A 44,575-nucleotide genomic window follows, 5' to 3' on the forward strand; every position below is an offset into this window, starting at 1 on the left:
CCAACCCGACCACGTGAAAGCCTTCTTCGGCAAGGAAGAAGTCCGCTACGCCGCAGACTGACCACGCCACATTTGCCTTACGGATCAATAACCCTCATTAACACTCACGACCCCACGCGGAAACGTATATAGCGGCATCAATCAGACAGTCGATCGGCCGGCGGTGTCCCTTGTGGACACTGAAGCCCCACTGGCACCGAGAATCAGGCCCTGCCCCACCTCGGCTCGACCTTGATCAACGGAAGATCAGGGACGTTGAGTGTCCCTGACCCTCCGTTGATCAAGCTCCACGACCGGCACATGCAGCCCCGCGACAGTGCAGGAATAGTCGCCTGACCTGCAAGACCGCGACTTTGCCGGGACCCTGCCCTGAAGGTAGGCAAGGAGGCCTTCACGGACCAGGAAATGGAGGCGTCGCGCCGGCTGCTGTCCAAGGGGTCGTGACACTCGCCTTCTCGGGAGAACGAGGCCACAGACGAACAACCGGCGCGACGGGCTTGTGGTGGGGTCAGGTCCCGCTGATCAGGCGCAGGGCCAGGTCGGGGCTGAACTGACCGGCTTCCACGTTCGGCGCGATCCCGCATTTGCCGTCGGAGTCGCCGGGCACCTTGACCCAGAGCAGCATCTCGGCGCCGCCGCCGGTCTGCGAGGTCGCCCCGAGCTTGCGTCCGGCCGGGTTGCACCACTCCGAGCCGAGCGGGCCGTTGCCGTTGCGGCTCGTGTCGATGACGAACGGCTTGGTGTAGCCGTACTTGCTCGACAGCGCCGCGCTGACGGCCTTGCCGTAGTTCGCCGAGTCGGTGGTGGTCTTGTAGTTCGACACGTTGATCGCGAGACCGCGGATCGACTTCACGCCGACGGCGTTGAGCCGGTCGGCCATGGTGGCGGCGGGAATCCAGGTCGAGTTGCCACCGTCCATGTAGGCCCAGGTGTTCGGGGCCTTCGCGGCGAACTGCTCCGCGGCGAACTTGAGCAGGTCGAGGCGGGTCTGGCGCTCACCGGTCGGCAGGCAGTCGAGCTGGGCCAGTGCGTCCGGTTCGATGACGACGACCGCGGGCTTGCCGCCGATGCCGTCGGCGAAGTTCGAGATCCAGGTCCGGTACGCGTCCGGGCTGCCGGCGCCGCCGCCGGAGTGACCGCCGCAGTCGCGGCCGGGAATGTTGTAGGCGACCAGGATCGGCAGCTTGTCCGCCACGTCGGCGGCATAGGTGTAGCCGTCGACCGCGGTCTTGATGTTCCCGCTCCAGTTGCCGAACCAGCGCGCGCCCGCCTTGGTGGAGATGGCGGCCTTGATCTTGTCTGCGGTGCTGCCCGGGTGGTCCCTCACCCAGACGGCGGGGTTGGAGTTCGGGTCGGTGTAGAAGCCGTTGGTCTTCTCAAGGGGGTTGCCGTCGGCGGCTTGTGCCGGCGCGGCGATGAGGGCCAGCATCGTGGCGGCCAGCAGACCGAGCGTCTTGATGCGCATATCGCCAGTTTCGTCCCTTCCCGTACAAGATTCGTACAACCCGCGTTTAGTCCTCTAAATGCGGTAGTTGCGCGTGGCAACTACCGCAAGTAGAGGACTAAACGCATCCAGGGTCAGGCCGAGTAGCCCTTCGGCGGGATCAGGGTGGCGAGCTGGTTGAAGGTGAGCCAGTAGATCTGGTTACCGCCGAAGTTGGCCGGGTCGGCGATCTTCACGGTCATGTTGTCGGCGTTGTAGCCGATGATCGTGAAGTAGTGGTAGATCGTGTAGTTCGGGTAGCCCGGCGGGTGGTTGTTCGCCGGGGCGACGATGTTCGCGACGATCGCGTAGCCGTTGTTGACGTCCAGCACGATGTCGCGCCACAGGAGGTCACGCTGCGCCTGGGTCGGCGGGTCGTTGGGCATCTCCTTGGTCTCGTACCAGCCGCCCCCGATGTGGTTGTTGAGGACGCGGGTGACCTGTCCGATCCAGTCGGTGCCGTTGGTGCTGGTCGGCAGCTCGTTCGCGAGCTGCTGCTGGCTCGGCGGGTTGCCGTTCTTGGCCGAGATCGCGATCCGGGTGGCCGCCGGGCCGCACCAGTAGCCGGTCTCCTGGATCTGATACTGGATGTTGAGCTCCGCGGCCGCCCTGACGCCCTCGACCTTGGCGGGCGCGGGCATCGATTTCACGAAGTCGGGCGCGGGCACGACATAGTCTTCTTGAGCGACGGCCATCGCCGGCGCGGTGATCAGTGCGGACACCGCGAGCGCGGCGACGACCGCCGTCCTGAGTCGACGCATGAGATTCCTTCCCCAGTTCGGATATTCGTTGGTGAATATCCGATAGGGCGATCTTCGCGTTCCGGGCCCCGCTTGTCTGCCCCCTCACCTGGGCATTCCCCGATCAGCGCACGACGAAAGTAGGGTTGCGTGAACGCTCGAGGGGTCATCGGGCAAGAGCGATCGTGCAGGTGATGAAAAAGGATCACGAGCAGCCCGGCTCGCGGGGGCCGGACCGGCCGGATCTCGGCGGTCCCGACCCCGCTCCCGTCTTCGGCATGCTCTTCGACGCCCACGCGGCCCCGCTGCAGCGCTATCTCGCGCGCCGCGTCGGCGTCGAAACCGCGCACGACCTCGTCGCCGAGACCTTCCTCGTGGCGCTTCGGCGGCGGGAGACCTACCGCCCGGAGGCCGGGACCGCACGAGCCTGGCTGTACGGCATCGCGACGAATCTGCTGCGGCACCACGTCCGCACCGAGACCCGCGCGCTCAACGCGACGGCCCGGCTCGCGGCCGCCGAGCGGAGCGTCTCGGCCGGGCACGACGGCCGCGTCGCCGAACGGGTCGACGCGCAGTTCCGCGCGGCACAGCTGGCGGGCGCGCTGGCCGGCTTGAGCGTGGCGGACCGCGACACCCTGCTCCTGGTCTCCTGGGCTGGCCTGGAGCCCGGCGAAGTCGCCGAGGCGTTGGGCATTCCCGCCGGAACGGTCAGATCCCGGCTTCACCGGATCAGAAGATGGTTGCGCGCCAACGCACCGGAGATCACAGCAGAGTCCACAAAGGACGATTCGAACGAAGAAGGGATACCCGGACGTGGACGGCGGTAGCATCAGGAAGGTGTGGTCCGACGCCGAACTCGACGAAGCGCTGGCCGACCTCCACGCCGGACCGGAAACCCGGCAGGACGAACTGACCCGCGCCAGGGCGGCGCTCCTTCGCGCGGCCGGGGACGTCGAGGACGAGCTCCTCCCCGTCTCCGTGTCACCGGCGAGGAAACGACCGGGCTCGTGGCGCTGGATCGCGGCCGCGGCCGCCGCCGCGCTGGTGTCCGGCGGGGTGATCGTCGCGACGAACGTCTTGGCAGGCGACAACGGCCAGGACACCGCGGCTCACTCGACCCTCGCCCCTGGCGACGCCGCGCTCGACGCCCTCCACGGCGACGACTTCCCGCTCCGGGGAGGCCAGTACCGGCTCGTCACGGAGTCCACCTGGACCACCCATGTCACCAAGACCGGGCTCGTCTACCAGACCCACGAGATCCTCGAACGCTGGCTGCCGTTCCACACCCGGGCTCCTGCCAAGATCCGGTTCACCGGCACCGGCGAGATCCGCTGGATCAAGGGCGACTACCAGTCGGCGATGACCTTGGGAGAGGCGCTTCCCGGCCCCTCGACCCAGATCAGCACGGAGCAGGCCCCGCCGCCGCGAACCACCACCACGTCCCCGCCGCCACCCCGTGCCACGACCTCCGAGCCGCCACCGCCACCGCTTTCGACCCGGCGCCAACTGCCGTCCGAAAGCGATTGGACGGCTCCCACCACGGAGTTCCTCGCCGGACTGCCGACCGACCCGGTGAAGCTGTCCGAACGGCTCCGCGACGACAGCCTCTGGCCGGACGGGCGCTCACCGGAACGACCGAACTCGCCGCCTGAGATGTTCGAGATGGCCTACAACGTCCTCCGCTCATCGCAGGGCTTCGGCGCGCTCCGGGTGGCGCTGTGCAAAGCGCTCGCGAGCATGCCCGGTATCACCGCGGAGGCCGTGGCCACTCCCGACGGACGGCCCGCGTTGTCCTACTCGGTCGCGCTGCCGGACCAGACGCGCACGTTCATCGTCGACCGGGCGACGGCTGCCGTCGTCAGGAACCGCGCCGTTCGCTCCTCCGGCGACAACGAGGGCTGGCCGGGGCTGACCCTGTTCGACTCGACGATCTCGGTCGCGATCACCGACCAGAGCGGCCCCTAACGGGCGTGTTTGGCGGCGTTGAGCGCGCTTCCGACGTCGGCCACTTCGAGTACCCGGATCCCCGGCGGGATCTTGCCGGAATCCGGCGGCACCAGCGCGTAGGTGTAGCCGAGCCGGGCGGCCTCCGCGAGCCGCCGCGTGACACTCGGCACCCGCCGGACCTCACCGGAGAGCCCGACCTCGCCCATCGCGACGAGTTTGGGCGAAAGCGGGGTGTCCCTCGCCGACGAGATCAGGGCGAGCACCACCGCCAGGTCGATCCCCGGCTCGGTGATCTTCATGCCGCCGACCGTCGCGACGTAGACGTCCTTGTCGCCGACCTTGATGTTGGCCCGCTTCTCGACCACGGCCAGCACCATCGCGACCCGCGCCGAGTCGAGGCCGCTCACCGCGCGCCGGGGCTGCGGCGACTGGGTCGCCGACACGAGCGCCTGCACCTCCCCCAGCAGCGGCCGCTTGCCCTCCATGGTCACCGTGACGGCGGTGCCCGCGACCGGCTCGGCGGTGTGACTCAGGAACAGTCCGGACGGATCGGGCACGCCCACGATGCCCTCTTCGACCAGTTCGAAGCAGCCGATCTCGTCGGCGGCGCCGAAGCGGTTCTTGATCCCGCGCAGCATCCGCAGCGTCGAATGTTTGTCGCCCTCGAACTGCAGGACGACGTCGACCAGATGCTCCAGCACCCGTGGCCCGGCGACCGAGCCGTCCTTCGTCACGTGACCGACCAGCACGATCGGCAACCCGCGCTCCTTGGCCAGCGCGACCAGCCCGGAGGTGACCGCCCGGACCTGGGTGACCCCACCTGGCGAGCCCTCAACCTGCGGCGACGCCATGGTCTGGACCGAGTCGACGATCAGGACGCCGGGTTTGACGGCGTCGACGTGGCCGAGGATCGCGGAAAGATCACTCTCGGCGGCGAGGAACATCTCGTCGTGGACGTTGCCGGTGCGCTCGGCCCGCAGCCGGACCTGTCCCGCCGACTCCTCACCGGTGACGTACAGCGCGCGGCCGGCGGTGGCCGCCCATTGGTAGGCGACCTCCAGCAGGAGCGTTGACTTGCCGACACCGGGCTCGCCGGCGAGCAGGATGACCGCGCCCGGCACGAATCCGCCGCCGAGCACCCGGTCGAGTTCGGAGACGCCGGTGGGTTTGGCGCGAGCCGTCTCGACGTCGACCTCGCCGATCGGGCGCGCCGGGGCACTGGGCGCTCCCGCCGCGACCCTGGCTATCGCGGGACGGGCGGTACCGCGTTCCTCGATCGTTCCCCATGCCTGGCATTCCGGGCAGCGCCCGACCCACTTCGGCGCCTCGTACCCGCATTCACCGCAGCGGTAGGTACTGCCCTTCTTGACCACCCCGCGAGGCTAGCGGCCACCACCGACAAACCCCGGGACCGACGCAGATACGGGAAGGCCCCCTTCACGGCGCCTAGCGCAATGAAGGGGGCCTTCACGTACTTCCGAAAGACTTTAGTGCCCGCCGCCCTCGGCCTTGGGCTTCTCCGGCGCGGGCGCGCGGCTGCCCGGGTGCGACGGCGCCGCGACCGGGAGTTCCAGCGTGATCGAACCGGAGTTCTTGAAGACGAAGGTGACCTTGATGGTCTGGCCCGCCCACACCGGCTGCTTCAGGCCCTGCAGCACGACCGTGGCCTTGCCCACCTGATCCGGCGTGTTGGACGGCTCCGGGCCGACCGACGGCGTGACCGTCCCGGCGGCGCTCGACGACGGGGCGCCAGAGGAGGACGGGGCTCCCGAGGAGGAAGGGGCACCGGAGGACGGGGGCGCCGAGGAGGGGGCGCTCGTCGGAGCGGCCTCCGTGGTCGACTCGACCGCGTCGGACGGGCCGATCACGAGCGCGTGGCTCGAGACGATGGCCTTCGCTCCCGAGATCTTGGCGTCACCGGTGGCGGCGTCGGAGGTGACCGAGACGAGCTCGTCGTCCTGCTTGCCCTGGTTCACGATGGTCAGCGTCAGCGGCGCGGCGGCTCCGGCCGGGTACGCCTGCCCTTCCTCCGGGAACTGGAGCGCGGCGTTCCGCAGCACCAGCTCCTTCGCCTGCGCGTACGTCCCGTTGACCGCGGGCTGCTGCGAGTCGGTCTGGGTGATCTGACCAGCACCGCAGCCGGCGAGCACGAGCGCGGCGCCGAGCGCCAGCACACCTGCGCCGAACACGCGACGATTCTGCAGCCTCACGTCGGAGTCCTTCCATCTCACGGCCTCTTCACCGCGAAGACTAGCCGGGCGGCTTCGGAGGCGGAGAACCCGGTGCGTGTTGACACGCCACCAATGCGGTGACATGCCCAAGATCAACCGTCCACAAAGGATTTGGAAATCGTTCGCTTCTCACCTGCATGAGCATGGGCGAATTGAGTTTGTCAACCCCCGGGCGGACCACCGTCAGGCCGCTGACCTGCGACGACGATCGCGGGTCGCTAGGTGGGCCTCGTCGGCACGTGCTAAGATGAATTCAGCGAAAGGGGCAGAGGACACATGGTTTTCAAGGTCGGAGAGACCGTCGTCTACCCGCACCACGGTGCCGCACTCATCGAAGCCATCGAGACCCGCGTGATCAAGGGCGAGGAGAAGAAGTACCTCGTCCTCAAAGTCGCGCAAGGGGATCTTACGGTTCGCGTGCCCGCTGACAACGCCGAGATCGTCGGCGTTCGCGATGTCGTCGGGCAAGAAGGACTGGACAAGGTTTTCGACGTTCTGCGTGCTCCGCACACCGAAGAGCCCACTAACTGGTCTCGTCGGTACAAGGCCAACCTCGAGAAGCTCGCCTCCGGCGATGTGAACAAGGTGGCCGAAGTGGTGCGCGACCTCTGGCGGCGAGAGAAGGACCGCGGACTTTCAGCCGGCGAGAAGCGCATGCTGGCGAAGGCGCGGCAAATTCTGGTCAGCGAGCTCGCGCTCGCGGAGGGCACCGACGAGGACAAGGCTGAAGTCCTCCTCGACGAAGTTCTGGAAACCGCGGCAGTCTGAACCTGCGGGTATCCCGCGCCAGGTGAGGCTGCGGGGGATACCTCTACGATCGCGCACATATGAGCACCGTCCATATGAGCACGATCGTGTTCGTCACTGCCGTTCATCACCATGCCTCCGACGCGGAGCTCGCTCTGGCGCCGGTCAATGGTGAAGCACTACTCACGCACACCGTGCGGGGGCTGCTCACGCTGCCGGATCTCGATCTGGTCATCGTGGCGGCCCCCGAGCGGTGTGCTCAGTTGTTTTCGGCCGCTCTGCTCGACTTCCCGGAGCGTTGCCGGATAGTACCCGGCTCATCACTCCGCCATGTTTTCGACTCCGTCGAAAATGACATCGCCGGAAATCCCGTCTTTCTCGTGCACGACGCTTTGCGGGCTTTCACGCCGGTGGACACCGTCCGTGCCGTCGCGGACGCGGTCCGTGCGGGTTCGCCTTCGGTGGTTCCCGTACTGCCGATGGCCGACACCGTGAAGGTGACCGACGCGACAAAAGTGATCACGGGCACGGAAGACCGCGCCTATCTGCGCACGGCGCAAACCCCGCTCGGCTTCACTCGTGAGACTTTTCTCTCTTATGTCGACAAACCGTCCCTCGACGGCGCGCACACGATCGCCGGGCACCCCGACGCGATGCGGGTCACCAACTCGTTCGAAGTGAAACTGGCCGAGGCGATCGCTTCCGCCGGGAAAGAGGAAACCCTGTGAGGATCGGAAACGGCGTCGACGTCCACCCCGTCGAGGCAGGCCGCGAATGCTGGATCGCCGGTCTCCTCTGGCCCGGCGTCGACGGCTGCGCGGGGCATTCCGACGGTGACGTCGCGGCGCACGCGCTGTGCGACGCGCTGCTGTCCGCGGCCGGGCTCGGTGACCTCGGCGCGGTCTTCGGCACCGGCGATCCGCGATGGGCGGGCAAGCACGGCGTCGAGTTCCTCGCCGAGGCGCGGCGCCTGGTCGAGGCGGGCGGCTGGACCGTCGGTAACGCGACCGTCCAGATCGTGGGCAACGCGCCGCGCGTCGGGAAGCGTCGCGAAGAGGCGCAGAAGGTGCTGAGCGAGGCCGTCGGCGGACCGGTGAGCGTGTCCGGGACGACGACCGACGGACTCGGCCTGACCGGACGCGGGGAAGGGATCGCCGCGTTCGCGACGGCGTTGCTCCTGCCCTCGCAGGAATAGGGCCCGCCGGAGACCGGTTCTGTCCTGTCATGGCAGTCACACTTCCCGAACCGGTCCGCGAACTGGTGGACGGCAAGAACTTCGCGACCGTGGCCACGCTGGACGCCGACGGCGGCCCGCAGACCTCGGTCATCTGGGTGGGCCTCGACGACGGCGATCTGGTCTTCAGCGCAACCGAAGACCGGCTGAAGGTACGGAACCTGCGGCGCGATCCGCGCGCGAGCGTGTCCATCACCGACGCCGAGAACCCGTACCGGCACACGCAGCTGCGGGGCACGGTCACGATCACCCCGGACCCCGGCAGGGAACTGCCGAAGGCGTTGAGCCACAAGTACCTCGGCCAGGACCCGCCGCCGGAGGGCCCGGAGGTCGAGCGGGTGATCGTCCGACTGCGGGTGGACAGGATCGCCGGGAACGTTCGTTGATTAGGCTCTCGCCATGGGTGTGACTTTCAACGACGCGACCAAGAAACTCCTCGACGGTAACAACTTTCCCGTCCTCGCCACCATCAACGCCGACGGCTCCGCGCAGACGTCCGTGCTGTGGGCGAAGCGGGACGGTGACACGGTGATCTTCGCGACCGTCCGCGGCCGTCTCAAGGAGCGGAACATGGCCAGGGAGCCGCGGGTGTCCGTGTCGGTGTTCGACCAGGAGAACCCGTACGACTACGTCGAGATCCGCGGGACCGTGGAGATGACCGAAGAGGGCGGGCGCGAGCTGATCAACGAGCTCTCGCACAAGTATCTCGGCAAGGACTACCCCGAGGAGCCGGCGGACGTCGTCCGCGTGCTGGTCCGGATCACGCCGACCAAGATCACCGGCAACGCCGCCTGACCCTGGGGCGCGCGCCATGAAAGGACCTTTCCTTGCAAATTTTGCAAGGAAAGGTCCTTTCATCTCACACGCGGGGAGAGGCGAAGGACCCACGATCGTGGCTAATGTGGGGTTCGTGACCTTTCGCGCTGTGTTGTTCGACTTCTCCGGCACGATCTTCCGGCTCGAGCAGGACGAGACCTGGCTCGCCGACCTCACCGACCACGAGGGCGAGGCCCTCGACGTCGAGGCACAGACCGAACTGATGCGCCGGATGACCGCACCGGTCGGCCAGGTCGTCGATCTCGACGAGGAACATCTGCACGCCTGGCACAACCGCGACCGCGACCCGGTGCTGCACCGCAAGGTGTACCTCGAGGTCCTCAAGCAGTCCGGCGTCCCGCACGCCGACCAGGCCGTCTCGCTCTACACCCGGCTGATCGATCCCACCCAGTGGACGCCGTACCCGGACACCGAGACCGTCCTCAAGGGCGTCTCCGGCAAGGGCATGAAGCTCGGGGTGCTGAGCAACATCGCCTTCGACATCCGGCCGGCCTTCAGCCGACGGGGCTGGGACGCCTTCGTCGACGAGTTCATCCTGTCGTTCGAGGTCGGGGCCGTGAAGCCGGAGCCGGAGATCTTCCGCACGGCCGTCGAGCGGCTCGGCGTCGACCCGGCGGAAACGCTCATGGTCGGCGACAGCGACGAGGCCGACGGCGCCGCACGCGAGATCGGCTGCGCGTTCGCGCTGGTAGAGCCGCTGCCGACGACTGAGCGGCCGGACGCTCTCCTCAGCGCCCTGCGGGCCCATAACGTGCTGTAATACGGTCACTGCGACGCCGCTCACGCGGACCCCGTACCCTTTTAGGGTGGCACTACACCTCTATGACACCGCGACCCGGAGCGTGCGGGAATTCCACCCCGCCCGTAGCGGAACGGCGTCCATGTACGTGTGTGGTGCCACCGTGCAGGGCATCCCGCATATCGGCCATGTCCGCGGCGCGCTGAACTACGACGTCCTGCGCCGCTGGCTCGTCCACAGTGGACTCGACGTGCTGATGGTCCGCAACGTCACCGACATCGACGACAAGATCCTCACCAAGGCCGCCGACGCGGATCGTCCCTGGTGGGAGTGGGCGGCGACGCATGAGCGCGCCTTCGAGTCGGCGTACGAGTCGCTCGGCTGCCTTCCGCCTTCGATCGCCCCGCGGGCGACAGGGCATGTCACGCAGATGGTCGAGCTGATGCAGCGGCTGATCGACGGCGGGCACGCGTACGCCTCGGGCGGCGACGTGTACTTCTCGGTCAAGGCGTTCGACGGCTACGGCGACCTGTCCGGACAGAAGCTCGACGAGGTCCAGCAGGGCGAGAGCCTCGGCGAGGGCAAGCGCGACCCGCGCGACTTCACGCTGTGGAAGAGCGCGAAGCCGGGCGAGCCGTCGTGGCCGACGCCGTGGGGCCCCGGCCGTCCCGGCTGGCACCTCGAATGCTCGGCGATGGCGACGGCGTACCTCGGTGCCGAGTTCGACATCCACGGCGGCGGCGTCGACCTGGTCTTCCCGCACCACGAGAACGAGCGGGCTCAGTCCAACGCGGCGGGTGACCCGTTCGCGCGGTTCTGGCTGCACAACGCCTGGGTGACCTTGTCCGGCGAAAAGATGTCGAAGTCGCTGGGCAACACGGTCTCGATCCCGGAGATGCTCAAGAACTACCGGGCGCCCGAACTGCGGTACTACCTGGTCCAGCCGCATTACCGGTCGACGATCGAGTACTCCGACGGAGCACTCACCGAAGCCGCGCAGGGCTACCGGCGAATCGAGCAGTTCCTCCGCCGCACGGCGGGGATCGCCGGAACGGTCCACCTCGGCGAGATCCCGGTCGGGTTCGCCGCCGCGCTCGACGACGACCTGGCCACCCCCCAGGCATTCGCAGTGCTGCACAACACGGTCCGCGACGGTAACGCGGCCCTTGACGCAGCCGACAATTCCAAGGCACTCGAAATCGCCGCCTCCGTGCGCGCGATGGTCGACGTGCTCGGCCTCGACCCGCTCTCCGCGCGCTGGTCCGAGGCGGGCGGCAACGAAACGCCCACCCGGCAGGCGCTGTCCGAACTCGTGGAAGGGCTGCTCGCCGAACGGCAGCAGGCCCGCGCCGAGAAGGACTTCGCCCGCGCGGACGCCGCGCGTGACCGCCTCCAGCAGGCGGGCATCGTGGTGGAAGACACCCCGAACGGTCCACAGTGGACCGTCAAGGACGTCTGACACTTACTCGGTTTCTAGCTCAAGGATTCTCACTGATGGCAGGCAACTCCCGGCGCCAGGGCGCTATTCGCAAGCCCGGCACGAAGAAGGGTCAGGTCGTCGGTTCCGGCGGCCAGCGCCGGAAGGGCCTGGAAGGCAAGGGCCCGACCCCCAAGGCCGAGGACCGGCCAGGGCACAAGGCGTACCGCATGTCGAACGCCCGTGACCGCAAGGAACAGGCGCGGCAGAAGAAGGCCGACAAGCCGGAACTGATCGCCGGCCGCAACCCGGTCGTCGAGGCGCTGCGCGCCGACGTGCCGGCCACCGCGCTGTACGTCGCGGTGAACATCGAGATCGACGACCGCGTCAACGAGGCCGTCCGGCTCGCCGGCGACAAGGGCATCTCGATCCTCGAGATCCCGCGCGAGGAACTCGACCGCAAGACCAACCGGGCCATGCACCAGGGCCTCGGTCTGCAGGTGCCGCCGTTCGAGTATGCGCACCCCGGTGACCTGATGACGGCGGCGAAGGACTCGGGCAACACGCCGCTGTTCGTCGCGCTCGACGGCGTCACCGACCCGCGCAACCTCGGCGCGGTGATCCGCTCGGCCGCCGCGTTCGGCGCGCACGGCGTCCTGCTCCCGGAGCGGCGCAGCGCGGGCATGACCGCGGTCGCGTGGCGGACCTCCGCCGGCACCGCCGCCAAACTGCCGATCGCCGTCGCGACCAACCTCACCCGTCAGCTGAAGGCGTGGAAGGAAGACGGCATGATGGTCGTCGGCCTCGACGCGGACGGTTCGGTCGACATCGACAAACTGGATGTCGCGGCGGACCCGCTGGTCATCGTGCTCGGCTCGGAGGGCCGCGGCCTTTCCCGGCTGGTCAAGGAGACCTGCGACGCGACCGTGTCGATCCCGATGGCGGCCGGTGTCGAGTCGCTCAACGCGTCGGTCGCGGCGGGCGTGCTCCTGGCCGAGGTGGCGCGCCGCCGCCGCCTCGCGGGACGTGTCTGACCCCGCAGTTCGTCGACAAGGTGCGGGGCGCGCAGGCTAGGGTCACCAGCGGATAACGTGTAACCGCCCTGGGGGACCCCGCACCGATGTCGTTCATTTCGCCGCTGTTCCTGTGGTACTTCATGCCGGCGGTACTGCTCGCCGTCCTGGTGTGCCCGCGCAGCTGGCGCAACGGCATCGTCGCGGTCGGCAGCCTGATCTTCTACGCCACCGGCGCCGGGCCGTACACGCTGGTGCTGATCGGCTGCATGGTGGTCAACTTCCTGGCCGGGCCCGCATTGGAGCCGAACGCCTGGGACCTGCAGAACAAACGGCGCAAGCGGCTGCTGCTCGGCGTCATCGGCCTCAACGTCGGCATGCTGCTGATCTGGAAGTACGCGGGGTTCGCGACGCAGCAGATCGCGGCCGTGACGCATTGGTTCGGCGGCGGTTTCCCGGTGGCCGACCTGGTCATCCCGATCGGCATCTCGTTCTACACGTTCCACCACATCTCGTACGTGGTGGACATCTACCGCGGTGAACGCCGCGCGCTGCGCAATCCGGTGTCGTTCGCCGCGTACATCGCGATGTTCCCGCAGCTGGTCGCCGGGCCGATCGTGCGGTACCGCGAGATCGCCGACCAGCTGCCGCAACAGCGGTCACACCGCCTCGACGACATCGCGGCCGGGTTCCCGCGGTTCGCGCTCGGGCTGTGCAAGAAGACGATCATCGCGGACTCGCTCAGCCCGATGGTGGACGCGTGTTTCAACACCCCATCGGATCAGATGACCTTCGCGATCGCCTGGCTCGGCGCGATCGGATACACCCTTCAGCTGTTCTTCGACTTCTCCGGCTACTCCGACATGGCGATCGGGCTCGGCCGCATGCTCGGCTTCCGGCTCCCGGAGAACTTCGCGCGGCCGTACTCGTCGGTGACCATCACCGAGTTCTGGCGACGCTGGCATATGTCGCTGTCCCGCTGGTTCCGCGACTACGTCTACATCCCGCTGGGCGGCAACCGCACCGGCGCCGGGCATACGTACCGGAACCTGTGCATCGTGTTCGTGCTGACCGGGTTCTGGCACGGCGCGCAGTGGACGTTCCTGATCTGGGGCATCTACCACGGCGCGCTGCTGATCGTGGAACGCGCTTTCGGCTACGACGTCACCCCGAAGACCCAGGCCGCCCGCATCGGGCGCCGCGCGCTGACGCTCGTGCTCGTCGTCTTCGGGTGGGTGTTCTTCCGCGCCAAGGACCTGCCGCACGCACTCGGCATGATCGGGCACATGGTGCTGCCGGACTTCACCGGCCTCACCGACGTCGTCGAGGGCGCGGTGACCAACCAGCGGCTGATCATCCTGCTGTGCGCGCTCGCGATCGTGTTCCTGCCCGCGCATCCGGTGACCGGGCCGCTGCTGGAGTCCTCACGAAGCCGCCCGGCCACCGCGCTGCGGATCGGCGTGATGACCGTGGGGCTGGTGTACGCGGCCATCCTGATCGCGACCGGCACCTTCAGCCCGTTCCTGTACTACCAGTTCTGAGGGAGCCCGGAGAATGACCGAACCGACCGATCTGGCCACCCAGCCCGGCGTGATCCCGTACGTCGACAACCACACCGGCAAGCGACGATTGCTCACCATCGATGTACCGCCTGTCAGCATGAACGCGGTGCGCCTTTACGTGCCGTTGGCGAGTATCGACGGCAGGCAGTACGTGGTCTCGTGGGGTTCGATCACCTTCGAGATCCCCGCCGACCGGAACGTGCATGTCAGCGTGCATCTGCAGACCAACTACGCGTCCGGGCTGACCTCGACCCCGTACGCCTCGATCGTCCTGGCGCCGCACCCTGCGCCGGTCAGGCTGGCCACTCGATTCACCGACGCGGAGGGCTCGCTTTTGCCGGTCGGCTAGCGTGGGCGCATGACCGACGGCTGGAAGCGGGACCGGATCGGGTCGGCGCTGCGAGGCGAAAATCCGACCGTGCTGCGACGGCTGGACGCGGGCTTCGCGGTGATCGGCGATACGCAGTTCCTGCCGGGTTACTGTGTCCTGCTGACCGACACTCCCGGCGTCGGCCGGTTGACCGATCTGCCGCGGGCGCGACGGCTGGAGTTCTTGGCGGACATGGATTCGCTCGGTGAAGCAGTCGAAAAGGTGTGCGCTCGGCGCGATTCCGGCTTCCGTCGTGTGAACATGGAGATCCTCGGCAACACGGATCCCTTTCTGCACGCCCATGTCTGGCCGCGTTACGACTGGGAGCCGGCGGACGTGGTCGGGCGGCCCGTCTGGCTCTACCCGGTGGAAAACTGGGCGACGGCCTCGCTGGGCCCTGAGCACGACTCGCTGCGTTCCGAGCTGACCGTGGAGCTCGACAGGCTGCGTGCCGCGTCGAGCACCAGGCGCGAGAACTCCTGACCGCGCACCATCGGCAGGTAATGCCCCGCCTTCGGCACGGTGATGAGCCGTCCGTCGGCGCAGATGTCAAGGAACCGGCGCTCATGCCGCCTGAAGTGGTCGCGTGAGCCGTTGATGAGCCACGTCGGGCCCGGGTAGGTCCTGAGCTGGGCGAGCACGTCGAAGCCGGCGAAGGTCTTGGCGACGTCCGGGATCACCTCGGTCGCGATGCCGCCGTCGATCACGGCTTGGGCGAGTTCCGGCGGAAGCACACTCTCGAACTGCCATCGGCTGAGTCGCTCACCCTGGTCCGGCAATCGCATGAGCAAGCGGTGCGCGACGCGGAACGGTGTCTCCAGTGTCCTGCCGGGCAGGTAGGTCGAGCCCGCGACGACGAGGCCCGCGACGCGTTCCGGATATCGTGCCGCCGCGGCGATCGCGACGTAGCCGCCGAGGGAGTGCCCGACCACCAGCGCGGGTTCGTCGATGGCTTCGACGACCGCGTCCACCGCCGCGGCCAGAGTGAACCGCTCGCCGCGACGGGTGCCGTGGCCGGGGAGATCGACCGCTCTCGCGGGATGTCCGAGCAGTTCGAGCTGCTCAGCCCAGGCGGCGCGGCTGAGCCGGATGCCGTGGACGAAGACGACGGGGACCATGGACTACCTCCTGAATGCAACGCACCGTTGCGTTGCAAAGTACCCGCGTCCTCCACGCAACGCAACGGTGCGTTGTATTCTTCGCGGGTGAGCGTCCAGAACGGTCCCCGTAAGGCTGAGGCGATCTTCGCCGCCACTCTCGAACTGCTGGCCGAGCACGGTTACGACAAGCTCGCCATCGAGGCCGTCGCCGCCCGGTCCGGCGTCAACAAGACGACGCTGTACCGGTGGTGGCCGTCGAAGGACGCACTCCTGGCCGCCGCCCTGCGCGATTCGGGATTGTTCGCCGTCGACGTCCCCGACACCGGCAGCCTCCGCGGCGATCTCCTCGCGGTGGCAACACAAATCCACCGGTTGCTGACGTCGGAGCACACGGCGCCGGTCGTCACGGCGACGTTGACCGCGGGCCCCCGCCGCCCGGAACTCGGCGAGGTGTCACGAAGCTTCTTCGCTGACCGGATGGCGCGGGAAGAGCCGATCTTCGAACGCGCCGCCGCGAGAGGCGAACTACGCGACGGCGTCGAACCGGTCATGGTGATGGATCTGCTCGCGGGAGCGATCTGGTTCAGGCTGCTGCTACGCGGCGGCGAAGCCGGTCCGAAATTCCTCGAAGAGGCCGTCGACACCGTCCTGCACGGTGCCGGCGCATAATCCAGCGCATGGGAATCACGCTGGAGATCGAATCCGAGCGGCTCGAAGATTATCTCGTCGCCGACGCGGTCGTCGATCACGAGCATCCGCTGATCCGCGAAATGGCTGACGGACTGGTACCGACCGGCGGCACCGAGGTCGACGTGATTCGTTCGATGTTTCACTTCGTGCGCGACGACATCGCCCATACGGTGGACGCCGCCGATTCTCGCGTCACTCTTATGGCCTCGGAGGTTCTGCGCGAGCGGGTGGGCCTCTGCTACGCGAAGGCCCATCTGCTGGCCGCTTTGCTTCGCAGCCAGGGCATCCCTGCCGGGTTCTGCTATCAACGGATCGGCGTCCTGCACGGGCTCAACGGCGTGTACCTCGCTGGTCTGGACCGGTGGATCCGGCTCGACCCGAGGGGTAACAAAAATGGTGCGGACGCCCATTTTTACCTGGAAGATGAGCGGCTCGCGTGGACACTCGACCCCGCACGAGGCGAGATCGACTTCCCCACCGTGTACACCACACCGTCTTCGGCCGTTGTCGAAACACTCTCGTCGGCGACACCCGGTCCCGCGTGGTACGAAGGAATCCTTCCACACGCTCCGTGAGTGGTTTTTCCGTGATCCGGCGAAACCTCCGATGCGAAAGCGGTATCGCCGAGCGTCACGCTCGCTGTTGGGACCTTTCCCCCGAATTTCTTATTTCGACATTGTCACGATGCGCGTAGAGTAACTCCCCGCACTCGAACCGATACGCAATGCGTTCGTCCGTTCGAGTGCGGATCAAGGAGGTGACCCCCGTGCCCGCGGAAGCCGACCGGCTCCGCCGTACCCCACTGCAAGAGATCTTCTGGACCAGGACGAGTCTGCTGCTCACCGTACTGGTCGTCGTCGCGGGCCTCAGCCTGTGGATCTCCAGCATGATGGATCCCGGCGCCGGCAGAACGCTGCTCACTTCACTGGGCACCGGCACGCTAATCTCCGCGGTGGTCGGCTTCGGCCAGACCCTGATCACCGCCACCGCGTCACAACGCGCGATGGTGACCCCGGTGATCGAAGAGAGCCGCCGCGCGCTGGAAGCGCTCAGCGCCGAATACCGTTCGCTCAACAAGGAATTCTTCCCCACCCACGTCTTCGAGGCGACCACCGACCCGGATCCGTTGTTCAACCGGGTCATGACCGAAGACCTCGCCGTGACCCGGCACTACTTCTTCCGCGGCTTCTCCGGCAGGCATGCCGCGGCCCGATTGCTGTTGTCCCGCACCGAAAGGGAACTTCGCGTGGTCATCGCCGACCCACGCGACGAGGGCGCCATCAGCGGCAGGGCGCGGTATCTCCTGCGCAGCGAAGAAGCGGGCATGGACTACGAGACGATCCAAAAGCGGCTCGACGACGAGATCAGCATCGGCCTGGTCGGGCTGTTCCTGGCCCGCAGCCGGTGCTCGCTGGTGGACATCACCGTCGTCGCCGATCCGCCGCTGGACCGGCTCGAAGTCTTCGACGAGAGCGTTTGGGTGACCTTGTACAGCGACATCCGCGGCGCGACCACGCTGTATCCGCGAACGTTGCGGTTCAGCGAAGGTTCCTTCCTGTACAACAAGGAACGCTCGGAATTCCTGCGGGTGTCCCAATCCCGTTTCGGGCGGCACTTCCGCATCTCCACCTCGACGACGAGGGCGGATTTCCTGGCACTGTACGAAAAGATCACCGGCTCTCCCCTGTCCGAAGAGAACTTCCTGGACCTGGAAGCGAAATTCCACGCCTTCCGGAAGGAGTTCACCACACTCGCCGAGCTGAAACCCTGACGTCTCGGCGCCGAAGAGCACTAGAACTGAGGAGCTGAAGTTGCTCACTCGTTTGTCCCCCCTCACCCAGCTGGCCGCATTGCTCCGCACCACGGATCTTCCGCTGGCGCAGCATTGGCAAGTCGTCGACGAGATCTTCCGGGACTGGACCTCGAGACCGGATCTGCGCACCGATCTTCGGCGGCATCTGGATTCGCTGAGCCCGGACGAGGCGAGCGCGGTACTCGGACGATCCCGGGAAACGACCACCCACTTCGCCTGGTGCCTGCTCGACTCCCCGACGGATCCCTTTTCGATCTGGCTTCACGAGTACAAGGCACCGGAGGACTGGCGCGAAGGTTACGCCGACTCCGTGCACAACCACAGATATCACTTCTGTACCACGCTCCTCCGCGGTAACTATGTCCACGAGCGTTACTCGACCCTGCGAGATCAACTCTCCGGATTGATCACATCGGTTCGGTTACGACGTAGCACGCTGTGTCAGGCGGGGTCGGTAGGCGTCATGTACGCGGACGAGTTCCATCGGATTCCCGAAGCCACCGAAGGGACTATGACGTTTTTGGTGAAATCACGCCCCGTAAGCGAGTTCAGTCTTTCCTATGACCCGAAGACCGGAATCGGGCATCGTCACGTTCCGGTCGAGGTCCGATTGGGGGACCTGGCCGCCCGCATCTAACTACACACCGCCGCCGAAGGCGCATACCATTACTCCACCCGTAAGCGGGATCGGAGAGGTGTATGCGCGCGCGAAAGAGCACGATTCCTTCCCAGACCATTGACGCCGTCGAGCAACGCGTCCGGCAACTGTGCTGGAGATATGCGGACAAACTGCAGTTCCACGGCTGGCACCACGTGAGTTTCGTCCGGGCGAAGGCCGCGGGATTCGCCGAACACAACGGTGCCGATCGCACCGTCGTCGAGGTGGCGGCCCTGGTGCACGACGTGAACTACATCGTGCTCCGGAACTCCCCCGCGGCCGCCGGGCGAGACCTCCGGATGGGCATCCTGCAGGAGTGCGGTGTCGAGGACACCGTGGCGCGGTGGATCGACGACATCGTCGACGAGGCCGAAATGGCCACCCGCGGCCGTCACATCTCGCTGGAGGCGCAGGCGTTGAGCGACGCCGACACGCTGTTCAAGGCGCTGCCGGTGACGCCCGTCGTGCTCGCTCACCGCTACCTGCGGGAGAACGGACTGAGCCTGCGCGAACTGGCGCACAAGATCGTCGGCGAGCAGCGGGACGTCCACGACAGTGGCTACTACTTCTACAACCCGAAGGCCGCGGAGACCTACTCCCGCTGGGCGCTGGCGAATCTTCAGCTGTGGCAATGCATCAAGGAAGCCGTCGACGATCCGACGGTCGTCGAACTCCTCGACGCGGTGCACGCCGTGGACGGCATGGACTTCGAAGCGGAACCGGCGGCCTCCTAACGCTGTCCGTAGCCGCGGAGTTTCTCCACGACGTGCTCGATCTCGGCAGGCGGGAGCAGGTTCGGTGTTCCCGCCGCCCGCGCCGTCAGCCAGACCTGGCAGACCCATTCGAGCTGCTGGGCCCGGCTGTACGCGGAGCCGAGGCCGTCGCCGAAGGTGATCGTGCCGTGGTTGGCCAGCAGGCAGCCTCGGCGGCCTTCCAAGGCCTCCAGCATGGCCTTGGCGAGCTCTTCGGTGCCGTACGTCGCGTAGGACGCGACGCGGGCAGTCGGGCCGATCGCGGCGAGCATGTAGTGGATCGGCGGCACCTCGTCGACGAGGGTGGAGACGGCCGTGGCGTGCACGGAATGGGTGTGGATCACGGCGGAGACAGCCTTACCGTCCGGGTCCGCCGCTTCCCGGTACACGGTGAGGTGCATCGGGAGTTCGCTGGTCGGTTTGAGCGAGCCGTCGACGACCTCGCCGTCGAGGCGGACCACCGGCACGTCTTCCGGCCGGAGCCCGGCGTAGTCGACCCCGGTCGGGGTCACCGCGACCAGATCGCCCTGCCTCGCGGAGACGTTGCCGGACGTGCCGACCACGAGTCCGTCCGTGGTCATCCGGCGGGCGAATTCACAGACCGCCGCGCGTTCTTCGGCCAGGATCACCGTCACAACCTCCACAGTCCACGGGCCGCGGCCAGCGAGGCCTGATAGTCGGCGTAGCCCTGCTCGTAGAACCCTACGTTCTCGGGACGGACTTCGACGACGCGCGCGCTTTCCGCCCACAGGTCCCTGTAGACCGGTTCGCCGAGGGCGTCCGCGGCGACGATCACCGCACCTCGCGCGCCGACGCCGGGATCGCCGGGGATCACGATGGGGCGCCCGAGAACGTCGGCGAAGATGCGGGTCCACGCGAGGGAGCGGACCCCGCCGCCGCAGGCGTACAAGGTGCCGGTGAGCCCGGCCGCCTCGAAGCAATGCCTTGCCGCGTAAGCGATCGACTCGCACAGGGCGCGGACGATGTCGCCACGCTCGCTCTCCAGGCTCAGCCCGGCGAACTGCGCCCTCGCCGACGCGTCGACGAACGGCGCTCGTTCACCGGACGCGGAAAGGAACGGTAGTGCCCGAACCCCACCCGCGCCGGGCTTGCTCGCGTCGAGCAGTGGGCCGATCTCCTCGACCGCGATGCCGAACAGACGGCACACCCAGTCGATACCCGCGGTGCCGACCATCGCCGGCATCGCTCGCAGGAACTCGCCTTCCTCCGGGGTACAGAGGAACATCCCCGCCGGCTCACCCTCCGGGTCGAACACCGCCGAGTCGGTCAGTACCTGGCAGGCGAGGGTGGTTCCGGCGGTGAGGATGCCGTCGCCCGGCCGCCGCACGCCGGCGCCGATGGCGCTCGCGGGCAGATCGAACGGACCCGCCGTGACCGGCAACCCGACGGGAAGTCCGAGCAATCCGGCACCGCGCTCGTCCAAGCGGAACACGGTCTTCGGCGCCGCCGGTTCCACGAACAGGTTCCTGCGGTGGGCGAGGCCGACGGCCGCGATGGCTTCTTCGTCGTAACGCCGGGTGGCCGGATTGAGGAAGGGCAGCGAAGCGTCCGACGCGTCGACGGTGATCTCACCGGTCAGCCGCTGGACCACCGCGTCGACGCAGTAGCCCGCCACCACCGCCCTGTCGAGCGATCCCGGTTCATGAGTGTCCAAAAAGGACATGATCGCCGCGGCGCTGCCGGGGAACATTCCCGACGCGGTGCGCCGGAACACTTCCCGGGACACCCCGTCGGCCTGCCATTTGGCCACCAGCGAGTTCGCCCGCCCGTCGAGCCAGGAGATCGCGGGCCGGACGGCTTCCCCGGACTCGTCGCGCAGCCACAGCCCGTCGCCCTGGCCGGTGAGGGCCAGCGCGGTGACCGGACCGTCGAGTCCGGCGGCGACCTCCCGCACCACCGTCGCCACGGTGCCGAGTACCTGGTCGAGGTCCTGCTCGACGAGTCCGCTCGGCAGGTGGTGCACCTCCGAGGTGGTGCACGCGCTCGCCACCGACATCCCGGCCTTGTCGAAGACGACCGCCTTGGTCAGTGACGTGCCGATGTCGACGCCGATGATCATGGCCGCAGGACCTCGGGGTTCGCCAGGTTCGCGAGCGCCTCGCCGCGGACGTACCGGCCCACTTCGGCGGCGACGATGCTCGCCGCCCGCTCCGCCGTCTGCCTGCTGGCTCCGGCGAGGTGCGGCGTGGCGATCACGTTCGGCGCGTCTCGCAACGCCCAGTCCGCGGGCGGTGGCTCAATGTCGTACACGTCGAGCGCCAGCGCGCCGAGCCGCCCCGAACGAAGGGCTTCCGGAAGCGGCGAATAGTCGAGGAGTCCGCCACGCGCGGTGTTGACCAGCACCGCTCCTTCCGGCAGCAGCGCGAGTTTGGCGGCGTCGATCAGGTGCCGGGTCTCCTCGGTGAGCCGGGCGTGCAGGCTCACCACGGAACTGCGGCGCAGCAGGTCGTCCAGGTCGACGAGTTCGGCACCGTCGGCGGCGATCCCGGCCGGATCGGCGAACGGATCCGCGACCAGCACCTTCGACCCGAACGCGATGAGTACCTTGGCCACCCGCGAGCCGATCGCGCCGTAGCCGACCAGTCCGACGGTGGTCCCGTCGAGTTCGAGGCCGGTCTGGTCGTAGGCGTAGTAGTCGCCACGCCAGGTCCCGCCCAGCAGTTCGGCCGAGGATGTCGAGATCCGGCGCATCGCGGCGAGGATCATCCCGACCGCGAATTCGGCGGCGGCGCCGGCGTTGCGGCCGGGCGCGTAGGTCACCGCGACCCCGGCCTCGGTGGCCGCGGCGAGATCGACGTTGACCGGACCGCCCCGGCACACCGAGACGAGCTTGAGGTCCGGCGCGGCGGCGAACACCTGCTTGGTGAAGGGGGCCATCTGGGTCACCGCGACCTCGGCTCCCGCCACGGCCTCGATCACCTGCTCCTCGGTGCCGCTGGCCTCGTGCACGTTCGCGACCGGGCCGAACGGCTCCACCGGCCACGGCAGCGTCAGCTCCGAGAACTCGTACCCGGCGCCGATCTCGGCACGGACGGCGTCGGCCAGCAGGCCAGTGCCGACGAAATGGTCTCCCGCAGCGAGTATCCGCAACTCTGCGTCCTCTCTCCGTGCCCGCATCGGGCGCTTCTCAGTGTCTGTTGGTGAACCCGCCACCGCAATCGAGACCGATCACGGCTCCGCCGTCGGGCTCAGTGGGCTTTCTCGTATTCGGTGATGTGCGCGACCTTGCTCGCGCTGGCCGAAGCCGGGTCGAAGCGGTAGCCGACCCACTCGGCGACGATCTTCTTCGCCAGTTCAGGGCCGATCGCCCTGGCGCCGAAGGTGATCACCTGGCAATCGTTCGATTTGACCGACCTCTCGGCCGAGTACGAGTCGTGCGCCACCGTGGCCCGGACCCCCGGGACCTTGTTCGCCGAAATGGCCATGCCGATCCCGGTCCCGCAGACCAGTACGCCGCGATCCGCCTCGCCCCGCGCGATCGACTCCGCCGCCGCGAGACCGAGCAACGGGTACGCCTTGTCGTCCGAGCCGTCGGCGACGCCGAGGTCGGTGACCTCGTCCACCCGTTCGTCGGCGAGGAGCAGGTCACGCAACTGGTCCTTGAGCGCCACCCCGGCGTTGTCCGCCGCCACCACGATCCGCATTCAGTCGTCCTTTCCCAGAGCCTGGCCGACCGCGGTGACGAGCAGCGCGAACGAGGTCGCACCCGGATCCGGGTGCCCCTTGCTCCGCTGCGCCAGCCGTGCCGCCCTTCCCTTGGCCGGTAGCAGGTCCGCCGTGGCCTCGGCCGCGCTCACCGCGACCTGAGCCGCCTTCTGCCAGGCCTGCGGGACGTCCGCGCCCGCTACGGCCTGTTCGCGCAACGCCAACCGGAACGGCTCGATGGCGTCGAGCATCGTCTTCTCGCCGGGCTCCGCCTTGCCCAGTTCGACGAACGCCGTCACGGCACCGTCCACGGCGTCCGCGAGGGCTTCCACGGTGACGTCGCTTTCGGACTGGTCTCGCAACCCCGCGCCGGTTTCCGCCAGCAGTACCCCGTACAGCGCCCCGGACGCTCCGCCCGCGGCGTCGGCGAACGCCGTCCCGGCGGCCAAAAGCGCGGAGGAGAGTGCATCTCCGTCGCGCCGGGCGGCGGCGACCGCGGCCCGCATTCCCCTGGTCATGCCCAGCCCGTGATCCCCGTCGGCCGCGACCGCGTCCAACCTGCCGAGTTCGGCTTCGTTGGCTTCGATGTCGTGCAATGCCGCCGTCAAGGCGCGGTCCACCACGCCCCGCCCTGGCTCGGTCTCCACGAGCAGCGAGTCCACTGTGGACTCCAGCGGGACCTGTGCCAGCGCGGCACCGCTGCTCCGGTAACCCGGAGTATCGCAGGGCGCGGCGTACAGCTCGGCGAGTTCGTCGTCGAGCACCAGGATCGAGAGCGAGACACCGGCCATGTCGAGCGAGGTGACGAATTCGCCGACCTCGGTGTGCAGCGGACTGAGCCCGGCGTCGGCCAGCCTCTCGTGCACACGGCTGTAGGTCGCGAACATCTCTTCGTACTTGGTCCGGCCGAGGCCGTTCAGCAGGACCACCACCCGCTCGTCGCCTTCGGGGATCTCGGGGATGAGGCCGTCGACCAGCTCGTCGGCCAGGTCTCGGGCGCTCAACCTGCCGACGGTGCGCACGCCGGGCTCACCGTGGATGCCCAGCCCCAGTTCCATCTCGTTCTCGCCGACCGTGAACAGCGGCGCGTCCGCGCCGGGCAGCGTGCATCCGCCGAACGCCACCCCGAACGTCCGGGTGCGCGCGTTCGCCTTCTGCGCCGCCGCGTGGACGGCGGCGAGGTCGTCACCGCGTTCGGCGGCGGCACCCGCGATCTTGAAGACCAGGAAGTCGCCCGCGACGCCACGGCGTCGTTCCGGCGCGTCGGCAGGCCCGCTCGCGATGTCGTCGGTGACCAGGATCGTCCGGCTCTCGATGCCCTCAGCCGCCAGCCTGCGCGCGGCGAGGCCGAAGTGCAGGACGTCGCCCTGGTAGTTGCCGTAACCGAAGAGCACGCCGGCGCCGCTCTCGGCGGCCAGCGCCGTGCGGTAGACCTGTTCGGCGCTCGGGCTGGTGAACACGTCGCCGACCACCGCGCCGTCGGCGAGGCCGGGACCGACCAGTCCGGCGAACGCGGGATAGTGCCCGCAGCCGCCGCCGATCACCACCGCGACCTTGCGTTCGGACTCTTCCCGCCGCAGCACGCCATAGGCGCCGGGAACCTTGCGCACCGAACGCCCGTAGGCGGTGACGAACCCGTCGAGCCAATCGCGTTTGAACGTCTCCGCGGTACCCAGGACCGTCATCGCCCGCTCGCTTCCGCGAACTCGCCGGACAGGTACGCGAGCAGCTTGCGCCGTACGTCGTCGTTGTTCTCCGCGACCTCGGCGGCCAGTTCCAACGCGTCCGGTTTCGGCGGGTACACCGGATTCGGCAGCGCGATCACGGTGAGCCCGGCCGCGGCCGCCGCACGGATACCGTTGCTGGAGTCCTCGACGCCGAGGCATTCCTCGCCGGAGCGGCCGAGCCTGGCGGCGGCTTCGAGATAGACGTCCGGACTGGGTTTCCCCCTGGCGACCTCGGCACTGGAGACGGTCGCGGCGAACTCGCCCGTGAGTCCGTGCTTGTCGAGCACCGCGTCGATCACCCGGCGGGCGGCCGACGACGCCAGCGCGACCGGCACCTTCGCGCTCACCTCGCGGACCATCTCGCCGGCACCGGGCAGCAAGGGCGCCTCACCCGCCTCGATCGCGGCGATCATGCCGTCCACCACGGCCCGTTCGACCTCGACCGCGCTTTCCGGTGTCCCGGAGCGCTTCGCGAGGTAGGCCGCCCATTCGGGCGCGCTCATCCCCTGCACGGACGCGGTGTCCTCAGCGGTCCATTCGGTCCGGTGCCGGGCGGCGTACGCCACCCAGTTCTCTTCCCAGAGGTGTTCACTGTCGACGAGGACACCGTCCAGGTCGAACACCACCGCGGCGAGTGCCATCCGGCATCTCCTTTCACATCGATGCTGTTAAGTTAACATCGATGATGTGATGTTGACAAGGTCCGAGGAGGAATCACGTGGGTGCACGCTTGTTACTGGCCCGGCACGGCCAGACCGAATGGCATGCCGAGAACCGGTACGCGGGCAGCAGCGACGTCGCGCTGACCGAAGAAGGACTCAGGCAGGCGGACGAACTCGCCGGATTCGCCGCGGCGGCCGCGCCGTCGGCGGTGTTCTGCTCGCCGCAGAGCCGCGCTCGTCGAACCGCGGAGCCGTCCGCCAAGGCACTGGGGGTGCCGTCGCGGGTGGTCGACGACCTGCGTGAAGTCCACTTCGGACTGATGGAGGGGCGCACCAGGGAGGAGCTGGCGGCGACGGATCCCGAGGTGGTCACGAGGTTTCTCGCGAATCCCGTCACCGGTGCCTTCCCCGGCTCGGAGCCTCCCGAGGAGGCGGCCGCCCGTGGCGCGCGGGCGCTACGCGGGATCGCCGCCGAGGTCCCGGGCGAGACGGCGCTCGTCGTCGCGCACAACACGCTGATCAGGCTGACCCTGTGCGCACTGCTCGGCATTCCGCTCGAGACCTACCGGACGGTGTTCCCGCGACTCGACAACGCGGCCGTCACCGAGATCGCGATCGACGGCACCCGCACCGGCCTGCTGCGGCTCAACCAACCGGCGCGCACGCGATACTGGACACCATGAGCGATGAGAAGACGGCCGGTGCGAGCGCACACTCTCGTAACACGCGCCAGCAGCAGATCACCGAACACGTCTTCAAGACCGGCTCCGCCACCATCTCCGACCTGGTGGAACTCACCGGCGTCAGCACCATGACCGTGCACCGCGACATCGACGAGCTCGTCCGCCGCGGCCTGCTCCGGAAGTATCGGGGCGGCGTGTCCGCCATGCCGTCGACGGTCTTCGAAAGCAACGCCGACTACCGGATGAACGTGCATTCGGAGGAGAAGGCGGCGATCGCCGCGCACGCCCTCGCCCGCGTCGAACCGGGAATGTCGATCCTGCTCGACGATTCCACGAGCGCCCTCGCGCTGGCGAAGATGCTGCACCGGGTCACCCCGCTGACCGTCGCGACGAACTACCTCGGCGCCATCGAACTGCTGAAAGAAGTCCCCGATCTGCGGCTCATCTGCATCGGCGGCGACTACTCGGCGACCCACGACTCGTTTTTCGGCATGCAAAGCCTCGAAGCGATCGAGCGGATCAACGTCGACGCCACCTTCGTTTCGACGTCGGCGATGAACACGCGGATGACCTTCCACCAGGAGCCGGAGATCGTGATGCTGAAGCGCGCGATGCTCGCGAGCGCGCGGACGAAGGTGCTGCTGATGGACCACAGCAAGACCGAACGCGCGGCGTTGCACCGGCTGGCGCCGCTGAGCGACTTCGACGTGCTGATCGTCGACGACGGGGTCGAGGACCACCTGGCGGAGGAGATGCGGAGCCAGGTGGAAGTGGACATCGCGGAGGTTTGAGCGCTTCGGCCGGCCGTGAGTGGTAAGGACGGTCAACACGGGCGGGGAGGCTTCCGGCCGCTGGACGTCCGGAAGCCTCCCCCCACACCGCATCAACCCCACATCGGACACCCCGCGCCGTGAAGGCCTCCTTGCCTACCTTCAGGGTAGGGGCCCGGCAAAGTCGGGATGCTGCAGGTCGGGGACCTCTTGATCATGGCGCAGGCCGACGTCTATGAAGGAATTAGGACGTTGAATGTCCCAATTCCTTCATAGACGCGGGGTCGCACCCGGTTGCGAAGCTTGATCAACAGAGGTTCAGGGGTATGCCCCTGAACCTGGTGCACCTCGAGTGTGGAGGAGTTTGGGCGTTCACCGTCCCAAATCCTCCACACTCGGACCCCGCAGGCATCAGCGATGCCACATCCGGACCACCAAGAACAGTGCCGACCAGCAACTCTGCGACTTTGCCGGGACCCTGCCTTCAGGGTAGGGAAGGAGCCCTTCACTACCCGCCGAGGTGATCCCCGGTGACACTGGGACAACCGTGACGCCAAGTCCCGGACACGTGGACCGACTGCTCGCGTTTAGCCCGCTAAACGCGCTCCGGGCACACATGCGTTTCGCCCCCTGATCGCGATTCTGGGGCGTTCTCGCGTCCGTGAAGGACTCCTTGAGGGCCCCAGAGTCCCTCAAGGAGTCCTTCACGGACCCGGGCTCAACCCCGCCGATGCCCTCGCAATCGGCCTTCTCGGCGCGGTGACACCTACACCTCAGCCAGTCACGGCCAGCCTGTGCGACCCGGGCGCGCGAGGCTAACACGGAAATCCACCGATGTAACATCTTGAAAGTTAAATTAACACGATCCATGATACGCTGACCACGACGTCATGGAGGCGTGCATGAATCAGATGACATCGCCGTTATCGCGATCCGGGAGCGGGTTCTCCCGTGTGCTCGACCGTTGGGGCCTTCCCGCCCCGCTGTTCCTCGGCTATGCCGGGCTGCTGCTGTTCATGATCGGCGACGGGGTCGAGTCGGGCTTCATCGCGCCGTTCATGGCGAACAACGGCGCGGGCACCGAGATCAAGGCTTCGTACGTGATCACCGTGTACGGCGTCGCCGTGATGCTGGCGTCGTGGCTGTCGGGCGCGCTCTCGGATCTCTGGGGACCGCGTCGCGTGATGATGATCGGCCTGGCCATCTGGCTGGTGTTCGACGTGCTGTTCCTCGCGGTCGCGGTGTCCGGCCAGAACTATCCGCTGATGCTGGTGTTCTACGGCCTCCGCGGGTTCGGCTATCCGATGTTCGCGTTCGGTTTCCTGGTCTGGATCACCGCGGTGGCACCGGTCGCGCGGCTCGGCGCGGCGGTGGGCTGGTTCTACTTCGCCTTCACCGGCGGGCTGCCGACGCTGGGCGCGCTGGTCGCCAGCTTCACCAACCCGGTGCTGGGGCAGTACGGCACGCTCTGGGTGTCGGTGGCGCTGCTCGCGGTCGGCGGGTTGCTGGCGATCTTCGGGGTCCGGCAGCGGACGGGATACACCCGGCTCGCACCACCGGACGTGAAACCGGTGCAGAGCCTGGTCTCCAGCGTGTCGATCGCGTGGAAGAAACCGCGCGTCGGCGTCGGGATGCTCGTCCGCGTCATCAACACCGCGCCCGAGTTCGGCATGCTGGTGTTCTTCCCGACCATCTTCATCGAGGGCATCGGGTTCGGGGAGAGCCGCTGGCTTCTGCTGGTCTCGGTCATCTACGGCACGAACATCTTCTTCAACCTGATCTTCGGTGTGCTGAGCGACCGGATCGGCTGGCGCACCACGATCTTCTGGTTCGGCGCGATCGGCTGCGCGATCTCGATCCTGCTGCTGTACTTCGTCCCGATCGCCATGGGCGCCGAGTACTACTGGCTCGCGCTGCTCGTCGGCGCGCTGTACGGCGCCACGCTCGCCGGGTTCGTGCCGATCTCGGCGCTGCTCCCCTCCCTCGCTCCGGAGAACAAGGGCGGCGCGATGGCCCTGCTGAACCTGGGCGCGGGCGCGGCGGCGTTCGTGGGCCCGGCGATCGTCAGCGTCTTCCTCGGGCCGCTGGGCGCGGCCGGGGTGGTGATCGTCTTCGCGGCGCTGTACCTGGTCGCGGCGGTCATGGTGCGGTACCTGAAGCTGCCCGAAGAGACGGCGAAGGCGATCGCAGAGGACAAGAGCCTCCAACAAGTCGGAGAGAAGGTCGCCACCACGTGAACGAGCCCGTCACGATCGGCATCGACGTCGCCACCGCGGGGGTCCGTGCCCTCGCGGTGCGCGGCGGCACCGTCCTCGCCTCGGCCGCCGCGCCGCTGCCCGCACCGGTCCGCGACTCCCGCGGGTACAGCGAGCAGGACGCCCGGTCCTGGTGGCCGGCGGTGGAGACGGTGCTGGCGAAGGTCACCGGCGAGCTGCCGGGCAGGGGCGGAGAGGTCGCCGCGGTGGCCATCGCCGCGACGTCGGGGACGATCGTCGGGGTCGACGCCTCGGGTGCGCCGGTCACGCCCGCGCTGATGTACGACGACAGGCGCGGCGCGGCCCTCAACCGCGAGGCCACCGAACTCGGCGAGGATCGCTGGCGACGGCTCGGTTTCGGGGTGTCGGCCACGGCCGCGCTCGGCCGGATCGCCTGGCTGTCCGCACACGTCCCCGACGTCGCCGGGATCCGGCACACGCCGGACCTGATCGCCGCGAAACTCACCGGCGGGCCGGTGTCGACCGATTGGTCGCATGCCTTGAAGAGCGGCTACGACCCGCTCGCCCTCGAATGGCCATCCGAGGTCTTCGACGCCTTGGATGTGCCGGAGCACCTGCTACCGCCGGTGGTCGCCCCGGCCACCGTGCTCGGCACGGTGACCCGTCCGGTCGCCGGGCTCCCGGCGGGCTGCCTGGTCGTGGCCGGGATGACCGACGGCTGCGCGGGTCAGCTCGCGGCCGGTGCGGTCGTCCCCGGCAGGTTCGTCGGGATTCTCGGGACGACGTACGTACTCAAGGGGGTCACCGAGTCGCTGGTGCCGGATCCGACCGGTGCGATGTACAGCCACCGCCACCCCGACGGCTGGTGGCTGCCCGGTGGCGCGTCGAACACCGGTGGCGAGGCCGTGGCCGGAGAGGACAGCCTCCCCGAACTCGACGCCGCGGCGGCCGAACTGGGTCCGGCGAAAGTGATCGCGTATCCGTTGCGACGCAAGGGCGAACGTTTTCCTTTCACCAGTGCGGACGCGGCGGGATTCGTCTCCGGCGAGCCGGACGCGGTCGAGCTGCACCGGGCCCGGCTGGAGGGAGTCGCCTTCCTCGAGCGGCTGGCGCTGGACCACCTACGCCGCCTCGGGGTCACGATCACCGAGCCGCTGCTGGCGGCGGGCGGCGGCAGCAAGAGTCCTTTGTGGACCCGGATCAGGGCGACCGTCACCGGTCTCGGCCTGCGGGTCTCACCTCAGGCCGAAACGGGGTACGGTGCCGCGCTACTCGCCGCTGCCGGGGTCCTGCCGGGTGGGCTCACCGAAGCGTCCGAAGGGCTCGCCGAGGGAACACTCGTCGAGCCCGACGAACGGGAGAGCGGCGCGCTTGCCGAGTCTTACCAGCGGTTCTGCGCCGAACTGCACACTCGGGGCTGGATCGACGACGAACTGTTCGCCGCCGTCCAGCACTGAGCCCTCGAAAACCGCTGATCAGGAAGGGCGTGGGCCATTGTTCTTGGTGGGAGCCGGCTTCTGCGCGGCCTCCGATTTGGCGGCTTCGGCGTCGGGGGCGGGCGCCAGCAGCCGGATGGCCTCCTGGACGGCGACGTCCGTGGCGGAAAGCCGTTCGGCGACCTTCGACCGGAGTTCCATCGCGAGCTTCCGGGCCTGCTGAGCCTCGGTCTGCTGAGTCTTCGCGTCGGCGAGAGCCTCCGCGACCTGCTCCTGCTTCGCCGCGATGTCCTCGGCCGAGGACTTCTCCGACTTGGCGATCTTCTCCGCCGAAATCCGCTCGGCTTCGGCACGCTTTTGCGCCGATACCCGGTCGGCTTCCGCGATCTTGTCCGCAGAGGCCTTCTCCGCCTCCGCGCGACGAGCCGCCGAAGCCTCCTCGGCCTTCTTGTCCGCGGCGGCGCGGGTCCGGACACTCTCCATGTCCAGATCCTTGCGCTTCTGCGCCGCCTCGGCGTTCAGCCGCTCGATCTCGGCCTTGGCGTCGGCGAGCAATTTCTCGCGCTCCGCCTGGGCATCCTTGGCCGTCTTGTCGATGGCGCGCTGGGTCTCGTGGGCGTACTTGTCCGCTTCAGCCCGCGTCGACTTGGCGTCCGCTTCCGCGGCGGCCTTGAGATCGGCGATCTCCTCCTCGGCGAGCTGCATCATCATGCGGACGCGCTCGGCCATCGCGCCGGCGCCGGACGGACTCGAGCTCATCCGCACGAGCGCGGCCTTGGTCTCGTCCAGTTCCTTCTGGGCGTGGCCGAGCGCCTTGGTGAGTTCAGCGGCGGTCGCCACGGCCTCGTCGCGGTTGCGCGAGAGCTGCTTGAGTTCGGTCGACAGTTCGGCGAGACGCTCGTCGACCTGACGCTTGTCGTAGCCGCGGACAGAGCCCGCGAACTGGGGCGATTTCGCTGAGGGCGCCTGAGGCGCCGACTTCTCAGGAGCGACCATGGCGGCCACCTTAATGAGCGGGGGCCAGTCGAGTAGTACCGCCAAACGGCTGCACTCGGCGCGCGACCGGTCGATCACATGGCATCCTGCATTGTTGACAGGTCGTAAGCAGGGAGGGCCGGTTGGACATCTCGGCGATCCTCGACGACATCCAGGAGCACTGGCACGTCTACGCCACGATGCCGTTCATCGCCGCGCTCATCGGCTACATCACCAAACGCGTCGCCATCGAGATGATGTTCCGCCCGCTCGAATTCGTCGGGATCAAACCCTTTCTCGGCTGGCAGGGGGTCATCCCGGCCAACTCGCGCCGGATGGCGACCACCGCCGTCGACCTGCTGACCAAGAACCTCGTCGATCCGCAGGAGATCTTCTCACGGCTCGATCCCGACGAGGTGGTCAAGGAACTGGAAGAACCGCTTCTCAAGGCGGTCGAGGACGTCACCCGCGAGGTGATGGAGCAGTACCAGCCCCGGCTGTGGGAGCTGCTGCCGACGCGGGCGCAGCGGATGCTGGTCGACCAGGTCCGGGCGCAGGCGCCGAAGGTCGTCGCGCGGCTGATGCGCGAGGTGTCGACCAACATCGACGAGGTCCTCGACGTCAACGAGATGCTGATCAACGCGATGGTCCGGGACAAATCGCTGACCTGCCGTCTGATCAAGGAGGTCGCGACCCCGGAACTCCGCTTCATCGCCCGGTCCGGGATCTACTTCGGTTTCGTGATCGGCCTGGTCCAGTTCATCGTGTGGGCGCTGACGAAGCAGCCGTTGATCATGCCGATCTTCGGTTTCGTCACGGGGTTCGTCACGGACTGGCTGGCCTTGAAGATGATCTTCTACCCGCGTGTGCCGCGCCGGTTCCTGTTCTTCAGCTGGCAGGGCATGTTCCAGAAACGCCGTCAGGCGGTCGCCCGTGATTACGGCGCGCTGATCGCGGACGAGGTCCTCACCGTGCGGAACGTGATGGAGGCCGTGCTCACCGGGCCGAAGTCGGACAAGCTGTTCTCGATGATCACCCGCGAGGTGCGGCGGACCATCGACGCGCAGGCGAGTATCGCGAAACCGTTGGTGGCGCTGACCGTCGGCGGCAAGCAGTACCAGGAGATGAAGCAGGCCGCGGCGGAGAAGACGATCGCGTACCTCCCCGAAACGGTGAAACACGTGGAGAGTTACGCCACAGACGCCCTCGACGTGCGCAACACGATCGTCGTGAAGATGCAGCAACTGACCCCGCTCGAGTTCGAGGGGATCCTGCGACCCGCCTTCCAGCAGGACGAATGGAAGCTGATCGCGGTCGGCGCGGTGATCGGCGGGCTCGTGGGTGAACTTCAGGTCCTGCTACTACTCCATTGAGGACCGGCGGCTAGGTTCCCCTCAAGCGAGACGCGGGAGGGGCTGCGAGTGAACGCCGTCATCGCCGACTTCGGCGAGCACTGGCCGGTGTACGTCACCATGCCGTTCATCGCGGCGTTGATCGGCTACGTCACCAAACGCGTCGCCATCGAGATGATGTTCAAGCCGGTGGAATTCGTCGGCGTCAAACCGTTCCTCGGCTGGCAGGGTGTCCTGCCCGCGAACGCCGAGCGGATGGCGGCCACCGCCACCGAGATGCTGACGAGCAACCTCGTCGATCCGAAGGAGATCTTCGCCAGGCTCGATCCCGCGCAGGTGGCGAAGGAGATCGAACAGCCGCTGCTCCGCGTCGTCGAGGACGTCACCCGCGAGGTGATGGAGCAGTACCAGCCGCGGCTGTGGGAACTGCTGCCGAATAGCGCCCAGCAGCTGCTGCTCAAACGCGTGCAGGCCGAAGCGCCGCGAGCGATCACGAAGATCATGGGCGAGATCGCCGAGAACATCGAGGACGTCCTCGACCTCAAGCACATGGTCGTGACGAACCTGGTGCGCGACAAGGCCTTGCTGAACCGCCTGATCCGCGACATCTCGCGGCCGGAGATGCGGTTCATCGCCCGGTCGGGGATCGTGTTCGGCTTCTCCCTCGGCTGTGTCCAACTGCTCGTATGGGCACTGACGAAGTCGCCGATCGTGCTGCCGCTGTTCGGTATCGGCATCGGCTGGTTCACCGACTGGATCGCCCTGAAGATGATCTTCCTGCCGCGTGAGCCGAAACGGTTCTTCGGCTTCTACACCTGGCAGGGCGTGTTCCAGAAACGCAAGGACCAGGTGGCCGCCGACTACGGCGACATGATCGCGCGCGAGATCATCACCATCCCGAACCTGCTCGAAGCCGTGCTGAGCGGGCCGAAGTCGGACAAACTGTTCACGATGATCACCCGCGAGGTGCAGCGGACCATCGACTCGCAAGCCAGCGTCGTGAAACCGTTCGTCGCGATGGCCGTCGGGGGCAGGCGGTTCCAGGAGATGAAGCAGACTGCGGCGGCGAAGGCGGCGGCGCGGATCCCGGAGACGATCCGGCACGCCGAGGCCTACGCGGTCAACGCCCTCGACGTCCGGAACACCATTGTGGACAGAATGCGACGGCTGAAGCCGCTCGAATTCGAGCAGTTGCTGCGCCCGGCGTTCCGGCAGGACGAATGGAAGCTCATCGCCGTCGGCGCGGTGATCGGCGGCCTCGTCGGTGAACTTCAGGTGCTCCTGCTGCTTCACTGACGGGTACCCGATACCGTTTCCCATCCGCCGGAGCACGAGCGAGGAGGTCCCATGGACGCCGTCCTCGACGACCTCGCCCGGCACTGGTGGCTGTACGCCGCGATCCCGTTCGTCGCCGCGCTGATCGGCTACGTCACCAAACGCGTCGCCATCGAGATGATGTTCAAACCGCTCGAGTTCGTCGGGATCAAGCCGTTTCTCGGTTGGCAGGGCGTGGTGCCCAAACACGGCGGGCGGATGGCCGCCGTCGCGACCGAACTGCTGACGTCGAACCTGCTGGACGTCAAAGAGGTCTTCCGCCGGATCGATCCGGCGATCATCACGCGTGAGATCGAGCAACCGCTGCTGCGGGCCGTGGACGAGGTCGCGCGCGAAGTACTCGAAAAGCACCATCCCAGGCTCTGGGAGGTCATGCCGACGATGGCACAGGAACTGCTGATCAAGCAGATCCAGGCGGCCACCCCCCGGCTGGTGCGCGAGTTCATGACGGAGATGACCGAGAACCTCGACGAGGTGCTCGATTTCCAGCACATGACCGTCCAGCGGCTCACCAGGGACAAGAAGCTGCTCGTCCGGCTGATCCGCGAGACGTCGCGGCCGGAGATGGCGTTCATTGCGCGCACCGGCATCTACTTCGGCTTCGGGCTCGGTGTCGTGCAGGCGATCGTCTGGGCGGCGACGAAGGAACCGTGGGTGCTGCCGATCTTCGGCGGCAGCATCGGGCTGTTCACCGACTGGCTGGCGATCAAGCTGATCTTCGTGCCGCGCGAACCGGTGCGGGTCGGCCGGGTGATCCTGCAGGGCAAGTTCCAGCGACGGCGGGCCGAGGTCGCGCGCCAGTACGGCGAGATGATCGCGAACGAGATCCTCACCGTGCCGAACCTGCTCGACGCGGTGCTGCGCGGGCCGCGGTCGGACCGGTTGTACGCGCTGGTCGAACGGCTCGTGGCGAACGCCGTCGACGAGCAGGCGAGCGCCGCGAGGCCGATGGTGGCGCTGGCCGTCGGCGGGCAACGACTACAGGAGATCAAGCAGGCGGCCGCGCGGAAGGCGCTGGAACACCTGCCGCCGACGATCCGCTACGCCGAGGGCTATCTGACCGAGGCGATGGACGTCGCGAAGATCGTCGAGCGGCGGATGCTCGGGCTGACGCCGTTGGAGTTCGAGGGCCTGTTGCGGCCGGCGTTCCGGCAGGACGAGTGGAAGCTCATCGCCGTCGGCGGCGCCATCGGCTTCCTGGTCGGTGAGCTGCAGGTCCTGCTCATGCTGCACTGACCGATCGCGTTTAGCCCGCTAAACGCGATCGGGGGCGCACTTGCGTTTCGCCCGCTAATCGCGATCCGGGGGCGGTGAAGTGGGGCGTTCTCACGTGGTCGCGACACGGGTTGATTACGGTGGTGGGGTGGCGTCCGAACCCCAGCAACTGCCAGCCGTGCACGAGGCGTGGCTTCCGCGTGAGCACGCGCTGCACCGGCCCCGCCACGGCGGCAGGCAGCTGACCGCGCTCATCAGCGCGCTCCTGTTCTTCACCACCCCCGCTCTGCTGTGGGTGTTCGGCGTGCGGCCGGGTGAGATCGAGAACCACAAGCTCGCGAGTTTCCCCGGGCTGGACCGCGGCTGGGGCTTCTTCACCGACATGCCGACCTGGGCCATCGACCAGCTGTCGTTCCGGCCGGGCGCGATCGCCGCCGCCGACGCGATCAGCCGCGGGATCTTCGGCGAAGGTGCCCCGCTCGACCAGCCGCCACCGCAGCAGCAGGCAGGCCCGATCCCGGCCCCGCCCGCCCCATCGCCGACCAAGACCGCGCCGACCCAGGGTCCGACGCCGAACGCCGCGTCCGGCTATCGCCGTGTCGTCCAGGGCCGCGACGGCTGGCTGTACTACGGCTACGACGCCGACGCGAAATGCGATCCGTCCCGTCCGCTGCCCGAGACCATCGCCAAGATCAACGAGCTGCGACGCGCGGTCGAGCAGTCCGGGCGCCGGTTCGAACTCGTCGTCGCGCCGGACAAGTCGACGATGGTCCCGCAGTTCCTGCCCGACAGCTACCCCGGCAAGGACTGCTCGCGGTCGGCCGAAGCGAGCACCTGGCACCGGATGATCAAGGACGCCCGCGCGATCGACCTGCGGCCCGAACTACGCGCGTCCGAGGGCCGGGTGCTGCACCCGATCTATCCGGCCAACGACACGCACTGGGCCGACGAGGGCGCGCTGGTGATGACGCGCGCCATCGCGAACGCGATCAAACCGGGCGTCACGCAGACCTGGGTCAGCGTGCCCGTCGGCCAATACGACACGGTCGCGGATCTGCCGCCGCTGATCAACAAACAGGGCACCAAGACGAACACGCTCTACAGCCTCCGCCCCGACGGCATGGTCGAGCGAGCGGGCGAACCCAACGGCGACATCGACCGGCCGGTGTACCGCACCGCCAGTCCGCTGATCGGGACCGTGGACGACAAGATCCTGATCTACGGGGACTCGTTCACGAAGGCGTCTTCGCGATACCTCTCCGGCGCGTTCACGAACCTGACGATGCTGGCGCACTTCACCCAGAAGACGTCGCAGGCCGAAGCCGTCGACGCTTTCGTGAACGCGAACGTCGTCGTCCTCGAAGCCGTGGAACGCAGTATCGCCGGCGGTCAGCTGGCGTTCATCGACCCCGGGTTCATGGAAGCGGTCAAGAAGGCGCTCGCCGAAAACCCGATCCGCTAGCGCAAGGCGGGCTGTGCCTTCGCGGTCGGCTCGACGCGGACCCGGGTGCTCCGGCCGCGCAGCCACGCGATGAGGCGGCAGACCAGGTAGATCACGAACGAGATCGTCGTGACGAACGCGCTCACCGGCTTCCCCGGCGCGAGCGAAAGGATGATCCCGCCGAGCGCCGCGATCTCCGCGAACACGATCGACAGCACGGTCGCCTTCCACGGGCTGGCCGTGACCCGCGCGGCCGCCGCGGCCGGGGTCACCATCAGGGAGACCACGAGCAGCGCGCCGACGATCTGCACGCCGAGCGCGCTCGAAATCCCGACGAGCACCGCGAAGATCAGGGACAGCAGCCGGACCGGCACACCGCGGGCCGCGGCGACCGCGGGGTCGACCGTGGCGAACAGCAGCGGCCGGTAGATCACCGCGAGCACCACCAGTACGACGACGGAGGCGCCGACGAGCAGGTTCAGGTTGGTCGAGTCGATGGTGATGATCTGCCCGACGAGGATGCCGAACTTGTTGGCGCTGCGGCCTTCGTAGAACGAGAGCAGCAGCACGCCCATACCGAGCCCGAAGGCGAGGATCACGCCGATCACGGAGTCGCGTTCGGACTCGCGGCCGCCGAGGATCCCGATCAGCAGGGCGGCGATCACCGCGCCCGCGAGGCCGCCGAGTTCGACGCCGACGCCGAGCAGCAGCGCGCCCGCCGCGCCGGTGAAGGCCAGTTCGGCGGTGCCGTGCACGGCGAACGACATCCGCCGCATGACCACCAGCGGGCCGAGCACACCCGCGACCAGCCCGAGTACGGCGGCCGCCAGAAGCGCGGTCTGCACGAAGTCGAGGCCGAGAAGCTCGCCGGTGAGGGCGAAGTCGAACATCTTGTCCACGGCGCTAGGAGACCTGTTCGTGTTCGTCGATGTGGTGGGGTTCGTCCTCGCACAGCGCGCTCTGTGCCCCGGCGACGTGGATCTGGCCGCCGACCTTGAGCACCTCGATCCGCGTGCCGTACAGCTCGGACAACGTCTCCGAGTTCATCACCTCGTCCGGTTTACCGACCCGGAACTGGCCGTTCACCAGGTACAGCATCCTGTCCACATAGGACAGGATCGGATTGATCTCGTGGGTGACGAACAGGACGGCGGTGTTCGCCGAACGACGCCGCTCGTCGATCAGTTCGCTGACGGCGCGCTGATGGGCGAGGTCGAGGGAGAGCAGCGGCTCGTCGCACAGCAGGACCTCGGGGTCGCCGACCAGCGACTGCGCGACGCGAAGCCGCTGCTGCTCGCCGCCGGAAAGCCGCCCCACCGGCTGCTTCGCGTACGCCTGCGCGCCGACGGACTCGATCGCCCGCGACACCAGCTGCCGTCGTTTCGCGAGGCCGAAGAGCCCTGTCCCCCACCGGTGCCCATCCAGGCCGAGGCCGACCAGGTCCACCCCACGCATCGTCAGGCCCTCGTCGAGGGCGCGCTGCTGCGGGATGTAGCCGATCCGCCGGTTCTGCCCGCCGGGCTGCCGCCCCGCGATCTCGACCGTGCCCTCCGGCAGCCCCTGCTGACCGAGCAGCACCTTGAGCAGGCTGCTCTTGCCGGAACCGTTCGGCCCGAGGATCGCGAGGAACTCGCCGGGCTCGACGTCGAGATCGAGCCCGGACCAGAGGGTTCTGGTGCCGAACGCGAGGCTCGCCCCGCGGACACGGACCGCGGGGCGCGCCTCGGCAGGTACGGAGCTCACTACTTCAGTGCTCCCGCCAGGGAGTCCACTTCCTTGGTCATCCATGCAATGTAGTCGGTCACACCCTGGGGAAGCGTTTCGGTCACGTCGACGACCGCGACCCCGGCGTTCTTGGCGTCACCGACGACCTGCTGGGTGACCGGGGTGGTGGTCTGCGCGTTGTTGATCAGGGCCTTGACCTGCTTGCCGGAGATCAGCTGCTTGACCTCGTTGAGCGCGGCGGCGGGCACGTCCTGCTCCGCTTCCACGGCCTCGGCGAAGGCGGGCGGAGTCGAGTCGGTGATCTTCGCGCTGTCGAGCAGGTAGTGCGCGACGGGTTCGGTCGCGACGACCTTGGCGTTCGAAGCGCCCAGCCCGGTGACCTTCTTCAGCAGTTCCTGGGTCTTGCCCTTGAACGCGGTCGCGTTCGCGGTGAAGGCGTCCTTCGACGCGGGCTGGATCTCGCCGAGCTTCGCGGCGACCTGGTCGGCGATCTTCTCGACACCGGGCAGGCTGTACCAGACGTGCTCGTTCTCGTTGCCCGTCGCGGCGATGTCTACGGCGACCAGCTTCTGGGCATCGGTGGCCTGGTCGGCGAGCTTCGAGAAGAAGTCGTCGTATCCTCCGCCGTTGGACAGCGTCAGCTTCGCGTTCTTCGCGGCGATGGCGTCGCTGGCGGTGGTCTCGTAGGAGTGCGGGTCGGCCGAGGGGTCGTGGATGATCGAGGTGACCTCGACCTTGTCGCCACCGACGGCGGTCACGACACTGCCCCAGACGTCGGTCGAGGCGACGACCTTGATCTTGTCACCGGCGCCGGGGTTCGCGGCGGACGCGTTCTGCGCGCCGGAGCCGGTCGACGCCTTGTCGCTGGAGGCGCACGCCGTCGCGCCGATGGCGAGGACGGCCAAGGCGGACACAGCCGCGAATACACTCTTGGTACGGCGGGAATTCATCTACTGCACTCCTGCGGATGCCCAGGCCAGGTGTCCCAGATGCCGGGTAATGGAAACCGTTGTCAGATTCAACTGTACCCCATCCGGCTGATACCACCCCATCGATCACCGTCCGCTGTACCCAGGGTCACTCTGAATCGAGACCTGCCACACGTCGGGTGATGCTTCTGGAAAACGTTCTGAACCGTTACGGTTTGCGAATGGGCCGTCCTATCCGCACCAGGAGGCAGGCGACACTGGCGTCGTTGGCCGCAGAGCTCGGTGTGTCGCGGACCACCGTCTCGAACGCCTACAACCGACCGGACCAGCTGTCCCCTGAGCTGCGCCGTCGCGTCCTCGAGACCGCACGGCGCCTTGGCTACCCGGGCCCGGACCCGGTGGCCCGTTCACTGCGGACGCGCAAGGCCGGCGCTGTCGGCCTTCTGCTCACCGAGAACCTCTCCTACGCTTTCCGTGACCCCGCCGCCATCGGCGTACTCGAAGGACTCGCGCTGGCCTGCGAAGACGCGGGCGTCGGCCTGCACCTCGTCCCGGCCAGCCCGGGCCGCGAGGACGTCGCGGCCGTGCACCGCGCCGGTGTCGACGGCTTCGTCGTCTACTCGGTGCCCGACGACGACCCGCATCTCGGCGCCGTCCTGGAGCGCCCGGTGCCGACGGTGATCGTCGACCAGCCGAGGGTGGACGGCGTCGACCGGGTCGGCCCGGACGACGCGGCCGCGGTCACCGCCATGGCCGGCCACCTCATCTCGCTGGGACACCGGCAGATCGGTGTGCTGTGCATGCGGCTGGCCCGCGAGCGCAACGACGATTTCGTCTCCATCCAGCGGCAGAGCGCCGCGCATTTCCACGTCCAGCGGATCCGGCTGGAGGCGCTGGCCGCCGCGTTCTCCTCGGCCGGGGTCGACTGGGCGACCGTGCCGGTGGTCGAGCGCTTCGACCACACGGTGGACGACGGCGCGTCGGCCGCGCGGCAGCTGCTCGACGCGTATCCGCAGGTCACCGCCGTGATCTGCACCTCGGACATCCTCGCGCTCGGCGCGCTGGCCGAAGCCGAACGCCGTGGGCTGCGGGTACCGCAGGATCTGACGGTCACCGGTTTCGACGGCATCACCGAGGCCGAACGCTCCGGCCTCACCACGGTCCATCAGCCGGTGCTCGAGAAGGGCAAGGCGGCGGGCAAGCTGCTGCTCAGCTCAGCCGACCGGGTCGGGCCGAAGGTGATCACCCTCGCCACCGAACTGCGCGTCGGCCGTACGTCGGCCCCGCCACGCACGGCCGAGGAACGCTGGTTCGGACCGTGACATGAGCCCCGAAATGTTGCCCTCCACCGGCTTGTCCGGTTCCAATGGTCCGGTGACCTCCATCGACGTGTTGCTCAAGCGTAATCAGGAGCTGGGCGATGTCACCCCCGGTGACCGCTCCTCCCCGAGGCCATCGCTCCAAGTGACGATTCTGACCTGCATGGACGCCCGTATCCGGGTGTTCGAGATCTTCGGCCTGATCCAGGGCGAGTCGCACATCCTGCGCAACGCGGGCGGTGTCGTCACCGACGACACGATCCGTTCCCTCGCGCTCAGCCAGCGGAAACTGGGCACGCGCGAAGTCCTGATCGTCCAGCACACCGACTGCGGTCTCTCCATGGTCACCGAAGACGACTTCAAGGACGAGCTCGAAGCCGCCAGCGGGCTGCGCCCGACCTGGTCGGTCGAGGCGTTCCGCGAGGTCGAGGACAGCGTCCGCCGCTCGGTGCAGCGCGTGCGGCGCAGCGACTTCCTGCCGCATACCGACAACGTGCGCGGCTTCGTCTACGACGTGAAGACAGGGCGCCTCAGCGAGGTCGCGTAAGGGTTTTAAGCTTGACCGAGTGGGCGTCGACGCGGATGTACTGATCGAGTGGTTCGACGAGGTAGGGCGCGACCTGCCTTGGCGCGAGCCGGAGTGCACCGCCTGGGGCGTGCTCGTCAGCGAGATCATGTTGCAGCAGACGCCGGTCGCGCGCGTCCAGCCGATCTGGCTCGACTGGATGGCGCGCTGGCCGGTGCCCTCGGCGCTGGCGGCGTCGTCCCAGGGTGAGGTCGTCCGCGCCTGGGGCAAACTCGGCTACCCGCGGCGCGCGCTGCGGCTGCACGCCGCGGCGGCCGTCATCGCCGCCGAACACGGCGACGTCGTTCCGTCCGATGTGGACACTCTGCTCGCGTTGCCCGGCATCGGCGCGTACACCGCCCGCGCGGTCGCTGCCTTCGCCTACGGCAAACGGGCACCGGTGGTGGACACGAACGTCCGGCGCGTCGTGGCCAGGGCGGTACACGGCGCGGGCGACGCCGGACCGCCGTCGAACACCCGCGACATGGCCGACGTCGAAGCCTTGCTGCCGCTCGAAGACGCACCTGCCGCGAAACTCTCCGCGGCGCTGATGGAACTCGGCGCACTCGTCTGCACCGCCCGGTCACCGCGCTGCGCGGACTGCCCGATCTACGACGACTGCGCCTGGCAGCACGCGGGCAAACCCGCCTACGCCGGGCCCGCGAAACAGGTCCAGAAGTTCGCCGGTACCGACCGCCAGGTGCGCGGGCTGCTGCTCGACGTCCTGCGGGGTACCGAAGGTCCGGTCGAGAAGGCGCGGCTCGATCTCGTCTGGCACGAATCCGGGCAGCGTGACCGCTGTCTCGACTCCCTGCTGGTCGACGGCCTGCTCGAACAGACCGGGGGCGGCCTGTTCGCGCTCCCTGGCGAACACTAACGCATTACGACAAAAGTTGGTCAATGGTTGTCATCGACGCGATGGCGGGTTAGCTTTCCGGCCAAAGCGCATGATGGGAGCACGCCCGTGGCCGACTTCGACCGACGTACCGCGCTCAAGGGAGGCCTGACGGTAAGTGCCGTCGGGCTACTGGGGACAGCAACGACTTCCGCCGCTTCCGCGGCGTCCGGGGTGACAGAACCGCAGATCTACGGCACGGCCGCGTGGGGCGCCCGTCCGCCGAACGGAACGATCGAGGTGCAGGACCACAAACCGACGTACATCGTCGTGCACCACACGGTCGATCCGGGCAACGTCACCGACTACACGCTCGAACACGCCTTTTGGGCGTCGCGTTCGATCCAGAACTTCCATATGGACACGCGCGGTTGGGTGGACAGCGGCCAGCAGTTCACGAACAGCCGCGGCGGGCACATCACCGAGGGGCGGCATCGCAGCCTGGAGGTGCTTCGCGGCGGAACGCGGCACGTACTGGGCGCGAACGTGGGAAACCACAACAGCACGTGCATCGGGATCGAGAACGAGGGCCTTTACAGCAAGGAAGACGTCACGCCGGCGTTGTGGGCGTCGCTGGTGAAGATGGTCGCCTACATCGCGTCGCAGTACGGGATCGCGCCGGAGTTCATCAAGGGGCACCGCGACTTCAACTCGACCGAATGCCCGGGAACCGTGCTGTACAACCGGCTTCCGGAACTCCGGACCGAGGTCGGGAAGCTGCTGGGCTCGGCGTCGCCGAAGGTGGACGTGCCCGAATGGCCGTTGCTCAAGCCCGGCGACTCCGGACCGCGAGTGCGGACGGCTCAGGAACTCCTGCGGGTGCGAGGTTTCGGCGTTCCCGTCGACGGCGTGTTCGGACAGTCCACAAAGGATGCCGTCGCCGCGCTCGCCGCCCGGCACGGACTCGAGCGCGATGCCTGCGGCGCGACCGCGGCGACCGACGAGACCGGGTTCCTCGGCTCCGACGTCTGGCCGCTGCTCACGCGACCCGGGACCGATCCGCGGGCGCTGAAAGCACAACTCGCCGGCTGAACAGCAACGGCAAGAGGATCAAGAAGGCGGCACACCAAGGGAGCAGGAACGTTCCCAGCGGCAGTAGCAGGCCGCCGATGAGCGCTCCACCGGCGACGGCGCCGTTCCAGGCCGCGATCGTGAGCGACTGGGCGGCGTCGGCGGTGGTGCCCGCGATCAAGGCGGTGACGGCCTGGAAAGCGGTCGGGGCACCGCCGAAGGCCACGCCCCAGAGGCAGGCCGCGGCCAGCACCAGCGTGGGGACGCCGTCGCTGAGTCCGATGAGGACGATGGCGGCGGCTGTCACGCCTGTGCAGATCAGCAAGACGGCGCGCGGATGCCGGTCCAGCGCGGCACCGACGGCAACCAGCCCGCCGACCGCGGCGCAGCCGAACACCAGCAGCGCCGCGCCCAGCATCCGCGCCGAACCCAGTCCGACGAGAATCGGGCCGATGTAGGTGTAGGCGACGTTGTGCCCCAACGAGAACAGCGCCACCGTCGCCAGCACGGGGCGCATCCCCGGCAACCGTGACGCGGCCAGCGGGCGGGTCGGGCGCGCCGGATCCGCCGGCACGGCGGGGACCGCGACGAGCACCCACGCCAAGAGCGGCACGGTGATCAACGCCATCACGGCGAACGCCCAGCGCCAATCGGCCAGTTCGCCGAGCGCCGTACCCGCGGGCACGCCGAGGGCGAAGCCGATCGGTGTACCGGACATGGCCACGGCCAGCGCGCGTCCGGTGAGTCCCGGCGGCACGAGGCGCATCGCGTATCCGGCCACGAGAGACCACATCACGCCGGTCAACGCGCCGGAGACGACCCGCGCGGCCAGGATCAGCGGGTACGACGAGGACACGGCGATCACCAGGTTGACCAGCAGGAAGCCGATGATCAGCGCGACGAGCAAATGTTTCCGCGGCACCCGGAGAGTGGCGGTGGTGAGCGGGATGGCGGTGAGCGCGGTGGTGATCGCGTAGACCGTCACCAACTGGCCGGTCGCCGACGGGGACACCCCGAGATCCGCCGACATGCCCAGCAGCAGACCGGCGGGCAGCACCTCGGTGAGGCAGCCGAGGAAGACCGTCGTCGTCAGCGCGAGCAGCGCCGGGAGGGGCAGCATGCGTCGACGATCTCTTTCCCGGCGCGGCGGGCGATAGTCCCGGGCAGGTATGCCGCGGCGTTATCGGGCGCCGGTGAGGGGTGGGCTGAGTTGGTCGTGAGTGGCGATTCGGGTTCTATTGAGGGGTAAGGCAAAGGTGGCGTGGTGGGTGGTAAGTCCGTGAAGGCCTCCTTGAGGGACTCTGGGTCCCTCAAGGAGGC

General features: G+C 68.0%; 45 protein-coding genes. 29 read left to right on the top strand and 16 right to left on the bottom strand.

What is annotated here, in order from left to right:
• Positions 1 to 508: 508 nt before the first annotated feature.
• Positions 509 to 1,465, bottom strand: coding sequence for a glycoside hydrolase family 6 protein (locus tag ACZ7KI_RS39725; RefSeq protein WP_470278161.1), 957 nt, complete (start codon positions 1,463 to 1,465; stop codon positions 509 to 511).
• Between the two features lie 113 nt (positions 1,466 to 1,578).
• Complete coding sequence (locus tag ACZ7KI_RS39730) at positions 1,579 to 2,244, bottom strand: C39 family peptidase (RefSeq protein WP_470278162.1); 666 nt, start codon at positions 2,242 to 2,244, stop codon at positions 1,579 to 1,581.
• Positions 2,245 to 2,408: 164 nt separating this feature from the next.
• Here ACZ7KI_RS39730 and ACZ7KI_RS39735 point away from each other — a divergent pair, with 164 nt between their 5' ends.
• Together ACZ7KI_RS39735 and ACZ7KI_RS39740 are read left to right on the top strand one after the other, a co-directional pair.
• Positions 2,409 to 3,050, top strand: a complete 642-nt coding sequence (locus tag ACZ7KI_RS39735; protein ID WP_470278163.1) for an RNA polymerase sigma factor — start codon at positions 2,409 to 2,411, stop codon at positions 3,048 to 3,050.
• Positions 3,037 to 4,188, top strand: a complete 1,152-nt coding sequence (locus ACZ7KI_RS39740) for a CU044_5270 family protein (RefSeq protein WP_470278164.1) — start codon at positions 3,037 to 3,039, stop codon at positions 4,186 to 4,188. The genes ACZ7KI_RS39735 and ACZ7KI_RS39740 overlap by 14 nt, the downstream gene beginning before the upstream one ends.
• On the opposite strand, the gene radA is transcribed toward ACZ7KI_RS39740, so the two are convergent.
• Together radA and ACZ7KI_RS39750 are read right to left on the bottom strand one after the other, a co-directional pair.
• On the bottom strand, positions 4,185 to 5,543 hold the full coding sequence (gene radA / locus ACZ7KI_RS39745; protein WP_465465159.1) for a DNA repair protein RadA: 1,359 nt from the start codon (positions 5,541 to 5,543) through the stop codon (positions 4,185 to 4,187). The genes ACZ7KI_RS39740 and radA overlap by 4 nt on opposite strands.
• A 114-nt stretch (positions 5,544 to 5,657) precedes the next feature.
• On the bottom strand, positions 5,658 to 6,380 hold the full coding sequence (locus ACZ7KI_RS39750) for a copper chaperone PCu(A)C domain-containing protein (protein ID WP_470278165.1): 723 nt from the start codon (positions 6,378 to 6,380) through the stop codon (positions 5,658 to 5,660).
• Positions 6,381 to 6,677: 297 nt separating this feature from the next.
• Between ACZ7KI_RS39750 and ACZ7KI_RS39755 the strand changes: the two genes are divergently transcribed.
• From ACZ7KI_RS39755 to ACZ7KI_RS39800, 10 genes are all read left to right on the top strand, one after another.
• Positions 6,678 to 7,169 carry a CarD family transcriptional regulator gene (locus ACZ7KI_RS39755; RefSeq protein ID WP_005165253.1) on the top strand — a complete coding sequence of 164 codons (492 nt, stop codon included), beginning with the start codon at positions 6,678 to 6,680 and terminating at the stop codon, positions 7,167 to 7,169.
• A gap of 59 nt (positions 7,170 to 7,228) precedes the next feature.
• A complete protein-coding gene (locus ACZ7KI_RS39760) occupies positions 7,229 to 7,876 on the top strand; it encodes an IspD/TarI family cytidylyltransferase (RefSeq protein WP_470278166.1) in 648 nt (215 codons plus the stop codon).
• Positions 7,873 to 8,343, top strand: a complete 471-nt coding sequence (gene ispF, locus ACZ7KI_RS39765; protein ID WP_034310203.1) for a 2-C-methyl-D-erythritol 2,4-cyclodiphosphate synthase — start codon at positions 7,873 to 7,875, stop codon at positions 8,341 to 8,343. The genes ACZ7KI_RS39760 and ispF overlap by 4 nt, the downstream gene beginning before the upstream one ends.
• A 29-nt stretch (positions 8,344 to 8,372) precedes the next feature.
• Positions 8,373 to 8,768: a PPOX class F420-dependent oxidoreductase gene (locus tag ACZ7KI_RS39770; protein ID WP_470278167.1), complete on the top strand. Its 396-nt coding sequence runs from the start codon at positions 8,373 to 8,375 to the stop codon at positions 8,766 to 8,768.
• 13 nt (positions 8,769 to 8,781) lie between these two features.
• Positions 8,782 to 9,177 carry a PPOX class F420-dependent oxidoreductase gene (locus ACZ7KI_RS39775; RefSeq protein WP_470278168.1) on the top strand — a complete coding sequence of 132 codons (396 nt, stop codon included), beginning with the start codon at positions 8,782 to 8,784 and terminating at the stop codon, positions 9,175 to 9,177.
• Between the two features lie 115 nt (positions 9,178 to 9,292).
• Positions 9,293 to 9,979, top strand: coding sequence for an HAD family hydrolase (locus tag ACZ7KI_RS39780; RefSeq protein ID WP_470278169.1), 687 nt, complete (start codon positions 9,293 to 9,295; stop codon positions 9,977 to 9,979).
• Positions 9,980 to 10,025: 46 nt separating this feature from the next.
• Positions 10,026 to 11,417, top strand: a complete 1,392-nt coding sequence (gene cysS / locus ACZ7KI_RS39785) for a cysteine--tRNA ligase (RefSeq protein ID WP_470278170.1) — start codon at positions 10,026 to 10,028, stop codon at positions 11,415 to 11,417.
• A 35-nt stretch (positions 11,418 to 11,452) separates the two neighbouring features.
• Positions 11,453 to 12,409, top strand: a complete 957-nt coding sequence (gene rlmB, locus ACZ7KI_RS39790) for a 23S rRNA (guanosine(2251)-2'-O)-methyltransferase RlmB (RefSeq protein ID WP_470278171.1) — start codon at positions 11,453 to 11,455, stop codon at positions 12,407 to 12,409.
• Between the two features lie 86 nt (positions 12,410 to 12,495).
• The gene (locus ACZ7KI_RS39795; RefSeq protein ID WP_470278172.1) at positions 12,496 to 13,929 is read left to right on the top strand and encodes an MBOAT family O-acyltransferase; all 1,434 of its coding nucleotides are present in this window, start codon (positions 12,496 to 12,498) and stop codon (positions 13,927 to 13,929) included.
• A 13-nt stretch (positions 13,930 to 13,942) separates the two neighbouring features.
• A complete protein-coding gene (locus ACZ7KI_RS39800; RefSeq protein WP_470278173.1) occupies positions 13,943 to 14,299 on the top strand; it encodes a hypothetical protein in 357 nt (118 codons plus the stop codon).
• 380 nt (positions 14,300 to 14,679) lie between these two features.
• On the opposite strand, the gene ACZ7KI_RS39805 is transcribed toward ACZ7KI_RS39800, so the two are convergent.
• Entirely contained in the window at positions 14,680 to 15,438 is a 759-nt protein-coding gene (locus ACZ7KI_RS39805; RefSeq protein WP_470278174.1) for an alpha/beta fold hydrolase, read from the bottom strand.
• 87 nt (positions 15,439 to 15,525) lie between these two features.
• Between ACZ7KI_RS39805 and ACZ7KI_RS39810 the strand changes: the two genes are divergently transcribed.
• The 5 genes from ACZ7KI_RS39810 (at position 15,526) to ACZ7KI_RS39830 (ending at position 19,315) form a co-directional block, all read left to right on the top strand.
• Complete coding sequence (locus tag ACZ7KI_RS39810) at positions 15,526 to 16,089, top strand: TetR/AcrR family transcriptional regulator (RefSeq protein WP_470278175.1); 564 nt, start codon at positions 15,526 to 15,528, stop codon at positions 16,087 to 16,089.
• An 8-nt stretch (positions 16,090 to 16,097) separates the two neighbouring features.
• Positions 16,098 to 16,685 carry a transglutaminase-like domain-containing protein gene (locus ACZ7KI_RS39815; RefSeq protein WP_470278176.1) on the top strand — a complete coding sequence of 196 codons (588 nt, stop codon included), beginning with the start codon at positions 16,098 to 16,100 and terminating at the stop codon, positions 16,683 to 16,685.
• Between the two features lie 149 nt (positions 16,686 to 16,834).
• Positions 16,835 to 17,881 (top strand): hypothetical protein, encoded by a 1,047-nt coding sequence (locus tag ACZ7KI_RS39820; protein WP_470278177.1) that lies wholly within the window; start codon positions 16,835 to 16,837, stop codon positions 17,879 to 17,881.
• Positions 17,882 to 17,921: 40 nt separating this feature from the next.
• A complete protein-coding gene (locus ACZ7KI_RS39825; RefSeq protein WP_061989289.1) occupies positions 17,922 to 18,560 on the top strand; it encodes a hypothetical protein in 639 nt (212 codons plus the stop codon).
• A gap of 62 nt (positions 18,561 to 18,622) precedes the next feature.
• Positions 18,623 to 19,315 carry an HD domain-containing protein gene (locus ACZ7KI_RS39830; RefSeq protein ID WP_470278178.1) on the top strand — a complete coding sequence of 231 codons (693 nt, stop codon included), beginning with the start codon at positions 18,623 to 18,625 and terminating at the stop codon, positions 19,313 to 19,315.
• On the opposite strand, the gene ACZ7KI_RS39835 is transcribed toward ACZ7KI_RS39830, so the two are convergent.
• The 6 genes from ACZ7KI_RS39835 to ACZ7KI_RS39860 all read right to left on the bottom strand — a co-directional run bounded on the left by ACZ7KI_RS39835 (position 19,312) and on the right by ACZ7KI_RS39860 (position 25,367).
• Positions 19,312 to 19,962: a class II aldolase/adducin family protein gene (locus ACZ7KI_RS39835; protein WP_470278199.1), complete on the bottom strand. Its 651-nt coding sequence runs from the start codon at positions 19,960 to 19,962 to the stop codon at positions 19,312 to 19,314. The genes ACZ7KI_RS39830 and ACZ7KI_RS39835 overlap by 4 nt on opposite strands.
• Positions 19,963 to 19,964: 2 nt before the next feature.
• Positions 19,965 to 21,413, bottom strand: a complete 1,449-nt coding sequence (locus ACZ7KI_RS39840) for an FGGY family carbohydrate kinase (RefSeq protein ID WP_470278179.1) — start codon at positions 21,411 to 21,413, stop codon at positions 19,965 to 19,967.
• The gene (locus ACZ7KI_RS39845; protein ID WP_470278200.1) at positions 21,410 to 22,444 is read right to left on the bottom strand and encodes a 2-hydroxyacid dehydrogenase; all 1,035 of its coding nucleotides are present in this window, start codon (positions 22,442 to 22,444) and stop codon (positions 21,410 to 21,412) included. Before ACZ7KI_RS39845 ends, ACZ7KI_RS39840 begins: the two co-directional genes overlap by 4 nt.
• 98 nt (positions 22,445 to 22,542) lie before the next feature.
• Positions 22,543 to 22,998: a ribose-5-phosphate isomerase gene (locus ACZ7KI_RS39850; RefSeq protein WP_470278180.1), complete on the bottom strand. Its 456-nt coding sequence runs from the start codon at positions 22,996 to 22,998 to the stop codon at positions 22,543 to 22,545.
• Entirely contained in the window at positions 22,999 to 24,684 is a 1,686-nt protein-coding gene (locus tag ACZ7KI_RS39855; protein WP_470278181.1) for a dihydroxyacetone kinase family protein, read from the bottom strand. It abuts the gene before it with no gap.
• Positions 24,681 to 25,367 carry an HAD family hydrolase gene (locus tag ACZ7KI_RS39860; RefSeq protein ID WP_470278182.1) on the bottom strand — a complete coding sequence of 229 codons (687 nt, stop codon included), beginning with the start codon at positions 25,365 to 25,367 and terminating at the stop codon, positions 24,681 to 24,683. The genes ACZ7KI_RS39855 and ACZ7KI_RS39860 overlap by 4 nt, the downstream gene beginning before the upstream one ends.
• Positions 25,368 to 25,444: 77 nt before the next feature.
• Between ACZ7KI_RS39860 and ACZ7KI_RS39865 the strand changes: the two genes are divergently transcribed.
• From ACZ7KI_RS39865 to ACZ7KI_RS39880, 4 genes are all read left to right on the top strand, one after another.
• Complete coding sequence (locus tag ACZ7KI_RS39865; RefSeq protein WP_470278183.1) at positions 25,445 to 26,071, top strand: histidine phosphatase family protein; 627 nt, start codon at positions 25,445 to 25,447, stop codon at positions 26,069 to 26,071.
• A complete protein-coding gene (locus tag ACZ7KI_RS39870) occupies positions 26,068 to 26,862 on the top strand; it encodes a DeoR/GlpR family DNA-binding transcription regulator (RefSeq protein WP_470278185.1) in 795 nt (264 codons plus the stop codon). Before ACZ7KI_RS39865 ends, ACZ7KI_RS39870 begins: the two co-directional genes overlap by 4 nt.
• An 881-nt stretch (positions 26,863 to 27,743) precedes the next feature.
• Positions 27,744 to 29,078 (top strand): MFS transporter, encoded by a 1,335-nt coding sequence (locus ACZ7KI_RS39875; protein WP_470278186.1) that lies wholly within the window; start codon positions 27,744 to 27,746, stop codon positions 29,076 to 29,078.
• Positions 29,075 to 30,514 (top strand): FGGY-family carbohydrate kinase, encoded by a 1,440-nt coding sequence (locus tag ACZ7KI_RS39880; RefSeq protein ID WP_470278187.1) that lies wholly within the window; start codon positions 29,075 to 29,077, stop codon positions 30,512 to 30,514. The genes ACZ7KI_RS39875 and ACZ7KI_RS39880 overlap by 4 nt, the downstream gene beginning before the upstream one ends.
• An 18-nt stretch (positions 30,515 to 30,532) precedes the next feature.
• Here the strand turns inward: ACZ7KI_RS39880 and ACZ7KI_RS39885 are convergent, their stop codons facing one another.
• Complete coding sequence (locus ACZ7KI_RS39885) at positions 30,533 to 31,489, bottom strand: coiled-coil domain-containing protein (protein ID WP_470278188.1); 957 nt, start codon at positions 31,487 to 31,489, stop codon at positions 30,533 to 30,535.
• A 122-nt stretch (positions 31,490 to 31,611) separates the two neighbouring features.
• Between ACZ7KI_RS39885 and ACZ7KI_RS39890 the strand changes: the two genes are divergently transcribed.
• From ACZ7KI_RS39890 to ACZ7KI_RS39905, 4 genes are all read left to right on the top strand, one after another.
• Complete coding sequence (locus ACZ7KI_RS39890; protein ID WP_470278189.1) at positions 31,612 to 32,841, top strand: DUF445 domain-containing protein; 1,230 nt, start codon at positions 31,612 to 31,614, stop codon at positions 32,839 to 32,841.
• A gap of 48 nt (positions 32,842 to 32,889) precedes the next feature.
• Positions 32,890 to 34,116: a DUF445 domain-containing protein gene (locus tag ACZ7KI_RS39895; RefSeq protein ID WP_470278190.1), complete on the top strand. Its 1,227-nt coding sequence runs from the start codon at positions 32,890 to 32,892 to the stop codon at positions 34,114 to 34,116.
• A 51-nt stretch (positions 34,117 to 34,167) separates the two neighbouring features.
• Complete coding sequence (locus ACZ7KI_RS39900) at positions 34,168 to 35,391, top strand: DUF445 domain-containing protein (RefSeq protein ID WP_470278191.1); 1,224 nt, start codon at positions 34,168 to 34,170, stop codon at positions 35,389 to 35,391.
• A 127-nt stretch (positions 35,392 to 35,518) separates the two neighbouring features.
• Positions 35,519 to 36,832, top strand: coding sequence for an alginate O-acetyltransferase AlgX-related protein (locus ACZ7KI_RS39905; RefSeq protein WP_470278192.1), 1,314 nt, complete (start codon positions 35,519 to 35,521; stop codon positions 36,830 to 36,832).
• On the opposite strand, the gene ACZ7KI_RS39910 is transcribed toward ACZ7KI_RS39905, so the two are convergent.
• Genes ACZ7KI_RS39910 through ACZ7KI_RS39920 form a run of 3 tightly spaced genes read right to left on the bottom strand, consistent with a single transcriptional unit; the run spans position 36,829 to position 39,486 of the window.
• Entirely contained in the window at positions 36,829 to 37,710 is an 882-nt protein-coding gene (locus ACZ7KI_RS39910) for a metal ABC transporter permease (RefSeq protein ID WP_061989304.1), read from the bottom strand. The two genes, ACZ7KI_RS39905 and ACZ7KI_RS39910, sit on opposite strands and share 4 nt — an antisense overlap.
• Before the next feature lie 4 nt (positions 37,711 to 37,714).
• Positions 37,715 to 38,554 (bottom strand): metal ABC transporter ATP-binding protein, encoded by an 840-nt coding sequence (locus tag ACZ7KI_RS39915; RefSeq protein ID WP_470278193.1) that lies wholly within the window; start codon positions 38,552 to 38,554, stop codon positions 37,715 to 37,717.
• Positions 38,554 to 39,486: a metal ABC transporter solute-binding protein, Zn/Mn family gene (locus tag ACZ7KI_RS39920; protein ID WP_470278194.1), complete on the bottom strand. Its 933-nt coding sequence runs from the start codon at positions 39,484 to 39,486 to the stop codon at positions 38,554 to 38,556. The genes ACZ7KI_RS39915 and ACZ7KI_RS39920 overlap by 1 nt, the downstream gene beginning before the upstream one ends.
• Positions 39,487 to 39,686: 200 nt before the next feature.
• Between ACZ7KI_RS39920 and ACZ7KI_RS39925 the strand changes: the two genes are divergently transcribed.
• The 4 genes from ACZ7KI_RS39925 (at position 39,687) to ACZ7KI_RS39940 (ending at position 43,276) form a co-directional block, all read left to right on the top strand.
• Positions 39,687 to 40,787: a LacI family DNA-binding transcriptional regulator gene (locus ACZ7KI_RS39925; RefSeq protein WP_470278195.1), complete on the top strand. Its 1,101-nt coding sequence runs from the start codon at positions 39,687 to 39,689 to the stop codon at positions 40,785 to 40,787.
• Positions 40,788 to 40,839: 52 nt separating this feature from the next.
• Positions 40,840 to 41,331 (top strand): beta-class carbonic anhydrase, encoded by a 492-nt coding sequence (locus ACZ7KI_RS39930; RefSeq protein ID WP_061989309.1) that lies wholly within the window; start codon positions 40,840 to 40,842, stop codon positions 41,329 to 41,331.
• A gap of 19 nt (positions 41,332 to 41,350) precedes the next feature.
• Positions 41,351 to 42,226: an HhH-GPD family protein gene (locus ACZ7KI_RS39935; protein WP_470278196.1), complete on the top strand. Its 876-nt coding sequence runs from the start codon at positions 41,351 to 41,353 to the stop codon at positions 42,224 to 42,226.
• Positions 42,227 to 42,313: 87 nt separating this feature from the next.
• Complete coding sequence (locus tag ACZ7KI_RS39940; protein ID WP_470278197.1) at positions 42,314 to 43,276, top strand: peptidoglycan recognition protein family protein; 963 nt, start codon at positions 42,314 to 42,316, stop codon at positions 43,274 to 43,276.
• Here the strand turns inward: ACZ7KI_RS39940 and ACZ7KI_RS39945 are convergent.
• Positions 43,224 to 44,375: an MFS transporter gene (locus tag ACZ7KI_RS39945; RefSeq protein WP_470278198.1), complete on the bottom strand. Its 1,152-nt coding sequence runs from the start codon at positions 44,373 to 44,375 to the stop codon at positions 43,224 to 43,226. The two genes, ACZ7KI_RS39940 and ACZ7KI_RS39945, sit on opposite strands and share 53 nt — an antisense overlap.
• Positions 44,376 to 44,575: the final 200 nt, after the last annotated feature.

The organism is Amycolatopsis sp. NPDC039088 (assembly GCF_055598845.1).

What these genes read in the sequence shown, in the direction of transcription:
- ACZ7KI_RS39725 (WP_470278161.1), bottom strand. Translation starts at nt 1,465, where the DNA reads ATGCGCATCAAGACGCTCGGTCTGCTGGCCGCCACGATGCTGGCCCTC.
- ACZ7KI_RS39730 (WP_470278162.1), bottom strand. Translation starts at nt 2,244, where the DNA reads ATGCGTCGACTCAGGACGGCGGTCGTCGCCGCGCTCGCGGTGTCCGCA.
- ACZ7KI_RS39755 (WP_005165253.1), top strand. Translation starts at nt 6,678, where the DNA reads ATGGTTTTCAAGGTCGGAGAGACCGTCGTCTACCCGCACCACGGTGCC.
- ACZ7KI_RS39760 (WP_470278166.1), top strand. Translation starts at nt 7,229, where the DNA reads ATGAGCACCGTCCATATGAGCACGATCGTGTTCGTCACTGCCGTTCAT.
- ACZ7KI_RS39770 (WP_470278167.1), top strand. Translation starts at nt 8,373, where the DNA reads ATGGCAGTCACACTTCCCGAACCGGTCCGCGAACTGGTGGACGGCAAG.
- ACZ7KI_RS39775 (WP_470278168.1), top strand. Translation starts at nt 8,782, where the DNA reads ATGGGTGTGACTTTCAACGACGCGACCAAGAAACTCCTCGACGGTAAC.
- rlmB (WP_470278171.1), top strand. Translation starts at nt 11,453, where the DNA reads ATGGCAGGCAACTCCCGGCGCCAGGGCGCTATTCGCAAGCCCGGCACG.
- ACZ7KI_RS39795 (WP_470278172.1), top strand. Translation starts at nt 12,496, where the DNA reads ATGTCGTTCATTTCGCCGCTGTTCCTGTGGTACTTCATGCCGGCGGTA.
- ACZ7KI_RS39800 (WP_470278173.1), top strand. Translation starts at nt 13,943, where the DNA reads ATGACCGAACCGACCGATCTGGCCACCCAGCCCGGCGTGATCCCGTAC.
- ACZ7KI_RS39805 (WP_470278174.1), bottom strand. Translation starts at nt 15,438, where the DNA reads ATGGTCCCCGTCGTCTTCGTCCACGGCATCCGGCTCAGCCGCGCCGCC.
- ACZ7KI_RS39815 (WP_470278176.1), top strand. Translation starts at nt 16,098, where the DNA reads ATGGGAATCACGCTGGAGATCGAATCCGAGCGGCTCGAAGATTATCTC.
- ACZ7KI_RS39820 (WP_470278177.1), top strand. Translation starts at nt 16,835, where the DNA reads ATGCGTTCGTCCGTTCGAGTGCGGATCAAGGAGGTGACCCCCGTGCCC.
- ACZ7KI_RS39830 (WP_470278178.1), top strand. Translation starts at nt 18,623, where the DNA reads ATGCGCGCGCGAAAGAGCACGATTCCTTCCCAGACCATTGACGCCGTC.
- ACZ7KI_RS39840 (WP_470278179.1), bottom strand. Translation starts at nt 21,413, where the DNA reads ATGATCATCGGCGTCGACATCGGCACGTCACTGACCAAGGCGGTCGTC.
- ACZ7KI_RS39850 (WP_470278180.1), bottom strand. Translation starts at nt 22,998, where the DNA reads ATGCGGATCGTGGTGGCGGCGGACAACGCCGGGGTGGCGCTCAAGGAC.
- ACZ7KI_RS39855 (WP_470278181.1), bottom strand. Translation starts at nt 24,684, where the DNA reads ATGACGGTCCTGGGTACCGCGGAGACGTTCAAACGCGATTGGCTCGAC.
- ACZ7KI_RS39860 (WP_470278182.1), bottom strand. Translation starts at nt 25,367, where the DNA reads ATGGCACTCGCCGCGGTGGTGTTCGACCTGGACGGTGTCCTCGTCGAC.
- ACZ7KI_RS39870 (WP_470278185.1), top strand. Translation starts at nt 26,068, where the DNA reads ATGAGCGATGAGAAGACGGCCGGTGCGAGCGCACACTCTCGTAACACG.
- ACZ7KI_RS39875 (WP_470278186.1), top strand. Translation starts at nt 27,744, where the DNA reads ATGAATCAGATGACATCGCCGTTATCGCGATCCGGGAGCGGGTTCTCC.
- ACZ7KI_RS39885 (WP_470278188.1), bottom strand. Translation starts at nt 31,489, where the DNA reads ATGGTCGCTCCTGAGAAGTCGGCGCCTCAGGCGCCCTCAGCGAAATCG.
- ACZ7KI_RS39900 (WP_470278191.1), top strand. Translation starts at nt 34,168, where the DNA reads ATGGACGCCGTCCTCGACGACCTCGCCCGGCACTGGTGGCTGTACGCC.
- ACZ7KI_RS39920 (WP_470278194.1), bottom strand. Translation starts at nt 39,486, where the DNA reads ATGAATTCCCGCCGTACCAAGAGTGTATTCGCGGCTGTGTCCGCCTTG.
- ACZ7KI_RS39925 (WP_470278195.1), top strand. Translation starts at nt 39,687, where the DNA reads ATGGGCCGTCCTATCCGCACCAGGAGGCAGGCGACACTGGCGTCGTTG.
- ACZ7KI_RS39945 (WP_470278198.1), bottom strand. Translation starts at nt 44,375, where the DNA reads ATGCTGCCCCTCCCGGCGCTGCTCGCGCTGACGACGACGGTCTTCCTC.